We start from the raw sequence: 57,547 nt of genomic DNA, 5'->3' as shown, positions 1-57,547 counted from the left end.
GTGAACGCATCTTCATCAAAATCCTGCCAGGTACTTACACCGGTGCGGTTTACATCCCTGCAGGTTCTCCGCCAGTGACCTTATTTGGTGCAGGCAACAGTGCCTCTGACGTGACGCTGTCTCAGGGTCTGGAAGCAGCCAGTTCGCCGGCCACATACCGTGCTACCGTCAGCCCTAACGGCCAGTTCCTGCCGGGTGACCGCGCGCACTATATGTTCCAGAACTGCGCAACGCTGACCACTGAAACCATCGGTACTGGCTGTTCTGCTACCGTCTGGTCACAGAGCAACGGCCTGCAACTGCAAAATCTGACCATCGGTAACGCCTTGCTTGATACCGTTGACGCGGGCGATCACTCCGCCGTGGCGCTGCGTACTGATGGCGATAACGTGGTTATCGACAACGTGCGTCTGATTGGCCGTCAGAATACCTTTATGGTAAACACCGCCAACATCCATAACGAAACCGATAACAAACGCTATAGCCGCGCTTATGTGCACAACAGCCTGATCGTTGGTGATGTGGATTACGTGTTTGGCCGTGCTGTTGCGGTCTTCGACCATGTTGAATTCCACACTGTCAGCAGCCGTGGTGTGAAAGAAGCCTCCATCTTTGCGCCGAACACTCCGGCGAACGCACCTTACGGTTTCCTGGTCACCGACAGCAACCTGACCGGCGACCGTGGTTTCGAGCAAGCTGCGAAAGCCAAAATGGGCCGCGCATGGGATGAAGGCGTCGCACAAGGCGGTTATGTTCCTGGCACCACGCCGAACAGCCAGCTGGTGATCCGCGACAGCAACTTTGATAACAGCTATGACCAGATGAACCCGTGGGGCGCAGCGGCGTTCTCAGGCCGTCCGTTCGCTGGCAACGTGCCGAAAGATGAAAAACAGCAGCGCGATCTGAATGATCCTAACTTCAACCGCCTGTGGCAGTACAACAACGTGCTGATTCAGCCGGCGAAGTAATGACGGAAAAATAAACAATACTGTTAAACCGCCGTTAAACGGCGGTTTTTTATTTGTGTGAATACAAAGACTCATTTAAATAATAAGAGCAAGATCGCTAAATCAACTCATTATTTTTATTTTGAACATCAGGAATAGCATTAATCATGTTATTGTTTAATAAATAATTAAAGGGACCATTCTGACCAAGGACTGTTAAACATGAAATTATTATTGAGTATGCTATTACTGCTTTCTATTTGTTTTTAATATGAATCCTTCGCCTATACCAAACCGGGTTCTTATTCGGTGAATAATAACGGAATGCCATTGTTACCCCCTGCAGGCGGAACCTCGATTGTGCAGGAGTTTGAATGCCAGGACTGCGGCCATTTCATGCGTGTAAGGATTATCGGCGGACCTGTTGCACATGCTGCAAAGTATTACACTGATGATCAGATCATCGCTCACCTGACAAGCCCGGCAGGAAAAGATGCGTTTAATGGTTATTTACATGCTTTTTTACAGGCTGATAAAAATACAGATTATATTATTCATACTGTGCGTAAAGGTTCCATCTCAGGGCATACTGCAATTAAAGCTGTAGTAACCAGAAAAGTGCCAGGCAACCGGGCCTATACAGCCCATTTATGGCTGACGGTCTCAAAAGGCAGAACATTTGGATTCGCTGTTTTATATTTTCCTGGCACCTTCACTGGAATGTCGATAACACGATTCAATCAAATGCTAACGTCATTTAAAATGCTTTAAAGTTTACCCTTCGAAATAAAGGGTTTCTTTCCAAAAAAGAAACCCTGATATCTATAACGACACTGTAAAGCGCAATATAGACCCTGATACGTTTCACATGACGGCTTAATTACCTTATCTCATTCCCCAACCTGAACACCGATACCGTACGCTCCAGATTTACCGCCTGTTCGTCAAGCGATGCCGCTGCACTGGCTGACTGCTGCACCAACGCCGAGTTTTGCTGTGTCACGGTATCCATTTCCGCTACGGCCTGCGCAATCTGGCTGATCCCCCGGCTTTGTTCGTCCGACGCCGATGCGATTTCATGAATGATCTGGGTGACATGGCGCACCGAACCGACGATGTCTTCCATGGTGTCTCCGGCTTTGGCCACCAGCTGCGAGCCGTTGTTCACATTGCCCACTGATTTCTGGATCAACCCTTCAATCTCTTTCGCCGCCTGCCCGCTGCGCTGTGCCAGACTGCGCACTTCGCTGGCGACGACCGCAAATCCGCGTCCCTGCTCCCCCGCCCTGGCGGCTTCGACGGCCGCATTCAGCGCCAGAATATTGGTCTGAAACGCGATGCCGTTGATCACTGTAGTGATTTCAGAAATCTGCTTCGAACTCACCGCAATCTCTTTCATCACCCCCACCACGTCGCTGACCAACTTGCCTCCGCGTGCGGCTGTGTCTGCGGCGTCGGACGCCAGCTGACTGGCCTGCGTGGCGTTATCGGCATTTTGTTTAACCGTGGAGGTCAGCTGTTCCATGCTGGCGGCCGTCTGGCCTAGCGCTGCCGCTTGTTCTTCGGTGCGCGCAGAGAGATCGATATTTCCCGCTGCAATCTCGCTGGAGGCACGCGTCACCTGCATCACCCCTTCGCGAATATTACCAATGATGCCGTGCAGATTTTTATTCATGCCTTCAATCGCGCGGCTTAACTGGCCAACCTCATCAAAACTGTGGCTGGTGACGTGCATTGATAAATCACCAGCTGCAATACGTTCTGCCGTCTCTAACGTCCGGCGCAGTGGCAGAGTCAACTGACGGGTCATGCGCCATGAAATCAAAGCACCGGCAATAATGGTCGCGATGACGATGCTCACCATTTCCCTGATAGTCTGGCTGACTTCATGATGAGTGTTGGCAATTTCATGATCGAGCATGGTGTTGGAGGCCGAGGTCAGCGCCAGCCCGGCAGCCGCGAGTTGGGCAGCAATCTCTTTCTGGTCGCTTCCGGCCGGAGGATTCAGCGTTTGCTGCCAGCTTTCGCGATAACGGCGGATGTTTTCCGGCATCGCTTCTTCCAGTGGAACGTCACGGGCATCCCACGAATAGACGGCGACATCCGCCAGTCTCGTTTCCAGCTTATCCAGCGCCTGTGCGTTTTCTTCCACAAATTTAGGATCATTGGTCGCCATATAAGACAGACGAGAAAATTTCGCGCTGCTCAGCAGATCGTTAACGGTTTTAAGCAGCGTCACTTTCTCTGCCCGCTCATTGATGTTGGTCAGATGATAAATGCCGGATACGGCAACGAGGGAACCCAACAGCAGAACCAGCGCAAAACCGGCACCGAGTTTATTAGCGATAGTGGCGTGGCGAATCCGGCCAGCGATCCCTGAAAGTACATTCATTTTCTTCTCCCTGATTTCCAAAATGGACTGACTCTGACAGTGGCATAGCCACTAAAGAATGAGTGAATAACGGGAGAGTTATCGACCGGATAGGCACAATATTTAGAGGGAAATCAAAATAAATCTTAACAATGGCACGGGATGCTTACAAAATAAAAAGCCCCTTAATACAGGGGCTTGATTATTATTACGTGGTGGAATATTCATCAATATCAAACGAATCATTAAGATTGTTAATTAATGATTATTTTACCCACGAATTTCCAGAATGCTCACCCACATCGGGCCTTTACCTACGTTGTAGGTTTTAAGCGTCGTCAGCTGACCGTTTTCAGAATTAATTTTCGCGACTTCAATGGCATCAGATTTCTGGCCGGCGGTGATCACAAACTTGCCGGTGTGATCGATATTGAACCCGCGCGGCTGCGTTTGCGTAGCATGATGTCCCACCAGTTCAAGCACACTGCCATCCTCGGACACACTCAGCACGGAAATCAGGCTGGCGGTACGATCGGACGCATACAGGAATTTGCCGTCGGGCGTGATGTGCAGATCGGCTGCCCAGCAGGTGCCGGTGAAATCAGCAGGCATAATGCCCAGCGTCTGCACCTGACGGTATTCGCCGCTGGTGACATCTTTCTGATAAACGTCCACGCTGCTGTTCAACTCATTCACGCAGTAAGCGAAATGGTGATTCGGGTGGAAGGCCATGTGGCGCGGACCGGCACCTTCGACGGTGCGCAGTTCGGCAGATTCATGCGGCGTGGCTTCACCGTTAACACTGAAATCGAACTGACGGATGCGGTCTTCTTTCAGCGCAGGGATCATCAGTAACTGGTTGGTCGGATCGATATTGGCCGAGTGCGGTGCCTGAATATTTTCCAGAACCTGCGTGTGAGCCAGCGCGTGGCCTTGCTCGTCCAGTGGATGAATACTGACATTATTGAAGCTGTAGGAAGCCGAGAACACAAAGCGCCCCTGAAGATCGATACCCAGATGCGTAGGGCTGCCGGGCAGCGGTGCCATGGAAGCTTCTTCGAGTTTTCCTTCGCTATCGATACGGTAAGTGAGGACCCCAAACGCAGGACGCACCCCCACGTACAGGCGATGGCCGTCAGGATGGATAACCATCGGCTGAACTTGTCCCGGCACTTCCACGGTTTGCAGCAGGCTCAGTTCACCATTGTCCGCCAGACGAAATGCGTGGATTTGCTGGCTATCAGGGCTGGCAACGTAGACAACTTGCTTCATCACAACTCCTTATTAAATCTCATTAGATTTGAAAGCGTAGTTCAGGATAACCCAACAACCCCAAACCCTCCACGCCCTAAATAAACCGGGGAGCCGACAAGGCATTCACTGCACCACGTCTGGCGGGTTTGAAGGTTTAATTAGCAGGCTTAACACGGTAACATGGTGATAATTTCTTCGATCCTCTCACTTAATGATGGACTGACCATGACTTATCGCATTATCGCACTCGATCTCGACGGTACGCTGCTCGACCGTCAAAAACGTATCCTGCCTCAATCCCTGTCCGCGCTTGCCGACGCTCGTGCTCAGGGTATCAAAGTGGTTATCGTTACCGGGCGTCATCACGTGGCGATCCATCCGTTTTATCAGGCCTTGCAACTCGATACGCCGGCTATCTGCTGTAACGGAACGTATCTCTATGATTATCAGGCACGTAAGGTGCTAACGTCCGATCCCATGGATAAAGTGAAGGCCAAAAAAGTGGTCGATTTGCTCGAGTATCACGGCATTCACGGCCTGCTGTATGTCGATGACGCAATGCTTTATCAGCAACCAAGTGGCCACGTCAGCCGTTCAATCGCCTGGGGCGAAACGTTACCGGAAGGCCAACGCCCGAACATCGTGCAGGTTAATAGCCTGCGTGAAGCGGCGGACGATGCACACTCCGTGTGGAAATTTGCTACGTCGCATCAGGATCTCGATGCGCTGCATACTTTTGCCGCGCAGGTGGAAAACGAACTGGGTCTGGCCTGCGAATGGTCATGGCACGATCAGGTCGACGTCGCCAAAGGTGGCAACAGTAAAGGCCGTCGTTTACAGGAGTGGGTTGAATCTCAGGGTATGAGCATGCAGGACGTGATTGCCTTTGGGGATAATTTCAACGATCTGAGCATGCTGGAAAATGTCGGGCTAGGTGTGGCGATGGGCAATGCGGTGGATGCCATTAAAGAACGCGCCGCGCTGGTGATTGGTGACCATGAAACGCCGGGCATCGCGGACGTTATCCGCAGTAAAGTGCTGAACTGATCTGGTTATACAAGAAAACGCCCTCTTCTGTGATTGAGGAAGGCGTTTTTTTAGGATAATCCAGAGGTCTCGTCAGTTCGTCTTTTTCTTTTCTGACCTGATGCATCGCGGAATTAAACGATGATTTTCGTCGAAATAACGGCTTGGCCAGATAGCTGAAGGCGGCACACCCAATGCCTGGCCGATGATCCTCTCACCCTTTGCCCACGGGCGGGCCAGCGCGTTGGACAGCGTTGACGATCCTAAACCGGCTTCACGGGAGACCGCAGCCAGAGTGGTTTTCCTTTTGCGCAGTCCGGCAATGATGTCCGCCGGATGCCAGTCATTTTCCATTTTCATCGTTCTTCCTTTTGTTGTCGGTACTGCCGTTGAAATGTGGTCTACTCTTTCCAGTAACATCGTTCAGTAACTCTAAACAACAATATGTTAAGTGATGCTTAACATGACGTCAATACAGTTTATATGGTTATTGACTATGATCCCTCACAGACTGAAATCAGCTCGAACAAAAGCCAGGCTCACGCAGGAAAAACTCGGTGTGTTGGGAGGGATTGATGAGAGCACGGCGCGCTCAAGGGTGTCGCAATATGAAAGCGGCACGTACAGCCCGAACTTCGACACGATGTGTCACTTCGCCCGCGTGCTGAACGTACCGGAATGCTATTTCTATATTCTGGACGACGAGTTTGCCGAACAGGTTCTGGCATTATATGAAACCTTTAACACGCCAAAAGCTTAACGGTTCAACGACACGCTTTTGATCTGCGCATACAGCCACTGGCCTGCGCGGACCATCAACTCGTCCCGCGCCCACGGAGTGATACGTGCCCAGATGATATGACCGGCCATCGCCAGTTTCACTTCCACCTGATGGCCCACGTCCAGACATTCCAGGACCTGCGCAGGCAGGACGTTACGGATGCTGCTGTTATTGGCCGTCGGCTGCAACACCAGTGAAACGTCGGTGGCGTTAACTCGCACCCGCAGTGGCGTTCCCGGCGCTTCATCGACTTTGCTGATCCACAACCGCTGATCGCCAATCGCCAGCGCGGTCATTTCGTAGCGCGGATGATGCTCCAGAACGCTGACGTTCAGCACGCTGCTCTGTTCTTCTTTGGGCAGCCACGGGCGCATCACATTACTCGCCCAGACTTCCTCAAGATCGCCCATCGCCAGCACTTTTCCACCGTCAAGCACCAGCACTTTTTCCGCCAGCCGCAGAATTTCGTCCAGACTGTGTGTGACGTACAGAATCGGAATACTGACTTCCTGCGCCAGCCGCTCGAGATAAGGCATGAGCTCGCGCTTACGGGGAAGATCCAGCGCCGCCAGCGGCTCATCCATCAGCAAAATTTCCGGTGCCGTCAGCAGCGCGCGTCCAATCGCCACGCGCTGTTTTTCACCGCCGGAGAGCGTCAAGGGAAAACGATCGAGCAAAGATTCAATGCCGAGCAACCTTACTATGCTGTCGAACTGGCCGCGCATCGACGCCGCCATGCCATATTGCAGATTGCCCTTCACGCGATAATGCGGAAACAGGCGCGCGTCCTGAAATACATATCCCACACGGCGCTTTTCAGGCGGCAGGAAAATTTTGTTATCGGCATCAGATAAGACCCGCCCATTGAGCGTAATATGTCCGCTGTCAGGTGTCGTCAGTCCGCCAATGGCGTTGATCAGCGACGTTTTCCCCGCGCCGGACAAACCGAAAATCGCGGTAATGCCCTGCGCCGGTAACGTCTGTGTGACCTGCAAATTCAGCTCACCGAGTTGCTGACTGAAATCCAGCTCCAGCATATCAGCCTCCCAGCCGTGTTCGGCTGCGTTTCGCCAGCCAGTCCGAAATCAGTAATGCCGCCAGAGACAACAGGATCGCCAGCACGCACAGCCGTGCGGCAGCGCTTTCTGCGCCGGGTGTTTCAATCAGGGTATACATGGCCAGTGGAATGGTGCGGGTTTCGCCGGGGATGTTCGAGACGAAGGTGATGGTCGCGCCAAATTCGCCGAGCGAACGCGCGAATGCCAGCACAACGCCGACTATCACACCGGGAACCGAAAGCGGCAAAGTAATGGTGAAAAACACCCGCCACGGCGACGCTCCGAGCGTGCGGGCGGCGAGCTCAAGTTTCGGATCCACGGCTTCCAGCGACTGGCGGATAGCGCGCACCATCAGCGGAAACGCCACGACGGCAGAGGCCAGCACCGCGCCGTGCCAGCTGAAACTGAAGCTAAACCCAAACCAGTCATATAACCACTGGCCCACCACGCCCCGCCGCCCCATCACCACCAGCAGCAAATAGCCAATCACCACTGGCGGTAACACCAGCGGTAAATGGATAATACTGTCGAGCAGGGATTTGCCGGGAAAGCGGCAGCGGACCAGGATCCATGCCATCAGAATACCAAGTGGCAGACTGCAAACTACGGACAGGCTCGATACTTTCAGACTGAGAAATACCGCCTGCCACTCATATTCACTCAACATCATTATCGTGGCGTAAATCCATAATGTTTGAAGATCTCAGCGGCAGCGGGTGTTTTCAGATAATCATAAAACGCGCTGACCGTCGGATTTTCGTGGCCTTTAACAATAGCCATCGGGTATTCCACCGGCTTATGGCTTGCAGCCGGGAAGATACCGACAACCTTCACTTTTTTGCTGGCAATGGCATCGGAACCGTAGACGATACCCAGCGGGGCTTCTTCACGCTCGACCAGCGCCAGAGCGCCACGAACGTCGCTGGCACGCGCCAGTTTAGGCTCAAGCGTGGTCCACGCGCCCAGTTTTTGCAGCGCTTCTTTAGCATAAATGCCCGCCGGGACATGGTCCGGATCACCGACGGCTAAGCGGCTGTCGCCAATCAGTTTCAGCCACTGCGTTTTTTCAGAGATATCGACTTTATCGATTTTGCTGTTTTTTGCAGAAACCAGCACCAGCTCATTACCGAGCAGAGTATAACGGGTGTTATCGACTATTTGCTGTTTACCGATGGCGTAATCCATCCACTGCTGATCGGCAGAAATAAACAGATCCGCCGGTGCGCCTTGCTCAATCTGGCGCGCCAGCGTAGAGGACGAGGCGAAAGAAGAAACTACCTGCACGCCTTTCTCTTTCTGATACTGCGTCGCGATGTCCTGCAACGCGTTTGTCAGCGACGCCGCGGCAAAGACCGTAATTTTGTCTGCGGCCTGCGCCTGCACATTCAGCCCTGCCACCAGCACAGTCGCCGTAAATAATGTTGTCCAGGAAGTTTTCATCGTTTTCCTCGCCTTTTATCTGTTATTCATACATCAGGTGATGCGTTATGTAGGCAACAATATAGCGTGAGAAAATTGGTTGTCATCTGATTTATCGGCGGAAACGGGCAGAACTTGAAGTTTGTTGATCTGACTGCGGTGAATATTTTTTTCCGGGGAGTTGTGTTGCTCGCAGAAAAAAGAAAACCCGGCACAATGGCCGGGTTCTTCGGATTCAGATTGCTTCACGACAACTTAGTAATGAGGCTTACTGCGCGACTCTTTAGAGTGACCGATAACGGAAATAACGTTGAAGACGGTGCCCAGTCCCCAGATCAGACCCAGGATCACCGCGATGAAGATCGGCACCATGATGGCAGCAAATATCAAACTTTCGATTAATTCTAACATGATAGCCTCACTTGACTGGCTGGATCGCACAACGGCGGCGATGCTCATAAACTGTATGACAGACTGTGACGGATAATAGCAGCACAAGGCCAAAATTACTTTAGCATTTCGCCAACTTGCCTGCGGACGGGTTTAACGGCGACAATGCACGTTCGTCTATTAAGGAAGCTGACATGCAAGCTGAAATTTTGTTAACCCTGAAGCTTCAGGAGCGGCTGTTCGCCGACCCGCGCCGTATCGAATTACTGCGACAGGTGCGCCATACCGGCTCAATCAGCCAGGGCGCAAAGCTGGCAGGCATCAGCTATAAAAGCGCGTGGGATGCGATCAACGAGATGAACCAGCTGGCGGATGAAACGCTGGTAGAGCGCAGCACCGGCGGTAAAGGCGGCGGTGGCGCGATCCTCACCGCATACGGTGAGCGTCTGATCCAGCTGTACGAGTTGCTGGCCCAGATCCAGCAAAAAGCGTTTGATGTGCTCAAAGAAGATTCCCTGCCTCTCGACAGCCTGCTGGCCGCCATTTCCCGTTTCTCGTTACAGACTAGTGCGCGCAATCAGTTTTTCGGAAAGGTAGTAGAACGCAGCCATGAGAGCGTGCAGCAGCATATCATTGTGATGCTGGCCGACGGGAAAACACAAATACGCGCCGCCATTACTGAGCAAAGTGCCGATCGTCTGGCACTGACACCCGGCAAGGAAGTGCTGGTACTCATCAAAGCGCCGTGGATTACTCTGGGTTTTCGCGCCGAAAATCCACACAACGCGTTGCCGGGCGACATCACCCATATTCAGCGCGGCGACGTGAACAGCGAAGTGCTGCTGAAAGTCACCGGCGGCGAGACCTTGTGCGCCACGGTGCCGAACGCGGAAATGGATACGTTGAAGATTGAAACCGGTCAGAAGGCGTTTGCCCAGTTTGATGATGACAAAGTGATTATTGCCACGCTGTGTTAAAAAAATGCTGATAATCAAAATCTTGCAGTATCAGCGTTGACACTTTGCAGAATTGTCAATTGACTTGCGCGGCGGCAGCGCTTATCCCTTCTTAAACAACATGTATGCATAAAAAGGGATAAACAATGTCGTCATTGCACATTTCGCAAGGCATTTTCCGCCTGAGTGATACCCGAACCCTCGTACTATCCGATCTCACTGTTCAGCAGGCTGATACCTGGGCGTTCGTCGGCTCTAACGGCAGCGGAAAATCCGCACTGGCCCGCGCGCTGGCAGGCGACCTCACGTTGTTAAAAGGCACCCGCGAAAACAACTTTGCCCACATCGTCCGGCTTTCCTTCGAGCAACTGCAAAAACTGGTGGCCGATGAATGGCAGCGTAACAACACTGATTTGCTGAGTGAAGGTGAAGACGATACCGGCCGCACCACCGCTGAAATCATTCAGGAAGAGGTGCAGGATCCGGCACGCTGCGCCGCCCTCGCCCAGCAGTTTGGCATTGAGAAACTGCTGGGCCGACGTTTCAAATATCTTTCCACCGGCGAAACCCGCAAAACGCTGCTGTGCCAGGTGCTGATGCAAAAGCCTGACTTACTGGTGCTTGACGAGCCTTTCGACGGCCTGGACGTTAACGCCCGCGCTCAGCTGGCAGAGTTGCTCGCCACGCTGGCAGAACAGGGCCAGACCATGGTGCTGGTGCTGAACCGCTTTGATGATATTCCTGCATTTGTGCAGAACGTCGGCGTGCTGGCCGATTGCACGCTGGCCTCTGTCGGCCCGCGTAAAAAAGTGATGGCAGATGCGCTGGTTGCACAACTGGCCCACAGTGAAAGCCTGAGCGGCATGGCGGTGCCGGAAGCGGAAGACCCGACCGCCAGGGTCAACCCGCCGGCAGATAGCCCGCTGATTGTGCTGCACAACGGCGTGGTGCAGTACGACGATAAGCCGATCCTGCACAATCTGAGCTGGCAGGTCGAACACGGCCAGCACTGGCAGATAACCGGGCAGAACGGTGCAGGGAAATCCACCCTGCTGAGCCTGATTACCGGCGACCACGCGCAGGGTTACAGCAACGACCTGACCCTGTTTGGCCGCCGTCGCGGCAGCGGTGAAACCATCTGGGATATCAAGCGCCACATCGGTTACGTCAGCAGCAGCCTGCATCTGGATTATCGCGTCAGCACCAGCGTGCGTAACGTGATTACCTCCGGCTTTTTCGATTCCATCGGCATTTATCAGGCAGTTTCTGACCGGCAACGCCTGCTCACCAGCCAGTGGCTGGCCCTGCTCGGCCTCGGCGGCGCGGCCGGTGATACACCATTCCACAGCCTGTCATGGGGGCAACAGCGTCTGGCGCTGATCGCCCGCGCGCTGGTCAAGCACCCGGCATTACTGATCCTTGACGAACCCTTGCAGGGGCTGGACCCGATTAATCGCCAGCTGGTGCGCCGCTTTGTCGATATCCTGATTGGCGAAGGGGAAACCCAGCTATTATTCGTGTCGCACCACGCAGAGGATGCGCCAGAGTGCATCACCCATCGCCTGAGCTTTATTCCTGACGGCGATATCTACCGGTATCAGATCGAACAACGTTAAAACAATGCGGCCTTCCCGGTATGGAAGGCCTGTTTTCCTCATTTTTCCCGCATTTTCCTCCCCCTGCCTGGCCTTTTTGACCGTGAAACGGTTTTCAGATAATTCGAGACCATAAGTGTAAGCGATTACACCAACCGCCGTTTCTGGTCTTTGCCGACTTTCAGCTGGCTTTCCCTACTGCTGGTATCAGCTGTATAGCACGGTGGAAAGCTGCTAAACTGTTTGTGTAAGCGATTCCATTTTATTGGGGATGGATCACCTTTTTCAGCCTTGCAGCGTGATATCGTTGCAGCATTGATAATCATCGGGGAGCGATTATGTACGTCTTAGTCACAGGTGGTAGCGGTTACATCGGGAGTCATACATGCGTGCAGTTGATTGATGCAGGTTACACGCCAATCATTCTGGATAACCTTCACAACAGTAAAGTCAGTGTGCTGGAGCGTATTAATACGCTGACGGGTAAAACGCCGCTGTTCTACGAAGGTGATATTCGTGACCGCGCGATCCTCGATAAAATTTTCAGCGAACACAAAATTCACTCAGTGATCCACTTTGCAGGCTGGAAAGCCGTGGGTGAATCCGTTGCTAAACCCCTGGCGTATTACGACAACAATGTCACCGGCACGCTGGTACTGGTGGAAGCGATGCGCGAAGCGGGTGTCAAAAACCTGATATTTAGCTCATCAGCCACCGTGTATGGCGATCAGCCAAAAACGCCTTACGTTGAAGACTTCCCGACCGGCAATCCTTCCAGCCCATATGGCCGCAGCAAACTGATGGTCGAGCAGATTTTGGAAGATGTACAGCGTGCGGAACCTGACTGGAGCATTACGCTCTTGCGCTATTTCAACCCGGTCGGTGCCCATCCATCGGGCCTGATGGGAGAAGATCCGCAGGGCGTACCGAACAATCTGATGCCGTTCATCGCGCAGGTTGCCGTGGGCCGCCGTGAATCCGTGGCAGTTTTCGGTAATGATTACCCGACCAAAGACGGCACCGGCGTGCGCGATTATATCCACGTTGTCGATCTGGCTGACGGCCATCTGGCAGCAATGAAAACGCTGCACAACAAGCCAGGTGTTCATATTTATAACCTCGGCGCAGGCTTCGGTCAGAGTGTGCTGGAAGTGATCAACGCCTTCAGCAAAGCCTGCGGCAAGCCGGTGAAATATACCTTTGCGCCACGCCGTGACGGCGATCTGCCCGCTTACTGGGCGGATCCGACCAAAGCGGAGAAAGAGCTGAACTGGAAAGTGACCCGCACACTGGAAGATATGGCGAATGATACCTGGCTCTGGCAGTCGAAAAACCCGCAGGGTTACCCAAACTAAGGCGGATAAGGAATCTTTATGAGCACGTTTGACCCGATTGAGCATCCGCATCGCCGCTATAACCCGCTGACCGATCAGTGGATTTTAGTCAGCCCGCACCGCGCTAAGCGTCCGTGGCAGGGCCAGCAGGAAGCCGTTTCCGATGAAGTGCTGCCAGCGCACGATCCGGACTGTTTCCTGTGTCCGGGCAATACCCGCGTCACCGGCGATGTGAATCCGCAATATACCGGCACGCACGTCTTCACCAATGACTTTGCTGCGCTGATGCCGGACACGCCGTTTGCGGAAAAAAGTACCGATCCGCTGATGCGTCTGGAAAGCGCGCGCGGCACCAGCCGCGTGATTTGCTTCTCGCCCGACCACAGCAAAACGCTGCCGCAGCTGTCGGTAGAAGCGCTGACCGAGATCGTCAAAACCTGGCAGGAACAGACTGCGGATTTAGGTAAAACCTATCCGTGGGTGCAGGTTTTCGAGAACAAAGGCGCGGCAATGGGCTGCTCCAACCCGCATCCGCATGGCCAGATCTGGGCCAACAGCTTCCTGCCGAACGAAGCGGAACGTGAAGACCGTTTGCAACGCACATATCTTGAACAACAGGGTTCACCGATGCTGGTTGACTACGTGCAGCGCGAGCAGGCCGATGGCAGCCGCACCGTGGTGGAAACTGAACACTGGCTGGCCGTGGTGCCTTACTGGGCGGCGTGGCCGTTCGAAACGCTGCTGCTGCCAAAAGCGCATGTCAAACGCATCACCGACCTGACGGATGCACAGCGCAGTGATTTGGCGCTGGCGCTGAAACAGCTTACCAGCCGCTATGACAACCTGTTCCAGTGTTCCTTCCCGTATTCCATGGGCTGGCACGGCGCGCCATTTACCGAAGGCGACCACGAACACTGGCAGCTGCATGCCCATTTCTATCCGCCGTTGCTGCGTTCAGCCACGGTGCGTAAATTCATGGTCGGCTACGAATTGCTGGCCGAGACCCAACGCGACCTGACGGCAGAACAAGCCGCTGAGCGTCTGCGCGCGGTGAGTGATGTCCATTATCGTGAGGCCGGAGAAAAATAATGAATCTGAAAACTAAAGTCCTTGAAATCTTTGCTGATAAATTCGGCTACCCTGCGACCATCACCATCAAAGCGCCGGGCCGGGTGAACCTGATCGGCGAACATACCGACTACAACGACGGCTTCGTACTGCCGTGCGCCATCGACTATGAAACGGTGATCGCCTGCGCCCAGCGTAACGATCGTCAGATCCGCGTGATTGCTGCCGATTTCGACAACGAAGAAGACAGCTTCTCACTTGACGAACCCATCCTGCACAACGACGCACATCCGTGGGCTAACTACGTGCGCGGCGTGGTGAAACATCTGATGCTGCGTAATAAAGACTTCTCCGGTGCAGACATGGTGATCAGCGGCAATGTGCCGCAAGGCGCGGGTCTGAGCTCATCGGCATCGCTGGAAGTGGCTGTCGGTCAGGCGCTTAAATCCCTGTATGATTTGCCGCTGGACGGCGTTGCGCTGGCACTGAACGGCCAGGAAGCGGAGAACCAGTTTGTCGGCTGTAACTGCGGCATCATGGATCAGCTGATTTCTGCGCTCGGCAAAGAAAACCATTCCCTGCTGATCGACTGCCGGTCACTGGAAACCCGCGCGGTCTCCATGCCCAAAAACGCCGCAGTAGTGATCATCAACTCCAACGTCAAACGTGGTCTGGTCGACAGCGAATACAACGCCCGTCGCGAACAGTGCGAAGTGGCTGCCCGCTTCTTCGGCGTGAAAGCACTGCGCGACGTTGACCCTGCCCTGTTCTTCTCCATTCAGGATGAGCTGGATCCGGTGGTGTCACGCCGTGCGCGCCATGTCATCACTGAAAACGACCGGACATTGGCTGCCGCTGACGCGCTAGCCAGCGGCGACCTGAAACGCATGGGCGAGCTGATGGCAGAATCTCACGCCTCAATGCGTGATGATTTTGAAATCACTGTGCCGCAAATCGACAAGCTTGTGGAAATCGTCAAAGAAGTGATTGGCGACAAAGGCGGCGTGCGCATGACCGGCGGTGGTTTCGGCGGCTGCATCGTGGCGCTGGTCCCGGAAGACATGGTGGAGAAAGTCCGCCGCGCGGTGGAAGAACAATATCAGGCGCACAGCGGTCTGAAAGAAACCTTCTACGTTTGCACCGCATCACAGGGAGCCGGCGTATGTTAAAACCTGAAAATACGCAGCTGGCGCCCGATGGCCAGCCGTTTGAACAGGTAACGTTACAGAATGCGGCGGGTGCTACCGCCACTTTCATGGACTGGGGCGCGACCTGGTTGTCCTTCACGTTGCCGCTGGCCGATGGCTCCACGCGCGAACTGCTGCTCGGCTGCGCGTCACCGCACGACTATATGAATCAGAGCGCCTATCTGGGCGCAACCGTCGGGCGCTATGCCAACCGCATCGCCCGTGCACAGTTTGAGATCGAGGGTAAACCGCATCTGGTGGTGGCTAATCAGGGCGTTCACCAGCTGCACGGCGGGCCGGAAGGTTTCCATGCGCGCCGCTGGAAGATCCTGTCTCAAAGCGCGCAGAAAGTCAGTTTCCAGCTGTTCTCCGCCGACGGCGATCAGGGTTTTCCGGGCAATATGACCGCCACGGTGCATTACCAGCTGACTGACGATAATCGTCTGGACATCCGCTACGACGCGACGGTCGATAAGCTGTGCCCGGTCAATCTGACCAATCACGCGTATTTCAACCTCGACGGCGAAGGCACGGATGCGCGTCAGCACAAGCTGCAACTGTTTGCCGACCGCTTCCTGCCGGTCGACAGCGACGGTATTCCGTGCGCCGATCCCACCACGGTGGAAAACACCGGCATGAACTTCAACGCGCCGAAAACGCTGGCGAAAGATTTCCTCAGCGATCGCGATCAGCAGCGTGTGAAAGGCTATGACCATGCCTATCTGCTCAACCGCACCTGCAATTCCGGCGAATTCCCGGCAGCGCATTTGTGGTCCGCCGACGGTAAGGTGCAGATGACTGTTTTCACCTCTGCGCCAGCGTTGCAGCTTTACAGCGGCAATTTCCTCGGCGGAACGCCAAACCGCACCGGCGGCGAATATGCCAGCTACAGCGGTGTGGCGCTGGAAAGTGAATTTCTGCCGGACAGCCCGAATCACGCCACCTGGCCGCAACTAAGCTGCTGGATAAAACCGGGTCAGACTTATAAATCTGCCACGACCTACCAGTTCTTCGCGCTGTAATCCCGATGGACAGGATCGCCCGATCCTGTCCTGTTTTGTGACTTACCCCGCATCTGCGCCAGCACATTTTCAGCTAAAGACTTCAGCCGCATCTACGCTTAGTGAGTGTCCTGCGAAAAGGACGTTTAATAAGGAGTTCGTTATGCGTTTACCCGTTGTATTAACCCTGCTGGCTACCTTGTGCGCGGCGGGTTCTGCGCTGGCCGCCGATCCGGTCAAAGCGCCTTCTGCGGCACAAACCGCGCAACGTCAGAAAATGACCGATTGTAATTCGCAGGCCACCACGCAATCCCTCAAAGGCGAGGATCGCAAAAAGTTCATGAGTAATTGCCTGAAAGCGGAAAGTAATGCCACCGAAAAACTGAGCCCGCAGCAGGAGAAAATGAAAACCTGTAATGCCGATGCGGCAAAGAAAGAGCTGAAAGGCGATGCACGTAAAACCTTCATGAGCACCTGCCTGAAAAAATCCAGCTAATTACGCTGCACTTTTATACAAAACGCGTGGTTCGGGCAACCGTCTGCGCGTTTTGTTTTACATCCCCGCAGCAAATTCGTTATGTTTAACCTCAAACGGTGTGACACAACGGCGATCAGGACACTTACCGATTGCCGATGAGGATGCCAAGACCCTATAATGATAATTGTTATCATTGAAAATTCAGTTAACTGAGGAGTTTAGCTATGGCTGTAACCAAACTGGTGCTGGTACGACACGGTGAAAGTGAGTGGAACAAAGAAAACCGTTTTACCGGCTGGCATGATGTTGAACTGTCCGAAAAAGGCCGTACCGAAGCAAAAGCGGCCGGTCAGCTGCTGAAAGACGAAGGCTTCCACTTTGACTTCGCCTACACCTCCGTGCTGAAACGTGCCATCCACACCCTGTGGAGCGTTCTGGACGAACTGGATCAGCCATGGCTGCCGGTAGAAAAATCCTGGAAACTGAACGAACGTCATTACGGCGCGTTGCAGGGTCTGGATAAAGCCGAAACCGCGAAAAAATACGGTGACGAGCAAGTGAAACAATGGCGTCGTGGCTTTGCCGTGACTCCGCCAGAGCTGGACCGTTCCGACGAGCGTTTCCCGGGCCACGATCCACGCTACGCAAAACTGTCTCAGGAAGAGCTGCCAACAACGGAAAGCCTGGCGCTGACCATCGAACGCGTTATCCCTTACTGGACTGAAGTTATCAAACCTCGCATCGAAAGCGGCGAGCGCGTGATCATTGCTGCACACGGTAACTCCCTGCGTGCGCTGGTTAAATATCTGGATAACCTGGGCGAAGACGAAATTCTGGAACTGAACATCCCTACCGGTGTTCCACTGGTTTACGAATTCGACGAAAACTTCAAACCTGTTAAACATTACTATCTGGGCAATGCCGACGAAATCGCAGCGAAAGCCGCGGCCGTGGCAAACCAGGGTAAAGCGAAGTAATTCCGCGCTGTCTGTGCGAAACAGAAGGTATGCAGAAGGGACCGGAAGGTCCCTTTTTTATCGCCTGCGCCTGTTGATGAGCACTGGAACAAACGTATTAATCATTGCACAAGAAAAGCCATAAACCTGCACAACCACGAGATTTTGATAAACCAACGAGTGAACCGCCAGAGATAAGAGCGATGACTTCATGTAAGTTATTTCTGAACGCCATTAAAAAGGAGATAAAAATGCCCGTCAGACTCGCCACCCCCGATGAAGCAGAAATACTCTGGAAAATCAGAAATCAGGCTATCCGCCACGGATGTAAAAATACCTATGGCGCCGATATTGTGATGGCGTGGACGCCGGATCAGATGCCGCCCGGTTACCGTAAAGCAATTGCCGAGAATCCTTTTTTTGTCGCTGAGATGAACGGGCTGGGTACGCCTGCGGCAACGGGTTATCTCGATCTGAAAAATGGCAGCGTGGAAGCGATTTTCACCTTACCGGAATTCGAAGGAAAAGGGTTCGCCACGCAAATCCTCAATACACTAAAAGCCGAAGCAAAATCGCGGGGATTTAGCGAGATCACGCTTTCTGCCACGCCCAATGCCTTTGAGTTTTATAAGAGGAACGGATTCAGTCTGCTGAAAGAGAGCCTGTACCGGTCTGAAATGGCGAATGCAGATTTGCGGTGCCTGGATATGTGTTTTGCACTTTGACGAACTCAGACAGTAAAAAGCCCCACCGACGCGGGGCTTAGAAAGATGTCATGCTGTCAGAGATTATCCCCGGCGTGCTTTTACCGCGTTCGCCAGGCTGCGCAGCAGCACTTCAGTATCTTCCCAGCCGATGCAGGCATCTGTCACGCTCTGGCCGTAAACCAGCGGTTCACCGCTGTCGAGGCTCTGGTTACCTTCAACCAGATGACTTTCCACCATCACGCCCATCACCGCCTGTTCACCACCGGCAACCTGACCACAAACGTCTTCACAAACTTCCATCTGCTTTTTGAATTGTTTGCTGCTGTTGGCATGGCTGAAGTCGATCATGATACGTGCCGGCAGACCGCCTTTTTTCAAACCCTCTTTCACTTCCTGCACATCTTGTGCGCTGTAGTTTGGCTTTTTGCCGCCGCGCAGGATGATGTGGCAATCGTTGTTACCGCTGGTATTGACGATGGCGGAATGGCCCCATTTGGTGACCGAGAGGAAGCAGTGCGGTGCCCCGGCTGCGTTGATCGCATCGATCGCCACTTTGATGGTGCCGTCGGTACCATTCTTAAATCCAACCGGGCAGGATAAACCGGAAGAAAGCTCACGGTGAACCTGAGATTCCGTCGTGCGTGCGCCAATCGCGCCCCAGCTCATTAAATCCGCCAGATATTGTGGGGTGATCATGTCCAGAAATTCGCCCGCCGCTGGCAGGCCGATATCATTAATATCCAGTAACAATTTGCGCGCTATGCGTAAACCATCGTTAATCTGGTAACTGTTGTTCATGTGCGGGTCGTTAATTAACCCTTTCCAGCCGACTGTGGTACGCGGTTTTTCGAAGTAAACACGCATTACCACTTCCAGTTCACCCTGCAATTCTTCACGCATTTTCATCAGGCGTACGGCGTATTCTTTTGCAGCTTTCGGATCATTGATAGAGCAAGGGCCGATCACGACCAGAAGACGATCATCGTTTCCTTTCAGAATCTTATGAATGGCATTGCGTGCCTGAGAGACTGTTTTCGCCGCTTTGTCGGTCGCAGGAAATTTTTCCAGCAGTGCGACAGGTGGCAAAAGTTCCTTAATTTCTTTGATACGTAAATCGTCGTTTTGATAATTCATAGCTGTTCCATTCGGGTATTCATAAGAGACAAAGCGAAACGCTGACCGCGTTCAATCTAGCCGTATTGGTTGCTGGTGTAAATCTACTTTTACACTTACGAATAATCTCATTTTGATTCAGGACATGAATTCATTAGCTAGGCTTAAACAGTCCATACCAAAACCACGACGGATCTATCTGAAACAATGGAGATGACATTATGAATAAGTTCGCAATCGCATTCTTTACCGCAGCTCTGGCCATGACTTCAGGTGCCGCGCTGGCAGCAGGCACAGATGCCGGTTCTAATAACGGCGCAGCTAATCAGTCAGACAGTCCGGGTTCTATCCAGAAAATCGCGCCTAACGGCGTAGATAACAGCAAAATTAATGAAACCGACAAACCCGTCAATGAAGTCCATAAAAAGACTCACAAAACGACAGATAAAGCTCATCACAATATGAGTAAAAAAACAGTCGATCATAAAAAAGCAATGTGTAAGGACGGTCGCTGCCCGGATCAGGTTCCAGGTACCAACCAGTCAAAAGCTACGGGCAACTAAAACTCGCTCGTTGATTTCAGATTCGGGAGGAACTTAGGTTCCTCTTTTTTTCGCCTTGTCCCCTTCTTGCAACAGTTCATGATTACGTTATTGTAATCGCCTCAGTTCATTATTTTTGTGAATACACTTATGTCTGCATCATCATTTTTACCCCAGGACAAAAACAGTCGCCGACTGCTTCTCGCGTTCCTGATTACCGTCACCTTTATGGTCGCCGAAATCATCGGTGGTCTGATTTCAGGCTCGCTGGCCCTGCTGGCCGATGCCGGGCATATGCTGACCGATGCCGCTGCGCTGCTTGTCGCTTTAATGGCGGTGCGTTTCGCGAAACGTAAGCCTAACTCACGCCATACCTTCGGCTATCTGCGTCTGACCACCATGGCGGCCTTCGTGAATGCGGCGGCATTGCTGGTGATCGTCGTGCTGATTGTCTGGGAAGCGATCGCCCGCTTCTTTAACCCGCAACCGGTCATGGGCACAACGATGCTGGTGATCGCAATCGCCGGGCTGTTCGCTAATATTCTGGCGTTCTGGCTGTTGCATCAGGGAGAAGAGAAAGCCAATATCAACGTGCGGGCCGCAGCGCTTCACGTTCTCGGGGATTTGCTTGGTTCGATTGGTGCGGTGGCCGCAGCACTGATCATTATGTATACAGGGTGGACGCCGATCGACCCCATTTTGTCGGTGCTGGTATCGTGTTTAGTTCTGAATAATGCATGGCGGTTGCTGCGCGAAAGCTTCCACGAACTGCTCGAGGGCACGCCGGAGGAGATCGATATCGATGAGCTGCGCAAGGATTTATCACGTAGTATTCCTGAAGTGCGAAACGTGCATCATGTTCACGTCTGGCAGATTGGTGAGCAGCGACTGATGACGCTGCATGTTCAGGTGGTACCGCCGCACGACCACGACGCGCTGCTCGGACGCATTCAGCATCATTTGCTAGAGAAATGCCGTATCGGTCACGCCACTATTCAGATGGAATACGGTCATTGTGAAACGCCGGACTGTGAGATCAATGAAGTCCCTGCCGCCAGCGGCGGTCACGATCATCACGGTCATAGCCATGCGCATCATCACTGATTGATTTAGGTTTTTCAGAAAGCAAAACGCCTCCCTTAAGGAGGCGTTTTCGTTGGCAAAGACTCATTGCAGCGGCAGTGAACCGTTTTGCTTCGCGCTCTTGATCCAAAGCCAGGAGCCGTTCAGGGCAATCAGTGTCAGCAATACATATTCCAGCGCCATCGCATATACACCCTGATAGGCGAAAATCGCCACACTGATGACGTCAATGACCACCCACACCAGCCAGTTCTCGACGTATTTGCGCGTCATCAGCAGCATCGCCACAATCGACAGCACCATCATTGATGAATCCCAGAACGGGAATGCATCAGGTTGCAACTCCGGCATCTGTACATTCAGTCCCAGCGTTTGCATCAAATTCACGGCCAGCAGCGTGAGCGCCGCAAATACACGGTCAATATTGAAAGTCATCAGCAGGATACCTGCAATACAAATTATGCTCCAAAGCAGTGCTTTTCCGCGCGGCAGCCAGCGGATTTGTAGCTCGGCTTGTTGATCCGCTGTCTGGCGACTCCACGCGTACCAGCCGTAAATATTGGCACCAAAGAAGAACACTTGCAGCAGCAGGCTGGCATAAAGCTGGATCTGAAAGAAAATGATCGCAAACAGCGTAACGTTAATCAGGCCGAACGGATAATTGATCAGCTTCTCTTTGCTGGCGTACCAGATACACAACAGACCAAAAAGGGTCCCAATGGCTTCAATCCACGACAGGTCATAGCCGCCTTTCCCCAGCGGGATATGCACCAGGATATTGCTGGTACTGAAAAAATCCATCATCTCGTCCTTTCCTTAAGTCAATTACAAGGCTCTGTTCTACAACGCTTTAGACTGAGTACGCAGTTTGAGCTCCGCCGCGAACGTCAGCATACGGTTCAGCGGGATCAGAGATTTCACGCGCAGCGCTTCATCCACTTCAATTGCATGTTCCGCGCCGCCATGTTCAAGACCTTCCGCAATGGCTTTCAGGCCGTTCATCGCCATCCACGGACAATGTGCGCAGGTACGACAACTGGCACCTTCACCCGCCGTCGGCGCTTCGAATAATTCTTTATCCGGACACACCTGCTGCATTTTGTAGAAAATGCCCCGGTCAGTTGCCACGATCAGCTGTTTATTGGGCAATGTTTTCGCCGCCTGAATGAGCTGACTGGTCGACCCTACCGCGTCAGCCATGTCGACGATCGCCTGTGGGGACTCCGGATGCACCAGCACAGCGGCGTTTGGGTATAAACCCTTCATTCGGGTCAGGGCCTGAGTTTTAAACTCGTCATGGACGATACAGGCGCCCTGCCAGCACAGCACATCAGCACCGGTCTGCTTACGCACATAATTGCCCAGATGCCGGTCAGGTGCCCAGATGATTTTCTCGCCAAGGCTATCGAGATGCTCAATGAGTTCGACGGCAATGCTTGAGGTCACCACCCAGTCGGCACGCGCTTTAACCGCAGCCGAGGTATTCGCGTAGACCACGACGGTACGATCGGGGTGACTGTCACAGAAATCCGAGAATGCTTGCTCAGGGCAACCAAGATCCAGCGAGCACTCTGCATGAAGGGTCGGCATCAGCACGGTTTTCTCCGGGCTGAGGATTTTCGAAGTCTCACCCATAAAGCGCACGCCGGCCACCAGCAAAGTGGACGCCGGATGCTGGCTGCCGAAACGCGCCATCTCCAGGGAGTCTGCCACGATACCGCCCGTTTCTTCTGCCAGCGCCTGAATTTCAGGATCGGTGTAGTAATGCGCGACGATCACGGCATTACGCTCTTTCAGCAGTTTCTTAATCTTCTCTTTATAGAAAATCTTTTCGTCTGCATTCAGAACTGCGGGCTTCGGTGGGAACGGATATACCGTCGCATTCAAATCCAATGTTTCGCTCATACTCATTATCTCATTCAGTCAAGCGTCGTGCCTGAAGGCTGGAAGCTACCCTCGGATTCAATCTGAAACAGAGTGGTTTTGTATGCTAAACAAAATAACGCAAAATAGGATAAAAGTCGTCGTTATTTTAGCCATCAAACTAAAAATGTTTACTGGACTTAAAGTTATGGGTTTTAACTTCGCTGGGAAGATAATTGCGTGTGGGATAAAAGAAGTGTAGAGGTTCAGATGCGAAAAAAGCGCCAAAAGGCGCTTTTTCCTGAATTCTTAGATTTAGATGTCTTCACTAAAAGTGGTGGGCCGTGCTCGATTGACTCGGCTTCGCCTCACCCTGCGGGCAACGCTTGCGCGTTGTCGTCTCGCTTCGCTCGGCTCGAACCAGTGGTTCTCATCCTGCACTGCTTCACTACATAGTCCACTTGAAAGTGGTGGGCCGTGCTGGATTCGAACCAGCGACCAATTGATTAAAAGTCAACTGCTCTACCAACTGAGCTAACGGCCCATCTAATTACTGCTTGTTACTTTACTCTTGGCGTTCAGAAACTTACTCAGGACTTCCACTTGAAAAGTGGTGGGCCGTGCTGGATTGACTCGGCTTCGCCTCACCCTGCGGGCAACGCTTGCACGTTGTCGTCTCGCTTCGCTCGGCTCGAACCAGTGGTTCTCATCCTGCACTGCTTCACTACATAGTCCACTTGAAAGTGGTGGGCCGTGCTGGATTCGAACCAGCGACCAATTGATTAAAAGTCAACTGCTCTACCAACTGAGCTAACGGCCCTTCCTGATTACTTCTGACTACCTGTTGCGTGGACTCCTTGGTGAGAGTCGCATGCAATGTGTTTAGATTAGTGGGCCGTACTGGATTGACTCGGCTTCGCCTCAATCTGCGGGCAACGCTTGCGCGTTGTCGTCTCGCTTCGCTCGGCTCAAACCTGTGGTTCTCATCCTGCACTGCTTCACTACATAGTCCACTTGAAAAGTGGTGGGCCGTGCTGGATTCGAACCAGCGACCAATTGATTAAAAGTCAACTGCTCTACCAACTGAGCTAACGGCCCATCTAAACCTGCTGCAAATTGCCTGATTCTCTAACAGCTTGAGCCGTTTGGAGTTGTCTGGGCAACGGCGGCATATATTACTTATTTAACTTTTCAGTGCAACTTTAATTTTCATAAAGATGCCTGACTGCTGGTTCTTCACACACTCAAGCCCAGAAAATGCACGATATGTACATTTTCCGGACCTGAATAAGGTTTACTTTGCAGATAAACGTTTTTGAGCTTGTTTTGCCGCATCGGTATTTGGGTACTGTTTTACGACCTGCGTAAAGACGGCTTTGGCTTTATCAGCCTGACCTTTCTCCTGCATGATCACCCCAACCTTGTACATCGCGTCAGAACTTTTTGGAGATTTAGGGTAATTTTTGACCACGACTGCAAAATAATACGCAGCGTCATCTTTTTTGCCCTTGTTGTAATACAGTTGACCTAACCAGTAATTCGCGTTAGGCAAATAGGTTGAGTCTGGGTATTTTTTAACGAAACTCTGAAAAGCCGCAATGGCCTCATCATACTGTTTCTTTTCCAGCGCCAGTGATACAGCGGCGTTGTAATCGCTGTTCACATCACCCGTACTCGCTGGAGCCTGAGCGGCACCAGCATCAGGCATTGCTGCGGCGTCAGCAGAACCAGACGCACTACCCGTTGCAGCAGCAGCGCCAGTACTGGCGGCTCCGGCAGCACCCTGACTAAGGCTATCCATCTGATTAAAGATTTGCTTCTGACGATCGGCAAGCTGACTCAGTTGATACTGATTCTCCTGAATTTGACCACGGAGAGTATCCATATCGCGTTGAGAATCAGAGAGCTGTTGCTGGAGTTGAGTTAATAGTTGGCTATGAGCGTTAGAAATACGCTCCAGAGAGGTGACCCGATCTTCAATCGAGCCTGAGCCGACATTACTGATTGGCGCTTGGGCAGTAGCGGCCCATGGGACCGCTACGCCAACCAGTAACGACAGACTCAACAGGTGAGTTCTGAAGTTACTGCTCATGCGACTCTCTTAGTATACCAGTACGGCACGACGGTTTTTAGCGTAAGCCGCTTCGTCATGGCCCAGTACAGCTGGTTTTTCTTTACCGTAAGAAACGATAGAGATCTGGTCAGCAGAAACGCCTTTGCCTTGCAGGTACATTTTAACAGCAGTAGCACGACGTTCGCCCAGGGCGATGTTGTACTCTGGAGTACCACGTTCGTCAGCATGGCCTTCTACGGTCACTTTGTATGACGGGTTGCTACGCAGGAAAGCTGCGTGTGCATCCAGCATCTGAGCGAATTCAGAAGACACATCGTACTTGTCTAAGCCGAAGTAAACGATGTTGTTTTTCTGCAATTCTTGCATCTGCAGACGAGCTTGCTCTTCTGAAGACATGTTTGCGTTTTCAGTGCCAGCGCCAGTGTTCAGACCCATACCTGATTGGTCGTTGTCTGCGTTCTTGTGAGAACTACAAGCAGCGACTGCCAGTACAGGCAATGCCAGCATCAGCCCTTTCAGAACTTTGTTCAGTTGCATCTATTCGATCCTTTTATAATTTTTTGCCATACATAGTTGTATATGCATCACAGATACGGCGACCAGGCAGGAAATTTGACCTGTCCATCAGTTGCCGGAAGACGCGCTTTGAAACGTCCATCAGTCGATACCAACTGCAACACGGAACCCAGACCCTGTGAAGAGCTGTAAATAACCATGGTGCCATTTGGTGCGAGGCTAGGCGTTTCATCCAGGAACGTGTCCGTCAATGTTTGAACGGCTCCCGTTGCCAGATCTTGTTTAGCGATGTGCTGTGTACCGCTGGCGCTGCTCACCATAACCAGGAACTTGCCATCTGCACTTACGTCAGAATCCTGATTTTGAGAGCCTTCCCACGTCAGACGCTGAGGCGCACCGCCATTAATATTCACTTTATAAACTTGTGGACGACCGCCCTGATCCGACGTAAATGCCAGATTCTGGCTGTCCGGGAACCAGGTAGGTTCAGTATTGTTGCTACGTCCATTGGTCACCTGACTGATTTGGCCTGAGCCAAGGTTCATCACATACAGGTTCAGGCTACCGTCTTTAGACAGTGCGAAAGCCAGTTTGCTGCCATCAGGTGAGAACGCAGGTGCACCATTGTGACGTGGGAAAGAAGCAATCTGTCGAATGCTGCTGTTCGCCAGCGTCTGCACAACCAGTGCGGAACGGCCACTTTCAAAGGTCACGTACGCCAGTTTGCTGCCGTCTGGAGACCAGGCCGGAGACATCAGCGGTTCTGGTGAACGGTGAACCACAAACTGATTATAACCATCGTAGTCAGCTACACGCAGTTCATACGGGAACTTGCCGCCGTTGGTCTGAACGATGTAAGCGATACGGGTACGGAATGCGCCTTTCACACCGGTGAGTTTTTCAAACACTTCATCACTGGCGGTATGGGCGGAATAACGCAGCCATTGCTTGGTCACTTTATACTGGTTTTGTGCCAGTACGGTGCCCGGCGCGCCAGAGGTATCGACCAGTTGGTAAGATACCACGTAGCTGCCATCGGCTGCAGGCTGAACCTGACCGATAACAACAGCATCAATACCCAGAGCGGTCCAGGCGGCAGGAGTGACTTCTGCTGCGGTGGCCGGCTGCTGAGGCATACGTGATGCGTCAATAGGATTGAACTTGCCGCTGTTACGTAAGTCAGCAGCAACGATGCCACCAACATCTTCAGGTGGAGTACCCGGACCTGCCCATTTGAATGGCACAACGCCAATCGGGCGGGCGGTATCTACACCCTGGGTGATTTCAATACGAACTTCTGCATGTGCTACAGATGCCCACATCATTATAAGGCCGAACGCTACTCGAAATGCCTGCTTCATTGTATCTCCCTTATCTGGACGTATCTGCCCGCGATAATTTAGCAGAATTTTAACAAACCAACGCACACAAAACTAGAATTACACCCTGCAATCTATCGTAAAATTCTGAAAAGTTATTATTTTCATCTTTCTACGGTTTAAAATCTAACGGAGCATTTTTAAATACTTCATAGACTGCTTCTGAAGGTGGTTTAGGGAATTTAGCCTGTCGTGCCGCGGCAAGCGCTGCCTGACAAAGTGCCGGATCCCCACCTTCCGCTGTCACACTATTGAGTGAGCCATCTGGTGCCATTTTAACGCGCAACGTACAGGTTTTACCTGCATAGGATGCAGCATCATAGAATCTGCTTTCGATTGCGGCCTTAATCTGGCTGCCATAGTTAGCAATATCAGCCCCGGACGCGCCCGCTTTCTTCTGTGTACCCTTTCCTGCCGGAGCAGATGCCCCGCCGCCCGTTGAACCTTTAGGCGCGTTCTTCGAATCAGCAAGACCATCGAATAAATTGTCAGCATCCGCAGCGGCTTTTGCGGCTGCAGCTGCAGCCGCTTTCTTATCGGCAGCCGCCTTTTTCGCGGCAGCTGCCGCTTCAGCTTTCTTCTCAGCTGCCGCAGCCGCTTTAGCATCTGCAGCGGCCTTGGCATCGGCATCAGCCTGCGCTTTAGCATCTGCAGCGGCCTGAGCTTTCGCTTCAGCAGCAGCAGCTTTTTTCGCTTCAGCAGCGGCTTCTTTCTTAGCATCTGCTTCTGCCTGTTTCTTGGCAGCCGCAGCGGCAGCCGTCGCTTCTGCTTCAGCCTGTTTCTTCGCTTCGGCAGCAGCGGCTTTTTTCTGTGCATCAGCCTGAGCTTTCGCGGCTTCTTTAGCAGCATCGGCTTTGGCCTGAACAGCAGCTTCTTTCGCAGCTTCAGCCTTTGCTTGTGCAGCGGCGGCTTCTGCCTGTTTCTGCTGTTCTTTGGCCTGCTCAGCGGCTTGTTCAGATTGCTTCTGTTGCTGGGCCTGCTGCTTCGCGTCTTCCTGCGCTTGCAGACGCTCTTTCTCAAGCTCTTTCAGGCGCTGTTGTTCTGCGGCCTGCTTTTGCTGTAATTCTTCAGCCTGTTGCTCTGATTTTTTCTGACGTGCTGCTGCAGCACGTTGGGAATCAGCTTGTTGCTGCTGTTGACGGTTGTACTGATCGACCACTGCACTTGGATCGACCATCACCGCGGAGATATCGCTACCGCCACCGCCGCCACTCATGCTGGTATCTTCGTCCAGCGATCCCAAAATCAGCAGGCCTATAATGATGATATGCAGAACGACCGAAACAATAACGGCGCGTTTGAGCTTATCGTTTTGTTCAGTTGCAGTTGCCTTTACCAAAATAGATTTCCCAAGACAGGATTACCAAAACCCGGATCCCTTCAGTGCCTGTCGTTATCTTTTAACAAGGCAGGGAACGCCGGGTTTCAAATAAGTGTTACAAATTACCTATCCTCAGATAGGTTGTGTCATCAATCCGACAGATTTCACACCGGCCTGATGCAACATATTCAGCGCCTTGATGATTTCATCATAAGGCACATCTTTTGCACCGCCGATCAGAAAGACTGTCTTCGGATTGGCCTGAATACGGCTGGTCGCTTCTGCGATAACCTGCTGTTCAGGCAACTGTTCCATACGCTGATGATCCACCACAATGGTGTACTGACCGACGCCTGAGACTTCAACAATCACCGGTGGGTTATCATCACTGGATACGGTTTTGGAATCCGTTGCATCAGGCAAGTCAACTTCCACGCTCTGAGTAATGATCGGTGCTGTTGCCATAAAAATCAGTAACAGAACCAGCAGTACGTCCAGCAACGGAACAATGTTGATCTCCGACTTACCTTCGCGACGGTTACGACGACCTCGTGAACGAGCCATACTCTCCCCCTTTAGTTACTGCCGGTTTCGCGAGAGAAAGCCTGACGGTGCAGGATGGCCGTAAATTCTTCCATGAAGTTATCGTAGTTTTGCTCAAGCTTGTTCACACGCTGGTTGAGGCGGTTATACGCCATTACCGCCGGGATAGCAGCAAACAAACCGATCGCGGTCGCAATCAGTGCTTCTGCGATACCCGGTGCAACCATTTGCAGGGTAGCTTGTTTCACAGAACCTAAACCGATGAAGGCGTGCATGATCCCCCAGACCGTACCAAACAGACCGATGTACGGACTGATTGAACCGACCGTACCCAGGAATGGAATGTGCATTTCAAGAGATTCGAGTTCACGGTTAAAAGAAATACGCATCGCGCGCGAAGACCCTTCGATCACGGATTCTGGCGCATGGCTGTTGGCACGATGAAGACGTGCGAATTCTTTGAAACCAGAATGGAAGATTTGCTCTGCCCCGCTCAGGGTTTCGCGACGGCCCTGACTTTCCTGATACAAACGGGAAAGCTCAATACCGGACCAGAATTTATCTTCAAATGCTTCTGCCTCACGGGTGGCGGCATTCAGCACTTTCGTACGTTGAATGATGATTGCCCAAGACGCGACAGAGAAGCACACCAGGATAAGCATTATCAGCTTAACGAGGATGCTGGCCTTTAAAAATAAATCAAGCATGTTCATGTCAGTCACTGCTTAAACTCCGCGACAATAGACTTAGGAAGCGCTCGTGGCTTCATTTGGTGTGGATCAATGCACGCAATTAACACTTCCGCAGAACTCAGAAGGTTTCCTTGCGAATCAAGAATTCGTTGTGCAAAAGTAAGAGAAGCTCCGCGAATGGACGTAATCTCACTCTGGACATCCAGCATGTCATCAAGACGAGCTGGTGCAAAGTATTCGACCGTCATGCGGCGGACAGCAAAAGCGACGTGTTCGCCCAGCAACTGTTGCTGGTGAAAATTGCGTTGGCGCAACATCTCTGTGCGAGCCCTTTCATAAAAGGCGACGTATCGAGCGTGGTAGACCACACCTCCCGCGTCTGTGTCTTCATAGTAGACACGAACCGGCCATCGGAACAACGAATTACTCACTGTACATCCCGTAATGCAATTTGACGGCACTACTATACTCAAGAGGGCTGGGGTTGGGAATGGGTTGCATTGCTGTATTGAAAATAATTATGGGCCAGAACGGCCCATAAGACTTTGTATGTAAATCTGTGTATTTATTCAGCTAAAAAAGTATAGAAGTCCGGCAGCTAAAGCGATCATGGCGAGCAACGGGCAAAAGAAAGCTTTCCAAATCGACTTGTGCGGGCGAAATCCCAGACCGTGAATCACGCCAGCACACACCGCCCAAATCAGAATGATCCCATGCCACACTTCCAGCTGACTGGTCGACGAGGCAAACATGCCCGGTTTCCAGAAAACACAACCGGCAAGAACCAGCGACATCACCAGTGAAAGGGCCCGTAAGGGGCCCTTATCGGTGAGGGCGTATATCTTATCCGCGATCACACTCATTACTTCTCTTCTTTGGCTGCTTTATTGGCTTCGCTGTGCTCAAACGCCAGCGCGGTAATGATACCAAACGAGCAAGCCAGTAAGGTGCCGAGGATCCAGGCAAAATACCACATGGTGTTCTCCTTAATACAACGAATGCTTGTTGTTCTCGATGTAGTTTTTATCGAGGCGACCGAACATCTTGTAATACGCCCATGAGGTGTAAATCAGGATGAGTGGCACAAAGATACAAGCTACAACGGTCATCACTCTCAGCGTCAGCAGTGTAGATGTCGCATCCCACATAGTCAGGCTGGCATTCGGCTCAGTGACGGATGGCATCACGAACGGGAACATGGTGATACCGGCAGTCAGGATCACACAGGCGATAGTCAGTGAGTTACTGATAAACGCCAGCGCGCCTTTGTTGATGCGTGAGAACAGAATAGTCAGCAGCGGCAAAATAACGCCCAGCACAGGAATAGCCCACAGGCCTGGTGTCTTATTGAAGTTTGCCAGCCATGCGCCCGCTTCATGAGATACCGTTTTACGCAGAGGATTTGACGGGCCCGCATGATCCATTACTGAAGTCACGGTGAAGCCATCAATCCCTTTTACTAACCAGATACCGGCCAGCAGGAAGCACACCATCATCACCAGCGCGGAAATCTGGGATGCCGCACGGGTACGCAGGTGGAGTTCACCCACGGTACGCATTTGCAGATAGGTTGCGCCTTGCGTGATAAGCATGGTCAGGCTGACCAGGCCAGCGAGGATGCCGTACGGGTTCAGCAGCTGTAACAGGTTACCGGTGTAGAAGAGACGCAGATCGCTATCAATGTGGAACGGAACGCCTAACAGCAAGTTACCGAATGCCACGCCGAACACTAATGCAGGCACGAAGCTCCCGATAAAGATGCCCCAATCCCACATGCCACGCCAGCGTGCGCTTTCCACTTTTGAACGATAGTCAAAACCGAGCGGACGGAAGAACAAGGCACACAATACCAGCACCATCGCAGCATAAAAGCCGGAGAATGCAGCAGCGTAAACCATCGGCCATGCGGCGAACAGCGCACCACCGGCAGTGATGAGCCAGACCTGGTTACCGTCCCAGTGCGGAGCGATGGCGTTGATCATTACCCGGCGGTCGGTATCGGTTTTGCCGATAATACGCACCAGAATGCCTACGCCCATATCGAATCCATCGGTGACTGCGAAGCCGATAAACAGCACGCCAATCAGCACCCACCAGATGAACCGTAGCGATTCATAATCAAACATATTTGGACTCCCTTTTACCGAGTTTGCTCAAGTGGCGCTGGAGTTTGTTCAAAGTGATAGCGACCTGTTTTCAGGCTGCTTGGGCCCAGGCGTGCATATTTGAACATCAGGAACATCTCAGCGATCAGGAACAGGGTGTACAGGCCGCAAATCAGAATCATTGACGACAGCACATCACCGACCGTCAGTGAAGAGTGCGCAACTGCAGTCGGTAGCACTTCACCAATAGCCCAAGGCTGACGACCGTATTCCGCCACAAACCAGCCCGCTTCCACAGCAATCCAGGGTAATGGCAGGCCGAGGAATACTGCACGGTGTAACCACCGTTTCTGACCAATCTTGCCACGGATCACCGCGAAGAAGGACAGACCGATCAGCACCAGCATCAGGATGCCGCAGGCAACCATGATACGGAATGCGAAGTACAGCGGCAGAACACGCGGAATAGAATCTTTGGTGGCTTTCTGGATTTGTGCATCGCTCGCATCCGCCGGGTTATCGGTATAGCGTTTGAGCAGCATACCGTATCCCAGATCCTGCTTGGCGCTTTCGAAATCGCTGCGCACTTTCGGGTCAGTGTTACCTGAACGCAGTTCTTCCAGAAGCGTGTAAGCTTTCATCCCGTTGCGGATACGCACTTCGTGTTGTGCCATCAGGTCTTTCAGACCGGTGACCGGCGTATCCACAGAACGCGTTGCAATAAGGCCCAGCAGGTATGGAATCTGAATAGAATATTCGTTTTCCATTTTGTCCTGATTCGGCATGCCGAACAGCGTAAAGCTGGCCGGTGCAGGTTGGGTATCCCACTCGGCTTCAATGGCAGCCAGTTTAGTTTTCTGCACGTCACCCATTTCGTAACCGGACTCATCACCCAGAACGATAACGGAGAGCACAGCCGCCAGACCGAAACTTGCCGCGATAGCAAATGAACGCTTCGCGAAACCGATATCACGGCCTTTAAGCAGGTAATAAGAGCTGATGGCCAGAATGAACATCGCGCCAGTCACATAACCGGACGCCACGGTGTGAACGAATTTAACCTGCGCAACCGGGTTCAGGACCAGCTCGGAGAAGCTGACCATTTCCATACGCATGGTTTCGTAGTTGAAGGTTGATGCAATCGGGTTCTGCATCCAGCCGTTCGCCACCAAAATCCACAAAGCAGATAAGTTCGAACCGAGGGCAACAAACCAGGTCACCGTCATGTGCTGAACTTTAGTCAGACGATCCCAACCGAAGAAGAACAGGCCGACTAATGTAGATTCAAGGAAGAACGCCATTAAACCTTCAATCGCCAGAGGCGCACCGAAGATATCACCGACGTAATGTGAGAAATATGACCAGTTAGTCCCGAACTGGAATTCCATGGTTAAACCAGTGGCGACGCCCAGTGCAAAGTTAATTGCAAAGAGTTTGCCCCAGAATTTGGTCATATCTTTATAAATTTGTTTGCCAGAAAGCACATAAACCGTTTCCATAATTGCCAGTAAAAACGCCATACCCAGCGTTAATGGGACAAATAGGAAATGGTACATGGCTGTTAAAGCAAACTGTAAACGCGACAGTTCAACGATATCAAACATCTTGACCCCTTGCTCCTCGGAGGAAGACCCCAACTTGCGATCTCTGACGAAACGGTCACCCGCAACGCCTCATGACTACCAGAATTCAAATCAAATATGTGCAGAATAGAAATGTCTGCGATATGACGGAGTAAAGCCAGCTCGCAGGCACTCTGAGCCCCGACAAAAAACCCACCTTCAAGCCTCGAATCGGGCTTTGCGGACAGGAGAAATTTTGGGGAAAATAAACATACAAAAAACTGATGTTACAGAACCAGTATGTTACGCCACTAATTCCACACAATAAATAGGTTTTTTAGTGACCCAAAGCCTATTTACGCATACAGGTCAATTAGCGCTCAGATCTGCTTCATCAGCTGAAATTGATCTGACGCAATTTAAGCCTATCTCATTGTTTATTTCTATATTAGCTACATCAAATTCCAAAAAAATATTTCCGGATGTTACATTGGAGTTTCAATACACTTTAATGATGACTTTATTGTTAATTAATTGTGTTTATATGGTTGGCGATAATATCTAAATTCGGTTTTAGCGAGTCTAAATATTAACTTTTCATTCCCAATTACCCTATCGTGCGTTGTTAATAAATCTGACTTAAATCAGTTATTGTTAAACATTATAGCAGCAATAAAAAAGGTCACCCGAAGGTGACCAACATGTCGAATCTTTGAAGCTTTCTGCACACCCGCCAGAATTCTCCCTGGCAGGCGATTTTGTACTTACTGTGGCAGCAGAGATTTCACCGCTTCGCCGATATCCGCCAGGCTACGGACAGTTTTCACACCGGCCGCTTCCAGCGCAGCGAATTTATCGTCTGCAGTACCTTTACCACCGGCAATGATGGCGCCAGCGTGGCCCATACGTTTGCCTTTCGGCGCAGTCACACCAGCGATGTAACCCACAACCGGTTTGGTCACGTGTGCTTTGATATAAGCAGCCGCTTCTTCTTCCGCATTACCACCGATTTCACCGATCATCACGATCACTTCAGTCTGTGGATCTTCCTGGAACAGCTTCAGGATATCGATGAAGTTAGAGCCAGGGATCGGGTCACCGCCGATACCGACACAGGTAGACTGGCCGTAACCGTAATCGGTAGTCTGTTTAACGGCTTCATAGGTCAGTGTACCGGAGCGGGACACGATGCCTACTTTACCCGGCAGATGAATGTGGCCCGGCATGATGCCGATTTTGCATTCGCCTGGGGTGATTACGCCAGGGCAGTTCGGCCCTATCATCACTGCATCGCTTTGATCCAGTTTCATCTTCACAACCAGCATATCCAGAGTCGGGATGCCTTCAGTGATACAAATGATAAGCTTGATGCCCGCATCCAGCGCTTCCAGAATGGAATCTTTGCAGAACGGTGCCGGAACATAAATCACAGACGCGGTTGCGCCGGTGGTTTCTACCGCTTCACGCACGGTGTTAAATACCGGCAGGCCCAGATGTTCAGTGCCGCCTTTACCCGGCGTTACGCCGCCGACCATTTTTGTGCCATATGCGATGGCTTGTTCGGAGTGGAAAGTCCCCTGGCTACCGGTGAAACCCTGGCAGATAACTTTGGTGTTCTTGTTGATTAAAATCGACATTATTTCCCCTCCACTGCCGCGACAACTTGTTGAGCCGCATTCGTCAGGCTGGTCGCTGCAATGATGTTCAAACCGCTGTCTGCCAGTTTTTTGGCACCCAGCTCGGCATTGTTACCTTCAAGACGCACCACAACCGGCACGCTGACGCCCACTTCTTCCACCGCACCGATGATACCGTCGGCGATCAGGTCGCAACGAACGATACCGCCGAAGATGTTGACGAAGACGGCTTTCACTTTTTCATCCGACAGGATGATTTTGAAGGCTTCGGTCACACGTTCTTTAGTCGCGCCGCCGCCCACATCGAGGAAGTTAGCGGGTTCGCCACCGTGCAGTTTCACGATGTCCATGGTGCCCATTGCCAGACCGGCACCGTTCACCATGCAACCGATGTTGCCGTCGAGCGCCACATAGTTCAGTTCCCATTGCGCAGCCTGAGCTTCGCGGGCATCTTCCTGACTGTGGTCGCGCATTTCGCGCAGTTCTGGCTGACGGAACAGAGCATTGCCGTCTGCGCCCAGTTTGCCATCGAGGCAAATCAGGTCACCGGCAGTGGTCACCACCAGCGGGTTAATTTCGATCAGCGCCAGATCGCGCTCAAGGAAGATGTTCGCCAGACCCATGAAGATCTTAGTGAACTGCTGAACCTGCTTACCGGTCAGGCCCAGTTTGAAAGCCAGTTCGCGACCCTGATAAGGCTGCGGGCCCGCCAGCGGATCCAGGGCCACTTTGTGGATCAGGTGTGGCGTTTCTTCTGCCACTTTCTCAATTTCCACGCCGCCTTCAGTAGACGCCATGAACACCACGCGACGGGAGCTGCGATCGACTACCGCGCCGAGGTACAGTTCTTTATCGATGTCAGTTGCCGCTTCAACCAGGATCTGGTTAACCGGCTGGCCATGGGCGTCTGTCTGGTAAGTAACGAGACGTTTACCCAGCCAGTGTTCTGCGAAAGCACGAATTTCTTCTTTGCTTTTCACGACTTTCACGCCGCCCGCTTTACCGCGACCACCGGCATGAACCTGACATTTCACCACCCACGGACCGGCACCGATTTTCGATGCAGCCTCTTCCGCTTCACGCGGGGTGGAACAGGCGAAGCCTGATGGTGCTGGCAGGCCGTAGCGCAGGAAAAGCTGTTTCGCCTGATACTCATGTAAATTCATGATGTTCTATCCATTCTTATTCAGTAGGAGGGCTTTATCAGTGGCACAGCGAACTGTGCCACTGAGGGTCGAGATCTCTTTTACTTACGACAACCGGGGACTAAACGTCCAGCAGCAGACGAGCCGGATCTTCCAGCATCTCTTTAATGGTCACCAGGAAGCCGACCGATTCGCGGCCATCAACCAGGCGGTGATCGTAGGACAGTGCCAGATACATCATTGGCAAGATCACGACCTGACCATTCACCGCCATCGGACGATCTTTAATGGCATGCATGCCAAGGATCGCGCTCTGCGGTGGGTTGATAATTGGGGTCGACATCAGTGAGCCGAAGACGCCGCCGTTGGTCACAGTAAAGTTACCGCCGGTCAGTTCTTCCACTTTCAATTTGCCGTCGCGGCCTTTGATCGCCAGCTCTTTGATTTTTTTCTCGATATCCGCCATGCCCAGCGTATCCACATCGCGCAGAACCGGCGTCACCAGGCCACGTGGGGTAGAAACGGCAATGCTGACGTCGAAGTAGTTGTGGTAAACCACATCTTCGCCATCGATAGAGGCGTTCACTTCCGGATAGCGTTTCAGCGCTTCAACTACGGCTTTCAGATAGAAAGACATGAAGCCCAGACGCACGCCGTGACGTTTTTCGAAACCATCACCGTACTGCTTACGCAGGTCCATGATTGGCTTCATGTTGATTTCGTTAAAGGTGGTCAGCATCGCAGTGCTGTTCTTAGCTTCCAGCAGACGCTCGGCAACACGTTTTCGCAGACGGGTCATCGGTACGCGTTTTTCGCTGCGTGAACCCAGAGCCGGTGCCGTTGTTTCGCTGGCAGCAGGCGCTGAAGCAGGCTTGGCATCCTTGGCTTTCGCCAGGTGTTGCTCAACGTCTTCACGGGTCAGACGACCACCCACACCGCTGCCTTTGATAGCGTTGGCATCGAGAGAATGCTCTGCGATCAGGCGGCGGATCGCCGGGCTGAGGGCGTCGCTGCTCTCTTCTTCCAGCGCAGCTGTGTGGCGTGCCGCAGGAGTCGCTTCTTTATCGGAGCTTTTCTCAGTGCTTGGCTTACCAGAGCTGTTACCCGGACGGATGCGCGCCAGAATCTGACGGGAAATGACCGTTGCGCCTTCGTCTTCAATGATGCTGTCCAGAATACCAGCTTCGCTCGCCGGCACTTCCAGAACCACTTTATCAGTCTCGATCTCTACCAGTACATCGTCACGCTCAACACTGTCGCCAGGCTTTTTGTGCCAGGTGGCAACCGTCGCATCCGCAACGGATTCAGGAAGGTCAGGGACCAGAATATCTACGCTACTCATTATCAATCCTTCTTATGTTCCATATGGTTAACTGACACCAACGCGGTTATTTCACGTTCAGCGCATCGTTAACCAGATCTTGCTGTTGCTTCTGGTGAACGGACATGTAGCCGACTGCCGGAGAGGCAGAGGCCGGGCGTCCTGCGTAACGTAAAGAAGCCCCGAAAGGAATCACTTCACGGAAATTATGTTGGCTGCAGTACCATGCGCCCTGATTCAGCGGCTCTTCCTGACACCAGACGAAATCATGAACGTGTGCGTATTGTTCCAGCACTTCCTGAATGGCCTTGTGCGGGAACGGATACAGCTGTTCGATACGGACGATCGCGACGTCGGTTTTTTCGTTCTTACGACGCTGTTCCAGCAGATCATAGTAGACCTTACCTGAACACATCACGACGCGCTTAACCTGATTCGGGTCAAGTTCGTCCACTTCACCAATCGCCGGCTGGAAGCTGCCATTGGCCAGTTCGTCCAGCGTGGAAACCGCCAGCGGATGACGCAACAGTGACTTCGGTGACATCACGATCAGCGGACGACGCATACCGCGCAGCGCCTGACGACGGATCATGTGATAAACCTGCGCCGGGGTAGACGGGATACACACCTGCATGTTTTGCTCAGCGCAAAGTTGCAGGTAGCGTTCCAGACGTGCGGAGGAGTGCTCCGGCCCCTGCCCTTCGTAACCGTGCGGCAGCAGCATCACCAGACCACACATGCGGCCCCATTTTTGCTCGCCGGAGCTGATGAACTGGTCGATCACCACCTGAGCACCGTTGGCGAAATCGCCGAACTGCGCTTCCCAGATAGTCAGCGTACGCGGTTCAGCCGTGGCATAACCGTATTCGAACGCCAGTACCGCTTCTTCGGAAAGCACGGAGTCCCAGACGTTGAATTCGCCCTGACTGTTGTGAATGTTCGACAGCGGCACATACACGGAACCATTTTTCTGGTTATGGATCACAGCGTGGCGGTGGAAGAAGGTGCCGCGGCCGGTATCTTCACCGGACAGACGGATAGGAATACCTTCGTCAACCAGCGTGGCGTAAGCCAGATTCTCGGCACCGCCCCAGTCAAACTTCTTATTCCCTTCAGCCATCTCGTTACGGTCGCCATAAATCTTGGCCACACGTGACTGCATTTCGATAGCGTCAGGTACATGGCTGACGCGACGTGCCAGTTCCTGCAGACGTTTGATATCAACCTTATTTGGATAAGGTTCGTCCCACTCGTGGTTCAGATAGGGTGACCAGGTGAACGTGTGCATGTCATTCTGACGCCACTCTTCCACCACACACTCACCGGCATCCAGCGCATCGCGGTACAGGTTGACCATTTCGGTCGCATCTTCCAGGCTGGCAACGTTTTGCTCAGTCAGGATGTCTGCATAGATTTTGCGTGGCGTCGGGTGTTTCTTGATCTTGTTGTACATCAGTGGCTGCGTTGCGCTTGGCTCATCGGCTTCGTTATGGCCGTGACGGCGGTAGCACACCAGATCAATCATCACATCGCGTTTAAAGGTGTTGCGGAAATCCAGCGCCAGACGGGTGACGAAAGCGACCGCTTCAGGGTCATCCGCATTCACGTGGAAAATCGGCGCCTGCACCATTTTTGCGATATCAGTACAGTAATCGGTAGAACGCGCATCTTTCGGGTTCGAGGTGGTGAAGCCCACCTGGTTATTGATGACGATACGCACGGTACCGCCCACTTCATAACCGCGTGCCAGCGACATATTCAGCGTTTCCTGAACCACGCCCTGCCCGGTGATCGCCGCGTCACCGTGAATGGTGATTGGCAGAACCATGTTGCTGCGCGCTTCGTCCAGACGGTCACGTCGTGCACGAACGGAACCGATAACCACCGGGCTGACGATTTCCAGATGCGACGGGTTAAACGCCAGCGCCAGGTGAACCATACCGCCTTCGGTTTCCACATCAGACGAATAGCCCATGTGGTATTTCACGTCGCCGGTGCCCAGGTGTTCTTTATGTTTGCCGGAAAATTCGTCAAACAGATCCTGAGGTTTTTTACCCAGCACGTTGATGAGCACGTTCAAACGACCACGGTGCGCCATACCCAGCACCACTTCACGCGTCCCATTTTTGCCCGCGTGACGGATCATGTCTTTTAGCATCGGAACCAGCGCATCGCCGCCTTCCAGCGAGAAGCGTTTGGCACCTGGGAATTTCGCGCCCAGATAACGTTCCAACCCTTCTGCTGCGGTCAGCTCTTTCAGGAACGTTTTCTTTTCTTCATTGGTGAAGTTTGCACGACCCACCACGGATTCGACGCGCTGCTGGATCCAGCGTTTCTCTTCAGTGTTGGTGATGTGCATATATTCCACACCGATGGAGCCGCAGTAGGTTTGCTTCAGGGCTTTATACAGCTCGCCGAGCTGCATGGTTTCTTTGCCGATGGCAAAAGAACCGACGTTGAAGGTTTCCTGGAAATCAGCTTCGGTCAGATGGTGGAACGCTGGGTCCAGATCCGGTACATCGTCCAGTTTCCACAGGCCGAGAGGATCAAGGTTTGCGTTCTGATGGCCACGGAAGCGGAAGGCGTTGATTAACTGCAACACCTTAACTTGCTTGGCATCCGTTTCAGGATCGCTGATGGAGGAGTTATAACGTGACGCGTCTTTCGCCAGGCGGCGGAAGTAGTCCCGTGTTTGAGAATGGAGTTGCTCTGGTTTCACACCCACTGTTGGTAGCTGTTTAAAAATCGAACGCCAGCTATCGTCAACGGAACCAGGATCGGTTAAGTAGTCTTCATAGAGTTGTTCTATGTAAGACTGGTTCGCACCCGCCAGATAGGAGGAATCCAGCCAGGCCTTCATTGCGCCGTTCTGCATCGTGATCCCTTAAGCTTTGAAGCTTTAGTTTTCGCCGTGGTTAATAATAATGACCGTGATACACCGCGGTAAAACGGTTTTCCTTACTAAAACAGTTCGTTGGTTGAGCGTTTGGCTCTTCAAGGAACCTTCAAAAATCCGCCATGCGCGTGACTGACTTTTGAAGTTGCCCTGCTTATCTTTCTCCCCTTCTTCACAAAAACAGCTGCAATTGATGTCCCTGATTTTTACCCGACTATCTTACTCTAGTCAGGCGCAACTTTGTTGCACTTGTTGCTACTTTGTTATTAAAAAATTACTTATTTGCTATCAGCCCCTCAGTTAGCACATTTGTAACTATTGTAAGTAGCGCTTATGGGTAAATAACAGCGGGAACCTGAGTTCCCGCTGTGACGTGGTTTATCTTCTCAGGCACCGCGTTGTAGCAGCATCGATTTGATATGGCCAATAGCTTTGGTCGGGTTAAGCCCTTTTGGACAAACACTCACACAATTCATGATGCTGTGGCAGCGGAATACGCTGAAAGCATCATTGAGATCGTCAAGACGCGGTTGTGTTTCGGTATCGCGGCTGTCGATCAGGAAACGGTAAGCGGCCAGAAGACCTGCCGGACCGACAAACTTGTCAGGATTCCACCAGAAGGAAGGGCAAGACGTCGAGCAACAGGCGCAGAGAATACATTCGTACAATCCGTCCAGTTTTTCGCGATCTTCCGGCATCTGTAAATGTTCACGCGCCGGAGGATTTTTCCCATCATTCAACAAGTAAGGCTTAATCTTCTCATACTGCTTATAGAATTGCCCCATGTCCACTACAAGGTCACGCACAACCGGTAACCCAGGTAACGGACGAATAACAATCTTCTTGCTGCCGTGACGTAAGGTCGACACCGGCGTGATACACGCCAGACCATTTTTACCGTTCATGTTCAGACCGTCGGAACCGCAGACCCCTTCACGACATGAGCGGCGAAAGGCCAGCGTCGGATCCTGCTCTTTCAGTAAAATCAGCGCATCGAGCAACATCATGTCGCGCCCTTCCTGCGCTTCCAGCACATAGTCTTTCATGTACGGAACGTCATCGACATCCGGGTTATAGCGATAAATCGAAAATTCAAGTTTCATATTCTTTCTCCGCTACGCCCTAGTAAGTACGCGCTTTAGGCGGGAACGCCGCACGAAGCTTAGGCTGCATGTTCACCTCACGGCGAGTCATGCTTTCGGTTTCCGGCTGATACAGCGTGTGGCAAAGCCAGTTCGCATCGTCACGATCCGGGAAGTCAAAGCGGCTGTGTGCGCCACGGCTTTCGGTGCGATAGTTTGCGGAAACGGCCGTCGAGAACGCTGTTTCCATCAGGTTATCCAGCTCCAGACATTCCACGCGCTGGGTATTGAACTCAGTGGAGGTATCGTCCAGACGGGCAGATTTCAGACGCTCGCGGATCACTTTCAGCTGTTCCAGCCCTTCAGCCATCGCATCGCCTTCGCGGAATACCGAGAAGTTGTTCTGCATACAGGCTTGCAGATCTTTGCGGATAGCCACCGGATCTTCACCTGAACGGGTGTTGTTCCAGCGGTTCAGACGTTCCAGAGAGACATCGATATCGTCCTGAGACGCATCGCGGCTGTCGCCCTGTTCGGCAATCGATTCCTGCAAGTGCATGCCGGCGGCGCGACCAAACACCACCAGATCCAGCAGTGAGTTACCGCCGAGGCGGTTTGCGCCGTGTACGGAAACACAGGCAATTTCGCCAACCGCAAACAAACCAGGGATCACCACGTCTTCGCCCTTCTCGTTCACACGCAGCGCCTGACCGGTCACTTTGGTCGGAATACCGCCCATCATGTAATGGCAGGTTGGCAGAACAGGAATCGGCTCTTTGATCGGATCAACGTGAGCAAAGGTGCGGGAGAGTTCAAGAATACCCGGCAAACGGGACTCCAGGACTTCACGACCCAGATGATCGAGTTTCAGTTTAACGTGCGGGCCCCACGGACCTTCGCAGCCACGGCCTTCACGGATTTCGATCATGATAGAACGCGCCACCACGTCACGACCCGCAAGATCTTTGGCATTCGGCGCATAACGTTCCATGAAACGTTCGCCGTCTTTATTGAGCAGATAACCGCCTTCACCACGGCAGCCTTCTGTGACCAGAACGCCCGCACCCGCAATACCGGTCGGGTGGAATTGCCACATTTCCATGTCCTGCACCGGCACGCCCGCGCGCAGCGCCATGCCAACACCGTCGCCGGTATTGATGTGTGCGTTAGTGGTGGACTGGTAAATACGGCCTGCACCGCCGGTCGCCAGCACGGTCGCTTTGGCTTTGAAGTACACCACTTCACCGGTTTCAATGCAGATAGCCGTACAGCCGACGATCGCGCCGTCCTGATTCTTCACTAAATCCAGTGAATACCATTCGGAAAAAATCGTAGTGCCGTTTTTCAGGTTTTGCTGATACAGCGTATGCAGCAAGGCATGGCCGGTACGGTCAGCGGCAGCGGCTGTACGCGCTGCCTGCTCGCCGCCGAAGTTCTTCGACTGGCCACCAAACGGACGCTGATAAATACGGCCGTCTTCAAGACGGGAGAAAGGCAGGCCCATGTGCTCGAGTTCCAGAATCGCTTCCGGCCCGGTTTTGCACATATATTCAATGGCGTCCTGATCACCGATGTAGTCGGAACCTTTTACGGTGTCGTACATATGCCATTCCCAGTCATCCTCATGGGTGTTGCCCAGCGCGACGGTAATACCGCCTTGCGCTGACACCGTATGGGAGCGGGTCGGGAAGACTTTGGAAATCAGGGCGCAGGTCTGGCCCGTTTGTGAAATCTGTAATGCCGCACGCATACCGGCGCCACCTGCACCGATCACCACAGCATCAAACTCTCTGACTGGCAGATTCATTTACTACGCTCCCCAAACAACAATTGTTCCGTAAAGTAGGTAAACCACTAACGTGACGACGATGGCCAGTTGCAGCACCAGTCGAACAGCTACCGGTTTGACATAGTCCGTTAACACCTGCCACATGCCGATCCACGCGTGAATCAAAATCGACAGCAGCGCCAGCAGTGTGAATACTTTGGTGATGGAGGAAGCGAAGAAGCCATGCCAGACATCAAAAGTCAGTTCCTGAGCCAGAACCACGAAGCCCAGAATATAAAGGATGTACAAGGTGAGGATGATTGCGGAAGCACGAAGTAACAGCCAGTCGTGCACACCATTACGCCCTAATGCAGAAACATTGCTTACCATACGAGGACTCCAGCCAGAATTGACAGCACGACGGTCAAACCGATTGCCACCTGGGCAGAACGGGTACCGGCAGCCAAACTCTCTTCGATATAGCCAAAATCCATCAGCAAGTGGCGGATGCCACCGCAAACGTGATAGGCCAGCGCAGTGAGTATTCCCCAAAAGATGAATTTGACGAAGAAGCTATTCATGATGGCAGCAGCTTGCGCAAACCCTTCAGGAGAAGAGAGCGACAGGCCTAACAGCCAGAGGAGGATACCGACGGCGACGAAGGTTATTACGCCAGAGACTCGGTGTAAGATGGACGCTATCGCAGTAACGGGAAACCGGATCGTTTGCAGATCCAGATTGACAGGTCTTTGTTTTTTCACGGTTTTGCCCACACAGCTCTTATTATTTTACTTCCTCCGGTCTGGAGCAGTGTCAGACAGCATTAAGACTGTTTAGCCTTCATCCCTCGCGCTCAAACAACGACATCCAATGTGCTTAAACGGCGCGTGATGCATTTTCAAAGTTTTGCGTTTGGGAAACGTAAAATGCTCAGAAAACAACGCTGGGTGCTCCTACTTCAGGGTTTGCCCGGAGACCTCGTTGAAGTATAGGTTGATCACATTCCTATTACAATTGCCCTACAAATGCTTTATTCACATTTCTGCGAAACAGTGAGTTAGCTCTCAAATTCAACAAATCGCACAAAATAAATTATCGAGTTTGACATTTGATCAACATTTCCATTACATATGAACCATCCCTATAGGACTGTGACACTGAGCACACACCGGCTTTACCCGAACGCACCAAAAAGGGGAAAGTATTAAGAGAATCAGTGGATCACACAATCGTAAGGCGGGGTCTTCCCTGTCGGGCCAAGTTATGCAAAAGTGGTGATTGTGTAAATCCTCAACCTCTTCACTGGTACTGAGCGACAGAACAGTAATGATTTACCGAATCTTTAACAACGATGAAACGCCGCTTGTTTGTCACAGAGCAGTCTGAGACTGCAATTCGACTCAGCTCTACGTTCCCTTCCGATACGATCGCAGAGTTAAGGCTGATAATAATAATGACCTTACAAGGCGTCGCTTCCAGGCATTTCTGTTGTTATCGATTTTTAAAAATAAGGCGCTAAGGAGACTGTAAATGGCTGATAAGAAAGCGACACTTACCCTACAAGGTCACGACCCGATTGAACTGGATGTGCTGTCCGGCACGCTGGGCCAGGATGAAATTGATATCCGCACCCTCGGTTCAAAAGGCCTTTTTACCTATGATCCCGGTTTCACGTCTACTGCATCCTGCGAATCCAAAATCACCTACATTGATGGTGAAGAAGGTATTCTGCTGCACCGCGGTTTCCCAATCGACCAGTTGGCGAAAGAGTCTAACTTCCTGGAAGTAAGCTACCTGCTGCTGAACGGCGAAACCCCGACACCGAAGCAATTCGAAGAATTCAAAACCAATGTGACCCGTCACACCATGGTGCACGAGCAGATCACCCGTCTGTTCCATGGTTTCCGTCGTGACTCTCACCCGATGGCCGTTCTGTGCGGCGTGACCGGCGCGCTGGCCGCGTTCTATCACGATTCCATTGATGTCGAAAACGAGCGTCACCGCGAAATCGCCGCTTACCGTCTGCTGTCAAAAATGCCGACCGTGGCCGCGATGTGCTACAAGTATTCTATCGGCCAGCCGTTCGTGTATCCGCGCAACGACCTGTCTTACGCCGGTAACTTCCTGCATATGATGTTCTCCACCCCGTGTGAAGAATACAAAGTGAACCCGATTCTGGAACGTGCAATGGACCGAATTCTGATCCTGCACGCCGACCACGAACAAAACGCCTCAACGTCAACAGTGCGCACCGCGGGCTCAAGCGGCGCTAACCCGTTCGCCTGTATCGCTGCTGGTATCGCCTCTCTTTGGGGGCCTGCTCACGGCGGTGCCAACGAAGCAGCGCTGAAAATGCTGGAAGAAATCAGCAGCGTGGATCACATCCCAGAGTTTGTGAAACGCGCGAAAGACAAAAATGATTCCTTCCGCCTGATGGGCTTTGGTCACCGTGTTTATAAAAACTACGACCCGCGCGCCACCGTGATGCGTGAAACTTGTCATGAAGTACTGAAAGAGCTGGATCTGAAAGATAACCTGCTGGAAGTGGCAATGGAGCTTGAGCACATTGCGCTGAACGACCCGTACTTCATCGAGAAGAAACTGTATCCGAACGTCGATTTCTACTCCGGTATCATCCTGAAAGCGATGGGTATTCCATCGTCCATGTTTACCGTAATCTTCGCGATGGCACGTACTGTCGGCTGGATTGCACACTGGAGCGAAATGCATCAGGACGGCATTAAAATCGCCCGCCCTCGTCAGCTGTACACCGGCTACGACAAACGCGATTTCCATTCTCAGCTGAAAAAATAAAATATCCCTACTGAGAGCTGAAAAACGAAGCGCCAATATAATATTGGCGCTTATTTTAGATCAGTGAATTCTTAGCCGACCTTATTGCAGCCCCATGATAATCATCTGTGAGGAATAATGCGTAGAGTTGGTATTGAAAGTATATTCAATTCCCTGTTTATTGCTATCACCACTCAGACAAAAACCGATTTCCTTTTGACCTGATTGCTGCGCCTTTTTTACCATACTGGTCACATCTATATCGCGGTATTGTTTCGCCTGATCGAGATATAATCCTGCATAGGTTTTAAAATCGCATACCGGACGGGTATTCCAGGTCACTGTATTTTCATCCCAGTCAGTGGTAGTCGGGTAGATATAAATCATTGCCGCACCCGTGCCAGTACTTCTTCCCCCGTTGATATGTACTTTATATTTAAATAGTGCCGCTTCCTCCGGAGAATAATTCGCTGGCATATCCGGGATCTGATATTTCAGCAACGTCAATTTTTCCTGGGTATTATTTTCACTGGCATTCGATGCATCTCCTTTGACGACTAATCCCTCACTGGCAGAAAAGTTCTTATCACTGTCTGCCAGATTGCTCACATAAGTATCTGCCACAGCATCCCGGTAGGCATAGGGCATATAACTGATGCAATCATAGTTATTATTCATGCAACGTTCTGTCATGAATTTTGCGGCATCTTCCGTCCAGCCATTAATGAAATCGCCGTGCGCCGTATAAATACTGCCCCATTGATCGATACGTTGATCACCGTTCATGATTGGATCTAGTGACAACTGGACTTTGCTCAGATCAAGCGACGCCAGCCCCGGGAACAGATAGGCAATATTCATATTCACGGTGGGAATATGCTTCGGATAATCCGCCGGACAGGCCCCGTTGGAATCCGCATATACAGCATTCGTCTTATGCGTCGTGGCGGACGGTTTCGCCGCAATATTTTTCCCATCCCAGCAGTTAGGGAACTGAATGGCAATATTCAACTGTATCGGCACAGTGGAAGATGGCGGCAGGCAGGTTTTATCTGCCGAATGGCTATACCCCTTATTATCGTTACACAGGAAATTGATAACATTACTCGGCCCGGTTCCTTTATGGTCACCCGCTAATAACTGCAAACCCTTCGGGAAGGAAGTCAGCGGATATTCAATGCTATTCACTGTCTGATAATATGTTTTCTGATACGCAGGACGAACTTCTGTACCGTCCGGTAACCGTAATGAAGGAGCCCAATAAGCCGATGAATCCGCCAAATCCGAACAGGTTGTTGTCGGTTTTTGCTGAAGCGTGGAATAAGAAGATGATGCATCGGTACTAGTATTACCAAAAAAGTCATGCCACATTGCCTGATTGGGCATACCAAACATCATAATAGCATCATCCCCTAATGTATGATGATAGCTGCATTGAACGCTGGTTTGATAATTATCGGCGTGCGCGGCAAATGAAACCATGCCCAAACTGCATAGTGAAATAAATAAGCCATACGTCGTTCTTTTCATTGATATGTCCTCGCCCTGTTAGATAAGTAGTGTCTACCGAATACATCCGTTTGCACTCTGCTCAATATCTAATAAGGCGGGACTGATACGTGCATAATAAATAAGCACAAAAATCATTTTTACTCTCAAAAATATAACAAACTTATTGCTGACAAACCGGACACCAGAAGAATGGCCGCGATGATACGCTGCTTTTCACAATCGGATCGCCGCAACGCTCGCAGGGCTTGCCTGTCCGGCCAAAAACGTTAAAGCGGAATAGCGCGCCGTGGTGCACATTTTCATCCATCGTACCGCGCGTGGCATAGGATAAACGGGCGACGGACAAACAGGCATCCGCCAGCGCATCCAGCTCCGTCTCTTTCAGCTCTTTTGGTTTATGATCCGGCAGCAGTTTTGCCAGCCAAAGAATTTCCGCCCGCAAATAGTTTCCCAGCCCGGCAAGAAACGCCTGATCAAGTAACATGCCGCCCAGCTGACGGTTGCGGAATTTAGGCGAGAGTAACCGCTCACGTACCTGCGAGGCCGTCAGAGTCTCATCGAGCACGTCCGGGCCGATGCGTTGCAGGAACGGATGATTTTCTATTTCCGCCGTATCATAAATCCCTATCTCGGACGCACTGTACAACAGGATCGCTGCATCGGTAGTTTGCAGCTGCACACGCAGGGAACGTTTGGTTTCCTTCGGCACTTCACCAGCCTTCACCACGCGCCATACCCCGTAAAGTTGATTGTGGCTGTAGAGGGTCAGACCATTGGAGAAGTGAGTCAGCAGTGCTTTACCGCGGGTTTCAATCGCCGTGATTTTCGTGCCACGCAGCGCTGACTGATAAGGTTTCAATGAGGGAAAAGCAAACCAGACATCCGTGAGCGGTTTATTGACTACCGCGCGCACCAGTAAATCGGCCGCGCGGCGAATTTCAGGACCTTCAGGCATCAGTGAGTCGCACCCTCGGCAATTCGCAGGTCCTGCTCCGTATGCAGGGCAATGGCGATAGTCAGTTCAAGGGCATTGAGCACAGTACGCACGGACATACTTGGCTCGCCCGGATGTTTGGCGGCTTGTTCAGGCAGATAAGGTATATGGATAAAACCGCCTTTCACCACGTTGCATGAAGGGTGTGCCAGCCGGTGCATCAGCCCGTACATCACGTGATTGCATACGTAGGTACCCGCCGTTTGCGACACCGACGCCGGAATACCCGATTCACGCAAACCGTTCACGATGGTTTTGATAGGCAGTGAAGAAAAATACGCCGCCGGGCCATCGGCGACAATCGGTGCATCCACCGGCTCGTTGCCCTCGTTATCTGGGATCCGCGCATCATCAATATTGATTGCCACCCGCTCGACGCTAAAATCACTGCGTCCGCCCGCCTGCCCCACGCAAAGCACCATTTCCGGATGGACGTCATCAATCGCCGCATTCAGCACTTCAATCGCTTTACCAAACACGCAAGGTAACTGCCGTACCACAATCTGCGCGCCCGACAACTCCAGATCACCCAATTGCTTCACCACTTCCCACGAAGGATTGACGCGCTCGCCGCCAAAAGGTTCGAAACCGGTCACTAAGACTTTACGCATAATAGATCCTTGTTGTAGGGCAATACTGATATCTCATCTGTTAGCTATGAGGTAATTATGATCGGATTTCAATCCCCCGCTCACCAAATGCCTCGCGCAGCCTTTTGGCAAATCTCAGGGCGTACTCACCGTCGCCGTGCAGGCAGACGGTATCAGCCTTGACCGGCACCCAGACACCTTCACGGCTGAGGACTTTCTGTTGCTGAACCATCGCCAGAGTCTGTTCCAGCGCCTTTTCGTCGCTGTCGATCATCGCATCGGGCTGACTACGCGGCACCAGTGAACCATTACTCTGGTAGCGGCGGTCGGCGAACACTTCCTGACAGGTTGCCAGCCCAAATCGCTCACCGGCGCGGATAAGCTCACTGCCTGCCAGCCCGACCAGACGCAGCGCCGGATCGACGTCATACACCGCGCGGGCAATGGCATCAGCCAGCAGCACATCGGTGGCCGCCTGGTTGTACAGCATGCCGTGCGGCTTGACGTGCACCATCTTTCCACCTTCTGCGCGGGTGATGGCCGCCAGTGCGCCGAGCTGATAAACCACCTGCGCATAGACGATTTCAGGCGGCAACTGCATGGCGGTACGGCCAAAGTTTTCGCGATCGGGAAAGCTCGGATGTGCGCCAATCGCGACACCGTATTTCAGCGCCCAGCGCACCGATTGCTGCATAGTCTGCGCGTCTCCGGCGTGAAAGCCGCAGGCGATATTGGCGGAACTGACCAGTTGTAACAGCGCCTCGTCGTTGGCGCAGCCTTCACCGAGATCGGCGTTGAGATCAACGGTCATACAGCCCCCGCTTAATCTGTTCGATAAACAATGACTGCTCGCGCAGGGCTTTCTGCGCTTCTTCCAGCGAACATTTCACGAAATGCACCGGCTCCCCCAGGCGGATCTGCGCCAGATTGTAGAGATCGGCTTCGATCACGCAGGCAATCCGCGGATAACCGCCGGTGGTCTGTGCATCGGCCATCAACACAATCGGCTGACCACTATGTGGCACCTGAACCACACCCGGCAACAAACCATGAGAAAGCATCTCGCGGTCGGTTTCCCGCTTCAGCGCGTGGCCGTGCAGGCGATAACCCATGCGGTTACTTTGCGGGCTCAGTTGCCATGATGCACGCCAGAAAGCATCACGGGCTTCGGCGCTGAACTCCTGATACTCCGGCCCCGGTATTGCGCGGATACGGTTACCAAACAGAAGTTGTTTTATGCCGCCCGCGCTTTTTGGCATATGGAAACTGTCACCGGTCGGTAACACATCACCATCCTGAAGCGGACGCCCATTGTAACCACCGAATTTTGCTTTCAGATCGGTGCTGCGCGAGCCCATCACTTCCGGCACATCGATCCCGCCAGAAATCGCCAGATAGCTGCGCATCCCCCGCGTCGGCGTTTTCATGGTCAGCACCTGACCTGGCTTCACCGCGTAACGCCAGCCGGTCCAGACATCTTTACCGTCGAGTTGCGCGTGGCAGCCTGCACCCGTCAGCGCCATCCAGCCTTCACGATGAAATTCGGCACTGAACTGCCCGAGAGTAATCTCCAGCGCGGCTGCGTTGTCATCATTACCGGCCAGCAGATTGGCGATGCGCAGCGCCGGGGCATCCAGCGCGCCGGACTGGCTGACACCCTGCTGGCGGTAACCGTTGCGGCCTAGATCCTGCACCGTGGTAAACATCCCTGCGCGTAAAACCTTCAGCATACGCCCTCCTTCTGTGGCACAAAGCGCACGTGGTCACCGGGTAATAATAAAGTCGGTGATGAGCGTGTGGAATCAAACATCGCCAGCGGCGTCTGCCCGATCAACTGCCAGCCGCCGGGCGTCGCCAGTGGATAGATACCGGTCTGGCTGCCGCCGATGCCGACGGATCCCGCGGGCACTGAAAGCCGCGGCTCGCCGTGACGTGGCGTGGCCAGCTGTTCCGGCATTCCACCGAGATACGGGAAGCCAGGCTGGAAACCGAGGAAATAGACAGTGTAATCAATCCCCGAATGGCACTCGACCACCTCACGCGGCGTCATGCCGGTATGGCGGGCGACGTTCTCCAGATCCGGCCCCTGCGCACCGCCATAGATAACCGGAATGTCAATCAGCCGGGATGTGGGTTCGATAGCCTCGCTCTCTTCCCACCAGGTTTGCAGGCGCTCAATCGCATCCAGCGCGGAGCTTTGCGCATCGGTGAGTAAAACCGTCAAATTATTCATGCCGGGAATGACTTCGCGAACGCCGGGATAGGCCACGCGATCCTGTAAACGCTGGGTCAGCCCCCAGATCCGCTGCTGGCTGGCCAGCGTCACAGGCGGTTCCAGTTCCAGCACTACCGCGCGTTCGCCCAGCAGGTAACATCGTGCTCGTTGCACTCAGACACTCCTCAAAGAAGGGTTGTGGATCATTGAGTTATTCATGAACTCAATGTCCCGATATTGGTATGTAGATTAAGGGTAGTTATGCGGGAAAGCGACAGAGGATGTCAACTGGTGGGCGGTAACCAATGGGCGGTGAAGGTTTCGCCCGTCGTCCGCACCTGCTACTCTCAGAGGTGTTGCAGTTTTTTAGCGTTTGGATAACGCAGTATTTACAAAATGAAAGGGACAGCCCGTGAGAAAACCTTTAGCACTCTTTTTTCCGCTCTATACCACCACATTACTGATGCTGCTCGGTTCCGGCCTGCTCACCACTTACATTTCCCTGCGCTTGTCGGCGATACACGTCAGCGGTGCGATGATCGGGGCGATTATCGCTGCCAACTACATCGGGCTGGTGATCGGCGGTAAAGTCGGCCATATCCTGATCGCACGGGTTGGCCACATCCGCGCCTACGTATCCTGTTCCGGCATTATTACTGCCGCCGTTCTCGGCCACGGGCTGACCGACATTATCCCCGTCTGGGTTGTGCTGCGACTGATCATCGGCCTGTGCATGATGGTTCAATACATGGTGCTGGAAAGCTGGCTGAACGATCAGGCCGAGGCGAATCAGCGCGGCGTGGTATTCGGTTTTTACATGGTGGCGTCGTATCTCGGCATGTCACTCGGTCAGGTCGTGTTGATGCTCGACAGCGGCCTTGGTGTCAGCACGCTCATCATGATTGCACTGTGTTTTGCGCTCTGTCTGGTGCCTATCGCGCTGACTACGCGCACCAATGTCGGCCATATGTCCCCGGCACCGATGGAGCTTAAATTCTTCATCGGTGCGATCCCAAAGGTGCTGGCGATAACGCTGGTCATCGGTATGGTGGTGGGTTCGTTTTACGGGATGGCCCCGATTTACACCAGCCAGCAAGCGCTGACCACTCAGCAAACAGGTCTGTTTATGGCGCTGGCGATTTTCGCCGGGCTGCTGGCGCAGTTCCCGCTGAGCTGGCTGTCAGATCGGTATAACCGAAATATGCTGATGCGCATTAACGCGATCCTGCTGGCGGTCGCCGCCCTGCCGCTGGCATTACTCACTCACATTTCGTTCCCCGTGCTGCTCGGCATCGGTTTTGTCGTCAGCCTGATGCAGTTCACCCTGTATCCGCTGGTGGTCGCACTCGCCAATGATATGATCGAACCGGAGCGCCGCGTCTCGCTTTCCGCGTGTCTGCTCATGGCGTTTGGCGTCGGTGCCTGTATCGGCCCGCTGGCCGTGGGTGCGCTGATGGAACCGCTCGGTGGCAACATTCTGTATGCATTTTTCGCCCTGTGCGGGGCAGCCATCGTCGCCCTCAGCCGGACTTCGGCGAAAGAAGAAGAAACGGTGATGGCAGTCGATGCGCCTCTGCCGCATATCGCCATGCCGGACAGCCTGAGCAGTTCACCACTTTCCCCGGCGCTGAACCCGGCCTTCGACGAGCAAATGATTCAGGAAACCATGCCTGCGCCGGAAAATGTTACTGAACCCGTGGTGGAAGAGAGCGAAGTGACAGAAGAAGAGGAAGAAAGCCCGTATCCGCTACAGGGTGCAGACCCCGAAGTGGATACCGGCTTACAGCGTGCATTTACGTTGCTGGAAGACAGCGTGCCGGAAGAAAACGTAGATAAGACAGCCCCTAAGCCGGATTATCGATGTCGATGAACATCACATCCAACCCATGCTCTGACTCAAGCCATTCGCCTAAGGCTTTTACGCCATAACGCTCTGTGGCGTGATGGCCGGCGGCATAGAAATGCAGCCCCATTTCGCGGGCGATGTGGATAGTTTGCTCAGAGACTTCGCCGCTGATAAAAGCATCCACGCCAAATTCTGCTGCCTGCTGAATGAAGCCCTGACCGCCGCCGGAACACCACGCGACGCGACGGATTTCATCCGGCCCGCCCTGTGCGCTGTGCAACACTTTGCGATCTAAAATCACTTCAATCCGCTGACGTAATTCTTCGCCGGATAACGGCTTATCGAGCTCGCCGTAAGGCACCAGCGGCATCACCTCGCCCTGCACTTCAATGCCAAATAATTCGGCCAGCTGTGCGTTATTACCGAGTACCGGATGCGCATCGAGCGGTAAATGATAGCCATACAGATTGATATCATTCACCAGCAGGGCTTTCAGCCGGTTGCGCTTCATACCGCGAACAACCGCCGGTTCGTTCTTCCAGAAGTAACCGTGATGCACCAAAATTGCGTCCGCTTCGACGGCAATCGCGGCATCCAGCAGATCCTGAGAGGCCGTCACACCGGTGACCACGCGCTGCACATTACGACGCCCCTCGACCTGCAGGCCGTTTGGCGCATAATCATGGAAATTACTGATATCCAGTTTCTGGTTGATCAGGGCTTCAAGCTGGAGATTATTCATGGCAGTTCTCTTGTGAGTGATACGAATCTGGTGATGATAACCGACAACGTCTGTCCTGCTCAAAATCAATGTCGTGAACTGTCCTGTTGGTATTCTGGTCCTCACACAATTCAACGGACTGAGAACATGAACCAGAATAATTGTGATGTCATCGTGGCTGGAGGCGGGATCGCCGGTTGCACCAGCGCTCTTTTGCTGGCACGCGCCGGACTGAGCGTCATTTTGCTGGAACGGGGCGCACAGGCGGGCAGTAAAAACAGCTCCGGCGGGCGAATTTATACCCATAGTCTGGCGCAAATCCTGCCCGATTTCGCCCGTACAGCTCCGCTCGAACGCACGGTCACGCAGGAAAGATTATCGCTGATGACCGGTTGTGCGATGACCACTCTCGACTACCGTCATCCCGCCGATACCGCCTGTTCATCAACCGTCTTGCGCGCACGGTTTGATCCCTGGCTGATGGAACAGGCGCAGCTGGCGGGTGCACAATGCATTACCGGGGTTCAGGTGGATGCGCTAATCAGGGAAAATGATCGCGTCACCGGCGTCAGGATCGGTGACGAAGAATTGTATGCCAGCGTCGTGGTGTTGGCCGAAGGCGCCAATACGTTGCTGTCCGGTTCCCGACCTGCGCCTGAGACTATGGCAACCGGCGTGAAAGAAATCCTCTCCCTGCCCCGCGAAAAGCTCGAAGATCGTTTCGGTCTGGAAGGTGAACAGGGCTGTGCGTGGATGTTTGCCGGTCAGCCCACCTCCGGCAAAGTGGGCGGCGGTTTTTTGTATACTAACAAAGACAGCCTTTCGCTGGGCGTGGTGTGCAATCTCTCCAGGCTGGCTGACAGCGCGCACAGCCTGCCGCAGATGCTGGAGGATTTCAAACAGCATCCGGCGATACGTCCATTGCTTAAAGGCGGCGAAATCATGGAATACAGCGCGCATATGATCCCGGAAGGCGGCCTGAATGCACTGCCTGAACTCTCCGGCGCAGGCTGGCTGGTTGCCGGTGATGCCGCCCGACTGTGCATCCATGCCGGACATACCGTCCGCGGTATGGATCTGGCGATCACTTCCGCTCAGGCGGTGTGCGCGACACTTATCCATGCGCACAACCAGAACAACTTCAGCGCTGAGATGCTCTCGCACTATCGCTGGCATCTTGAACAAAGCGCGCTGTGGCCGCTGATGACGCAGTATCGTCATCTGCCTGACGCCCTGCTCAGTTCACCGCACTGGTTTTCCGAGTATCCGCAATATTCAGCGGATTTCCTGCATGACCTGTTTCACGTGCAAAATCAGCCAGCGGTTCCGTTACGCCATCTCCTCTGGAGTCACGCCCGTAAAGCGGGTCTGTGGCAACTTATCAAAGATTTACGTAAAGGAGCGCGCAGCCTGTGACTCTTCATCTCAACGACAAACTCAGCAAAAACCTTTATCAGCCGGAAAGCGAACCGCACATTATTTTGGCAGACAGCGCAGAGCAATCTGCAGTGGAAGTTTTACTCAATGCCTGCCCGGCGGGTCTTTACCGGCTGAATGTACAGGGCGACATCACTTTCGAAGCCCACGGCTGTCTGGAATGCGGGACCTGCCGGATCTTATGTGATGAAACCACCTTTGCCCGCTGGCGTTATCCGCAGGCCGGTTGCGGCGTGACTTTCCGTTTCGGATAAACTCTGGGAGATAGCGCGACGTTGTAAACGATTAAAGCTGCTATGTTTTTAGGGTGAAAATCCCTTATCTGACGGAGCTGTGTATTGTGTCTATTTTGCAATTACTGAATCAACACCCGGTCATCGCTGCTGTAAAAGACACGGAAAGTCTCAATGCTGCACTGCAATCGGACTGCAAAATTATCTCGGTGCTGTACGGCAACATTTGCAATATTGGCGCGATCGTTCAGCGTATCAAAAAGGCCGATAAATACGCCTTTATCCATGTGGACCTGCTGGACGGCACTTCGAATAAAGAGATCGTGATTAACTTTCTCAAAATCGTCACGACCGCCGATGGCATCATCAGCACCAAAGCGTCGATGATCAAAGCCGCCAAAGCACAGGGATTCTTCGGTATCCACCGCATGTTTTTGCTCGACTCCATTTCGTTTCACAATATCGACAAACAGGTCGCGCAATCTAATCCCGACTGTGTGGAGATCCTGCCGGGTTGTATGCCGAAAGTATTAGGCTGGGTCTCGGAGAAAATCGATTTGCCGATTATTGCGGGCGGGCTGGTGTGCGATTTAGAAGATGCCACCAGTGCGCTGAATGCCGGTGCCGTGGCGGTTTCCACCACTAACACCGGCGTTTGGCAGCTTAAATTTTAAGGCGATGGTTTACTAAGATGCAGGGAGAGTTCTTCCAGCACTGCCTGTAAATCCCCGACAATACCGACATCCGCCTGGGCAAAAATCGCCGCCTGCGGGTCGGTATTTATCGCCACGATAAACTCACTGTGAAACAACCCTGCCATCAGCGCTGCGGCACCCGACGCACCCGCCACAATGCAGACTTTCGGCGCAGCGATAATGCCCGACATACCTAACATTCGCGACATCTCACACCATGCATTCATCGCCACCGGCCTGCTCACGCCCGTTTCCGCGCCCATCTTCGCCGCAATCGCGCAGGCATGCCGGAGATTTTCGGCACTGCCGACGCCCTGACCGACGGCCAGAATATAAAGCGCATCCTGCAAACCGTGATCAACCTGTACAGGTGTCTGTCGAAAATCAGTCAGCCAGTCCGGAGGGGCGCAGGGCAGCGGACATTCCTGCTGGTCACCGACATACCGCCCGGTCGCGGCGGGTTTCGCACCACAGGCAGCCACGGAAACACACAGCGGAGAACCAGACAGCGCAAGCGTTGCCTGCATCCGGTTGCCATACGCAGGCTTTCTTATCTGCCAGCGCACGTCACGTTCCGCCTGCGTGACGCCCGCACCACTGACGCCGCACAAACGCGACGCCAGCCGCGAAGCCAGTTCATCACCCTGCACGCCGCTGGCACACAGCAAAACATCCGCCGGAGACTGCTGACAACACCACTCCAGACCTTCCAGCTGTTGCTCTGATAATCCCGGTGGCGGCAAAGACATCCAGCGTATACCGCTGACCGGACACCCCATCTGCGGCAGAAACGACGGCTTTTCGCCTGCATAAAACAGCCACAATTCGGCACTGTGAGTTGTCCAGCCCGAGGCCTGCAAGAATTCATTCAGCTCCTGCGCTTTGGTTAAAAACGCGGACTGACGGGTATCCATAATCAGGGCGAGTTTCACCGGTGCCACCTCTGTGCCAGATGCTGCTGATAAAGTTCACGTACGCTCTCCTGCACGCTGCCGCCCTCAATCATCACGCCTGCACGACCGGTCTCTTTTAGCGTCAGTTCGCTGAGCCTGACGCCGGGGTTATCAGGCAAACCGATGGCCGGGATCATCTCAAGCGGTTTTGCCGCCGCCGCCAGCTTTTGTTTAAGCGTCGGAATTCGCAGCAACTGTGCCTGAGCACCCGCGCCGGTGATAAGCACTACCGGCGGTTTCAGCGTCAGCGTTTGCAGTTCATCCTCCGTCCGGCGTTGGACGGTCAAAAAACCTGTATCAGACGTGGCCTGAATTTCACTGACCTCAGTCAGACAAGGCCAGCCGAGCATTTCCGCCAGCAAAAAACCGGTTTGCCGGTTCTGTCCTT

The 57,547-nt window shown here is 52.8% G+C and carries 58 protein-coding genes, 3 tRNA genes and 3 other RNA genes (2 of these 64 only partly in view); 20 read left to right on the top strand and 44 right to left on the bottom strand.

Going from position 1 to position 57,547, the window contains the following annotated elements:
- Together GE278_06865 and GE278_06860 are read left to right on the top strand one after the other, a co-directional pair.
- On the top strand, window positions 1–968 hold the 3' portion of the coding sequence (locus GE278_06865; protein QLK60500.1) for a putative acyl-CoA thioester hydrolase. The gene continues 343 nt to the left of window position 1, outside the view; the window shows 968 of its 1,311 coding nt (coding positions 344–1,311); the start codon falls outside the window, past its left edge; its stop codon occupies window positions 966–968.
- A gap of 288 nt (window positions 969–1,256) precedes the next feature.
- The gene (locus GE278_06860; protein ID QLK60499.1) at window positions 1,257–1,718 is read left to right on the top strand and encodes a hypothetical protein; all 462 of its coding nucleotides are present in this window, start codon (window positions 1,257–1,259) and stop codon (window positions 1,716–1,718) included.
- Between the two features lie 109 nt (window positions 1,719–1,827).
- On the opposite strand, the gene GE278_06855 is transcribed toward GE278_06860, so the two are convergent.
- Both GE278_06855 and GE278_06850 read right to left on the bottom strand, forming a co-directional pair.
- Window positions 1,828–3,339, bottom strand: coding sequence for a HAMP domain-containing protein (locus tag GE278_06855; protein ID QLK60498.1), 1,512 nt, complete (start codon window positions 3,337–3,339; stop codon window positions 1,828–1,830).
- A 249-nt stretch (window positions 3,340–3,588) separates the two neighbouring features.
- Complete coding sequence (locus GE278_06850) at window positions 3,589–4,590, bottom strand: 6-phosphogluconolactonase (protein QLK60497.1); 1,002 nt, start codon at window positions 4,588–4,590, stop codon at window positions 3,589–3,591.
- Window positions 4,591–4,797: 207 nt separating this feature from the next.
- On the opposite strand from GE278_06850, the gene GE278_06845 reads away from it, so the two are divergent.
- Window positions 4,798–5,619 carry a pyridoxal phosphatase gene (locus GE278_06845; GenBank protein QLK60496.1) on the top strand — a complete coding sequence of 274 codons (822 nt, stop codon included), beginning with the start codon at window positions 4,798–4,800 and terminating at the stop codon, window positions 5,617–5,619.
- Window positions 5,620–5,691: 72 nt separating this feature from the next.
- Here GE278_06845 and GE278_06840 read toward each other — a convergent pair whose 3' ends face one another.
- Window positions 5,692–5,952: a transcriptional regulator gene (locus tag GE278_06840; protein QLK63223.1), complete on the bottom strand. Its 261-nt coding sequence runs from the start codon at window positions 5,950–5,952 to the stop codon at window positions 5,692–5,694.
- Window positions 5,953–6,094: 142 nt separating this feature from the next.
- Between GE278_06840 and GE278_06835 the strand changes: the two genes are divergently transcribed.
- Complete coding sequence (locus GE278_06835) at window positions 6,095–6,358, top strand: helix-turn-helix domain-containing protein (protein QLK60495.1); 264 nt, start codon at window positions 6,095–6,097, stop codon at window positions 6,356–6,358.
- On the opposite strand, the gene modC is transcribed toward GE278_06835, so the two are convergent.
- From modC to GE278_06815, 4 genes are all read right to left on the bottom strand, one after another.
- Window positions 6,355–7,416, bottom strand: a complete 1,062-nt coding sequence (gene modC, locus GE278_06830) for a molybdenum ABC transporter ATP-binding protein ModC (protein QLK60494.1) — start codon at window positions 7,414–7,416, stop codon at window positions 6,355–6,357. The two genes, GE278_06835 and modC, sit on opposite strands and share 4 nt — an antisense overlap.
- Window position 7,417: 1 nt before the next feature.
- On the bottom strand, window positions 7,418–8,107 hold the full coding sequence (gene modB, locus GE278_06825; GenBank protein QLK60493.1) for a molybdate ABC transporter permease subunit: 690 nt from the start codon (window positions 8,105–8,107) through the stop codon (window positions 7,418–7,420).
- Window positions 8,107–8,877, bottom strand: a complete 771-nt coding sequence (modA, locus tag GE278_06820; protein ID QLK60492.1) for a molybdate ABC transporter substrate-binding protein — start codon at window positions 8,875–8,877, stop codon at window positions 8,107–8,109. The genes modB and modA overlap by 1 nt, the downstream gene beginning before the upstream one ends.
- A 234-nt stretch (window positions 8,878–9,111) precedes the next feature.
- Window positions 9,112–9,267, bottom strand: a complete 156-nt coding sequence (locus GE278_06815) for a multidrug efflux pump-associated protein, AcrZ family (GenBank protein ID QLK60491.1) — start codon at window positions 9,265–9,267, stop codon at window positions 9,112–9,114.
- A gap of 173 nt (window positions 9,268–9,440) precedes the next feature.
- Here GE278_06815 and modE point away from each other — a divergent pair, with 173 nt between their 5' ends.
- The 9 genes from modE (at window position 9,441) to GE278_06770 (ending at window position 18,546) form a co-directional block, all read left to right on the top strand.
- On the top strand, window positions 9,441–10,223 hold the full coding sequence (gene modE / locus GE278_06810; protein ID QLK60490.1) for a molybdenum-dependent transcriptional regulator: 783 nt from the start codon (window positions 9,441–9,443) through the stop codon (window positions 10,221–10,223).
- Between the two features lie 125 nt (window positions 10,224–10,348).
- Window positions 10,349–11,818, top strand: a complete 1,470-nt coding sequence (modF, locus tag GE278_06805; protein ID QLK60489.1) for a molybdate ABC transporter ATP-binding protein ModF — start codon at window positions 10,349–10,351, stop codon at window positions 11,816–11,818.
- Between the two features lie 317 nt (window positions 11,819–12,135).
- On the top strand, window positions 12,136–13,152 hold the full coding sequence (galE, locus tag GE278_06800; protein QLK60488.1) for a UDP-glucose 4-epimerase GalE: 1,017 nt from the start codon (window positions 12,136–12,138) through the stop codon (window positions 13,150–13,152).
- A gap of 18 nt (window positions 13,153–13,170) precedes the next feature.
- Entirely contained in the window at window positions 13,171–14,220 is a 1,050-nt protein-coding gene (gene galT / locus GE278_06795; GenBank protein ID QLK60487.1) for a galactose-1-phosphate uridylyltransferase, read from the top strand.
- On the top strand, window positions 14,220–15,368 hold the full coding sequence (gene galK / locus GE278_06790) for a galactokinase (protein QLK60486.1): 1,149 nt from the start codon (window positions 14,220–14,222) through the stop codon (window positions 15,366–15,368). The genes galT and galK overlap by 1 nt, the downstream gene beginning before the upstream one ends.
- On the top strand, window positions 15,362–16,408 hold the full coding sequence (gene galM, locus GE278_06785; GenBank protein QLK60485.1) for a galactose-1-epimerase: 1,047 nt from the start codon (window positions 15,362–15,364) through the stop codon (window positions 16,406–16,408). Before galK ends, galM begins: the two co-directional genes overlap by 7 nt.
- A 142-nt stretch (window positions 16,409–16,550) precedes the next feature.
- A complete protein-coding gene (locus tag GE278_06780) occupies window positions 16,551–16,883 on the top strand; it encodes a phosphate starvation-inducible protein (protein ID QLK60484.1) in 333 nt (110 codons plus the stop codon).
- Between the two features lie 206 nt (window positions 16,884–17,089).
- Window positions 17,090–17,842: a 2,3-diphosphoglycerate-dependent phosphoglycerate mutase gene (gpmA, locus tag GE278_06775; protein QLK60483.1), complete on the top strand. Its 753-nt coding sequence runs from the start codon at window positions 17,090–17,092 to the stop codon at window positions 17,840–17,842.
- A 230-nt stretch (window positions 17,843–18,072) separates the two neighbouring features.
- The gene (locus tag GE278_06770; GenBank protein ID QLK60482.1) at window positions 18,073–18,546 is read left to right on the top strand and encodes a GNAT family N-acetyltransferase; all 474 of its coding nucleotides are present in this window, start codon (window positions 18,073–18,075) and stop codon (window positions 18,544–18,546) included.
- 63 nt (window positions 18,547–18,609) lie between these two features.
- On the opposite strand, the gene aroG is transcribed toward GE278_06770, so the two are convergent.
- Window positions 18,610–19,662: a 3-deoxy-7-phosphoheptulonate synthase AroG gene (gene aroG / locus GE278_06765; GenBank protein QLK60481.1), complete on the bottom strand. Its 1,053-nt coding sequence runs from the start codon at window positions 19,660–19,662 to the stop codon at window positions 18,610–18,612.
- Window positions 19,663–19,862: 200 nt separating this feature from the next.
- Between aroG and GE278_06760 the strand changes: the two genes are divergently transcribed.
- Both GE278_06760 and zitB read left to right on the top strand, forming a co-directional pair.
- The gene (locus GE278_06760; protein ID QLK60480.1) at window positions 19,863–20,204 is read left to right on the top strand and encodes a hypothetical protein; all 342 of its coding nucleotides are present in this window, start codon (window positions 19,863–19,865) and stop codon (window positions 20,202–20,204) included.
- A gap of 129 nt (window positions 20,205–20,333) precedes the next feature.
- On the top strand, window positions 20,334–21,287 hold the full coding sequence (gene zitB / locus GE278_06755; GenBank protein QLK60479.1) for a CDF family zinc transporter ZitB: 954 nt from the start codon (window positions 20,334–20,336) through the stop codon (window positions 21,285–21,287).
- 63 nt (window positions 21,288–21,350) lie between these two features.
- Here zitB and pnuC read toward each other — a convergent pair whose 3' ends face one another.
- The 27 genes from pnuC to sdhC form a co-directional block, all read right to left on the bottom strand.
- Complete coding sequence (pnuC, locus tag GE278_06750; protein ID QLK63222.1) at window positions 21,351–22,067, bottom strand: nicotinamide riboside transporter PnuC; 717 nt, start codon at window positions 22,065–22,067, stop codon at window positions 21,351–21,353.
- Between the two features lie 39 nt (window positions 22,068–22,106).
- Window positions 22,107–23,171: a quinolinate synthase NadA gene (gene nadA, locus GE278_06745; GenBank protein ID QLK60478.1), complete on the bottom strand. Its 1,065-nt coding sequence runs from the start codon at window positions 23,169–23,171 to the stop codon at window positions 22,107–22,109.
- Window positions 23,172–23,464: 293 nt separating this feature from the next.
- Window positions 23,465–23,584: non-coding RNA, RtT sRNA (locus GE278_06740), on the bottom strand.
- 13 nt (window positions 23,585–23,597) lie between these two features.
- Window positions 23,598–23,673, bottom strand: a tRNA-Lys gene (locus GE278_06735).
- 67 nt (window positions 23,674–23,740) lie between these two features.
- Window positions 23,741–23,860: non-coding RNA, RtT sRNA (locus GE278_06730), on the bottom strand.
- Window positions 23,861–23,873: 13 nt separating this feature from the next.
- A tRNA-Lys gene (locus tag GE278_06725) sits at window positions 23,874–23,949 on the bottom strand.
- A gap of 68 nt (window positions 23,950–24,017) precedes the next feature.
- Window positions 24,018–24,137, bottom strand: a non-coding RNA gene (locus tag GE278_06720) — RtT sRNA.
- Between the two features lie 14 nt (window positions 24,138–24,151).
- Window positions 24,152–24,227 (bottom strand) — tRNA-Lys (locus tag GE278_06715).
- A gap of 196 nt (window positions 24,228–24,423) precedes the next feature.
- The gene (cpoB, locus tag GE278_06710) at window positions 24,424–25,221 is read right to left on the bottom strand and encodes a cell division protein CpoB (protein ID QLK60477.1); all 798 of its coding nucleotides are present in this window, start codon (window positions 25,219–25,221) and stop codon (window positions 24,424–24,426) included.
- Window positions 25,222–25,230: 9 nt separating this feature from the next.
- The gene (gene pal, locus GE278_06705) at window positions 25,231–25,740 is read right to left on the bottom strand and encodes a peptidoglycan-associated lipoprotein Pal (protein QLK60476.1); all 510 of its coding nucleotides are present in this window, start codon (window positions 25,738–25,740) and stop codon (window positions 25,231–25,233) included.
- 47 nt (window positions 25,741–25,787) lie between these two features.
- Window positions 25,788–27,080, bottom strand: a complete 1,293-nt coding sequence (gene tolB, locus GE278_06700) for a Tol-Pal system protein TolB (protein ID QLK60475.1) — start codon at window positions 27,078–27,080, stop codon at window positions 25,788–25,790.
- Between the two features lie 130 nt (window positions 27,081–27,210).
- Window positions 27,211–28,437, bottom strand: coding sequence for a cell envelope integrity protein TolA (gene tolA, locus GE278_06695; GenBank protein QLK60474.1), 1,227 nt, complete (start codon window positions 28,435–28,437; stop codon window positions 27,211–27,213).
- Between the two features lie 114 nt (window positions 28,438–28,551).
- Window positions 28,552–28,983: a colicin uptake protein TolR gene (tolR, locus tag GE278_06690; GenBank protein QLK60473.1), complete on the bottom strand. Its 432-nt coding sequence runs from the start codon at window positions 28,981–28,983 to the stop codon at window positions 28,552–28,554.
- A gap of 11 nt (window positions 28,984–28,994) precedes the next feature.
- Window positions 28,995–29,684, bottom strand: coding sequence for a Tol-Pal system protein TolQ (gene tolQ / locus GE278_06685; GenBank protein ID QLK60472.1), 690 nt, complete (start codon window positions 29,682–29,684; stop codon window positions 28,995–28,997).
- Window positions 29,681–30,085, bottom strand: a complete 405-nt coding sequence (ybgC, locus tag GE278_06680) for a tol-pal system-associated acyl-CoA thioesterase (protein ID QLK60471.1) — start codon at window positions 30,083–30,085, stop codon at window positions 29,681–29,683. Before ybgC ends, tolQ begins: the two co-directional genes overlap by 4 nt.
- 138 nt (window positions 30,086–30,223) lie before the next feature.
- A complete protein-coding gene (ybgE, locus tag GE278_06675; protein QLK60470.1) occupies window positions 30,224–30,517 on the bottom strand; it encodes a cyd operon protein YbgE in 294 nt (97 codons plus the stop codon).
- Window positions 30,517–30,630: a cytochrome bd-I oxidase subunit CydX gene (gene cydX / locus GE278_06670; protein QLK60469.1), complete on the bottom strand. Its 114-nt coding sequence runs from the start codon at window positions 30,628–30,630 to the stop codon at window positions 30,517–30,519. Before cydX ends, ybgE begins: the two co-directional genes overlap by 1 nt.
- 10 nt (window positions 30,631–30,640) lie before the next feature.
- Entirely contained in the window at window positions 30,641–31,780 is a 1,140-nt protein-coding gene (cydB, locus tag GE278_06665; protein QLK60468.1) for a cytochrome d ubiquinol oxidase subunit II, read from the bottom strand.
- Window positions 31,781–31,794: 14 nt separating this feature from the next.
- Window positions 31,795–33,363 (bottom strand): cytochrome ubiquinol oxidase subunit I, encoded by a 1,569-nt coding sequence (gene cydA, locus GE278_06660; protein QLK60467.1) that lies wholly within the window; start codon window positions 33,361–33,363, stop codon window positions 31,795–31,797.
- Between the two features lie 722 nt (window positions 33,364–34,085).
- Window positions 34,086–34,958, bottom strand: coding sequence for a succinate--CoA ligase subunit alpha (gene sucD, locus GE278_06655; GenBank protein ID QLK60466.1), 873 nt, complete (start codon window positions 34,956–34,958; stop codon window positions 34,086–34,088).
- Window positions 34,958–36,124, bottom strand: coding sequence for an ADP-forming succinate--CoA ligase subunit beta (sucC, locus tag GE278_06650; GenBank protein ID QLK60465.1), 1,167 nt, complete (start codon window positions 36,122–36,124; stop codon window positions 34,958–34,960). The genes sucD and sucC overlap by 1 nt, the downstream gene beginning before the upstream one ends.
- 100 nt (window positions 36,125–36,224) lie before the next feature.
- On the bottom strand, window positions 36,225–37,445 hold the full coding sequence (odhB, locus tag GE278_06645) for a 2-oxoglutarate dehydrogenase complex dihydrolipoyllysine-residue succinyltransferase (protein QLK60464.1): 1,221 nt from the start codon (window positions 37,443–37,445) through the stop codon (window positions 36,225–36,227).
- Between the two features lie 46 nt (window positions 37,446–37,491).
- Entirely contained in the window at window positions 37,492–40,299 is a 2,808-nt protein-coding gene (gene sucA, locus GE278_06640; GenBank protein ID QLK60463.1) for a 2-oxoglutarate dehydrogenase E1 component, read from the bottom strand.
- A gap of 407 nt (window positions 40,300–40,706) precedes the next feature.
- Window positions 40,707–41,423 carry a succinate dehydrogenase iron-sulfur subunit gene (sdhB, locus tag GE278_06635; protein ID QLK60462.1) on the bottom strand — a complete coding sequence of 239 codons (717 nt, stop codon included), beginning with the start codon at window positions 41,421–41,423 and terminating at the stop codon, window positions 40,707–40,709.
- Between the two features lie 19 nt (window positions 41,424–41,442).
- Window positions 41,443–43,209 (bottom strand): succinate dehydrogenase flavoprotein subunit, encoded by a 1,767-nt coding sequence (sdhA, locus tag GE278_06630; protein QLK60461.1) that lies wholly within the window; start codon window positions 43,207–43,209, stop codon window positions 41,443–41,445.
- A gap of 3 nt (window positions 43,210–43,212) precedes the next feature.
- Window positions 43,213–43,560 (bottom strand): succinate dehydrogenase membrane anchor subunit, encoded by a 348-nt coding sequence (gene sdhD / locus GE278_06625; GenBank protein ID QLK60460.1) that lies wholly within the window; start codon window positions 43,558–43,560, stop codon window positions 43,213–43,215.
- Window positions 43,554–43,943: a succinate dehydrogenase cytochrome b556 subunit gene (gene sdhC, locus GE278_06620; protein QLK60459.1), complete on the bottom strand. Its 390-nt coding sequence runs from the start codon at window positions 43,941–43,943 to the stop codon at window positions 43,554–43,556. The genes sdhD and sdhC overlap by 7 nt, the downstream gene beginning before the upstream one ends.
- 757 nt (window positions 43,944–44,700) lie before the next feature.
- On the opposite strand from sdhC, the gene GE278_06615 reads away from it, so the two are divergent.
- Window positions 44,701–45,984 carry a citrate synthase gene (locus tag GE278_06615; GenBank protein QLK60458.1) on the top strand — a complete coding sequence of 428 codons (1,284 nt, stop codon included), beginning with the start codon at window positions 44,701–44,703 and terminating at the stop codon, window positions 45,982–45,984.
- An 81-nt stretch (window positions 45,985–46,065) separates the two neighbouring features.
- Here GE278_06615 and GE278_06610 read toward each other — a convergent pair whose 3' ends face one another.
- From GE278_06610 to pxpB, 6 genes are all read right to left on the bottom strand, one after another.
- On the bottom strand, window positions 46,066–47,493 hold the full coding sequence (locus tag GE278_06610) for a DUF1996 domain-containing protein (GenBank protein ID QLK60457.1): 1,428 nt from the start codon (window positions 47,491–47,493) through the stop codon (window positions 46,066–46,068).
- Window positions 47,494–47,635: 142 nt separating this feature from the next.
- The gene (locus GE278_06605) at window positions 47,636–48,430 is read right to left on the bottom strand and encodes an endonuclease VIII (GenBank protein ID QLK60456.1); all 795 of its coding nucleotides are present in this window, start codon (window positions 48,428–48,430) and stop codon (window positions 47,636–47,638) included.
- Complete coding sequence (pcp, locus tag GE278_06600) at window positions 48,430–49,080, bottom strand: pyroglutamyl-peptidase I (protein QLK60455.1); 651 nt, start codon at window positions 49,078–49,080, stop codon at window positions 48,430–48,432. The genes GE278_06605 and pcp overlap by 1 nt, the downstream gene beginning before the upstream one ends.
- A 55-nt stretch (window positions 49,081–49,135) precedes the next feature.
- Window positions 49,136–49,870, bottom strand: coding sequence for a 5-oxoprolinase subunit PxpA (pxpA, locus tag GE278_06595; protein QLK60454.1), 735 nt, complete (start codon window positions 49,868–49,870; stop codon window positions 49,136–49,138).
- Window positions 49,860–50,789: a 5-oxoprolinase/urea amidolyase family protein gene (locus tag GE278_06590; GenBank protein ID QLK60453.1), complete on the bottom strand. Its 930-nt coding sequence runs from the start codon at window positions 50,787–50,789 to the stop codon at window positions 49,860–49,862. Before GE278_06590 ends, pxpA begins: the two co-directional genes overlap by 11 nt.
- A complete protein-coding gene (gene pxpB, locus GE278_06585) occupies window positions 50,783–51,448 on the bottom strand; it encodes a 5-oxoprolinase subunit PxpB (GenBank protein QLK60452.1) in 666 nt (221 codons plus the stop codon). The genes GE278_06590 and pxpB overlap by 7 nt, the downstream gene beginning before the upstream one ends.
- A 238-nt stretch (window positions 51,449–51,686) precedes the next feature.
- Between pxpB and GE278_06580 the strand changes: the two genes are divergently transcribed.
- The gene (locus GE278_06580; GenBank protein ID QLK60451.1) at window positions 51,687–53,144 is read left to right on the top strand and encodes an MFS transporter; all 1,458 of its coding nucleotides are present in this window, start codon (window positions 51,687–51,689) and stop codon (window positions 53,142–53,144) included.
- Here the strand turns inward: GE278_06580 and GE278_06575 are convergent.
- Window positions 53,119–53,862 carry a type 2 GTP cyclohydrolase I gene (locus tag GE278_06575; GenBank protein ID QLK60450.1) on the bottom strand — a complete coding sequence of 248 codons (744 nt, stop codon included), beginning with the start codon at window positions 53,860–53,862 and terminating at the stop codon, window positions 53,119–53,121. The genes GE278_06580 and GE278_06575 overlap by 26 nt on opposite strands.
- A 126-nt stretch (window positions 53,863–53,988) precedes the next feature.
- Here GE278_06575 and GE278_06570 point away from each other — a divergent pair, with 126 nt between their 5' ends.
- From GE278_06570 to GE278_06560, 3 genes are all read left to right on the top strand, one after another.
- Window positions 53,989–55,257, top strand: coding sequence for an FAD-dependent oxidoreductase (locus GE278_06570; GenBank protein ID QLK60449.1), 1,269 nt, complete (start codon window positions 53,989–53,991; stop codon window positions 55,255–55,257).
- Window positions 55,254–55,532, top strand: a complete 279-nt coding sequence (locus GE278_06565; protein ID QLK60448.1) for a ferredoxin family protein — start codon at window positions 55,254–55,256, stop codon at window positions 55,530–55,532. Before GE278_06570 ends, GE278_06565 begins: the two co-directional genes overlap by 4 nt.
- An 86-nt stretch (window positions 55,533–55,618) precedes the next feature.
- Complete coding sequence (locus GE278_06560) at window positions 55,619–56,185, top strand: glycerol-3-phosphate responsive antiterminator (GenBank protein ID QLK60447.1); 567 nt, start codon at window positions 55,619–55,621, stop codon at window positions 56,183–56,185.
- On the opposite strand, the gene GE278_06555 is transcribed toward GE278_06560, so the two are convergent.
- Entirely contained in the window at window positions 56,182–57,138 is a 957-nt protein-coding gene (locus GE278_06555; GenBank protein ID QLK60446.1) for an electron transfer flavoprotein, read from the bottom strand. The genes GE278_06560 and GE278_06555 overlap by 4 nt on opposite strands.
- On the bottom strand, window positions 57,135–57,547 hold the 3' portion of the coding sequence (locus GE278_06550) for a hypothetical protein (GenBank protein ID QLK60445.1). Its footprint extends 367 nt past the window's final position; 413 of the gene's 780 nt are visible here — the last part of the coding sequence; its start codon lies off the right edge, out of view; the stop codon is at window positions 57,135–57,137. Before GE278_06550 ends, GE278_06555 begins: the two co-directional genes overlap by 4 nt.

The sequence above is a fragment of the Enterobacteriaceae bacterium Kacie_13 genome (assembly GCA_013457415.1).
GTDB lineage: Bacteria > Pseudomonadota > Gammaproteobacteria > Enterobacterales > Enterobacteriaceae > Rahnella.
This window is presented reverse-complemented; position numbering and strand designations above follow the sequence as displayed.

What these genes read in the sequence shown, in the direction of transcription:
- GE278_06590 (QLK60453.1), bottom strand. Translation starts at nt 50,789, where the DNA reads ATGCTGAAGGTTTTACGCGCAGGGATGTTTACCACGGTGCAGGATCTA.
- sucC (QLK60465.1), bottom strand. Translation starts at nt 36,124, where the DNA reads ATGAATTTACATGAGTATCAGGCGAAACAGCTTTTCCTGCGCTACGGC.
- cydX (QLK60469.1), bottom strand. Translation starts at nt 30,630, where the DNA reads ATGTGGTATTTTGCCTGGATCCTCGGCACCTTACTGGCTTGCTCGTTT.
- sdhB (QLK60462.1), bottom strand. Translation starts at nt 41,423, where the DNA reads ATGAAACTTGAATTTTCGATTTATCGCTATAACCCGGATGTCGATGAC.
- galK (QLK60486.1), top strand. Translation starts at nt 14,220, where the DNA reads ATGAATCTGAAAACTAAAGTCCTTGAAATCTTTGCTGATAAATTCGGC.
- pal (QLK60476.1), bottom strand. Translation starts at nt 25,740, where the DNA reads ATGCAACTGAACAAAGTTCTGAAAGGGCTGATGCTGGCATTGCCTGTA.
- modC (QLK60494.1), bottom strand. Translation starts at nt 7,416, where the DNA reads ATGCTGGAGCTGGATTTCAGTCAGCAACTCGGTGAGCTGAATTTGCAG.
- modA (QLK60492.1), bottom strand. Translation starts at nt 8,877, where the DNA reads ATGAAAACTTCCTGGACAACATTATTTACGGCGACTGTGCTGGTGGCA.
- sdhD (QLK60460.1), bottom strand. Translation starts at nt 43,560, where the DNA reads ATGGTAAGCAATGTTTCTGCATTAGGGCGTAATGGTGTGCACGACTGG.
- sucD (QLK60466.1), bottom strand. Translation starts at nt 34,958, where the DNA reads ATGTCGATTTTAATCAACAAGAACACCAAAGTTATCTGCCAGGGTTTC.
- sucA (QLK60463.1), bottom strand. Translation starts at nt 40,299, where the DNA reads ATGCAGAACGGCGCAATGAAGGCCTGGCTGGATTCCTCCTATCTGGCG.
- modF (QLK60489.1), top strand. Translation starts at nt 10,349, where the DNA reads ATGTCGTCATTGCACATTTCGCAAGGCATTTTCCGCCTGAGTGATACC.
- modB (QLK60493.1), bottom strand. Translation starts at nt 8,107, where the DNA reads ATGATGTTGAGTGAATATGAGTGGCAGGCGGTATTTCTCAGTCTGAAA.
- GE278_06845 (QLK60496.1), top strand. Translation starts at nt 4,798, where the DNA reads ATGACTTATCGCATTATCGCACTCGATCTCGACGGTACGCTGCTCGAC.
- cpoB (QLK60477.1), bottom strand. Translation starts at nt 25,221, where the DNA reads ATGAGCAGTAACTTCAGAACTCACCTGTTGAGTCTGTCGTTACTGGTT.
- GE278_06615 (QLK60458.1), top strand. Translation starts at nt 44,701, where the DNA reads ATGGCTGATAAGAAAGCGACACTTACCCTACAAGGTCACGACCCGATT.
- GE278_06835 (QLK60495.1), top strand. Translation starts at nt 6,095, where the DNA reads ATGATCCCTCACAGACTGAAATCAGCTCGAACAAAAGCCAGGCTCACG.
- tolB (QLK60475.1), bottom strand. Translation starts at nt 27,080, where the DNA reads ATGAAGCAGGCATTTCGAGTAGCGTTCGGCCTTATAATGATGTGGGCA.
- gpmA (QLK60483.1), top strand. Translation starts at nt 17,090, where the DNA reads ATGGCTGTAACCAAACTGGTGCTGGTACGACACGGTGAAAGTGAGTGG.
- galT (QLK60487.1), top strand. Translation starts at nt 13,171, where the DNA reads ATGAGCACGTTTGACCCGATTGAGCATCCGCATCGCCGCTATAACCCG.
- GE278_06855 (QLK60498.1), bottom strand. Translation starts at nt 3,339, where the DNA reads ATGAATGTACTTTCAGGGATCGCTGGCCGGATTCGCCACGCCACTATC.
- GE278_06770 (QLK60482.1), top strand. Translation starts at nt 18,073, where the DNA reads ATGCCCGTCAGACTCGCCACCCCCGATGAAGCAGAAATACTCTGGAAA.
- galE (QLK60488.1), top strand. Translation starts at nt 12,136, where the DNA reads ATGTACGTCTTAGTCACAGGTGGTAGCGGTTACATCGGGAGTCATACA.
- GE278_06575 (QLK60450.1), bottom strand. Translation starts at nt 53,862, where the DNA reads ATGAATAATCTCCAGCTTGAAGCCCTGATCAACCAGAAACTGGATATC.
- GE278_06840 (QLK63223.1), bottom strand. Translation starts at nt 5,952, where the DNA reads ATGGAAAATGACTGGCATCCGGCGGACATCATTGCCGGACTGCGCAAA.
- cydA (QLK60467.1), bottom strand. Translation starts at nt 33,363, where the DNA reads ATGTTTGATATCGTTGAACTGTCGCGTTTACAGTTTGCTTTAACAGCC.
- galM (QLK60485.1), top strand. Translation starts at nt 15,362, where the DNA reads ATGTTAAAACCTGAAAATACGCAGCTGGCGCCCGATGGCCAGCCGTTT.
- GE278_06760 (QLK60480.1), top strand. Translation starts at nt 19,863, where the DNA reads ATGAATAAGTTCGCAATCGCATTCTTTACCGCAGCTCTGGCCATGACT.
- tolR (QLK60473.1), bottom strand. Translation starts at nt 28,983, where the DNA reads ATGGCTCGTTCACGAGGTCGTCGTAACCGTCGCGAAGGTAAGTCGGAG.
- pnuC (QLK63222.1), bottom strand. Translation starts at nt 22,067, where the DNA reads ATGGATTTTTTCAGTACCAGCAATATCCTGGTGCATATCCCGCTGGGG.
- GE278_06780 (QLK60484.1), top strand. Translation starts at nt 16,551, where the DNA reads ATGCGTTTACCCGTTGTATTAACCCTGCTGGCTACCTTGTGCGCGGCG.
- GE278_06815 (QLK60491.1), bottom strand. Translation starts at nt 9,267, where the DNA reads ATGTTAGAATTAATCGAAAGTTTGATATTTGCTGCCATCATGGTGCCG.
- GE278_06610 (QLK60457.1), bottom strand. Translation starts at nt 47,493, where the DNA reads ATGAAAAGAACGACGTATGGCTTATTTATTTCACTATGCAGTTTGGGC.
- GE278_06605 (QLK60456.1), bottom strand. Translation starts at nt 48,430, where the DNA reads ATGCCTGAAGGTCCTGAAATTCGCCGCGCGGCCGATTTACTGGTGCGC.
- GE278_06850 (QLK60497.1), bottom strand. Translation starts at nt 4,590, where the DNA reads ATGAAGCAAGTTGTCTACGTTGCCAGCCCTGATAGCCAGCAAATCCAC.
- pcp (QLK60455.1), bottom strand. Translation starts at nt 49,080, where the DNA reads ATGCGTAAAGTCTTAGTGACCGGTTTCGAACCTTTTGGCGGCGAGCGC.
- cydB (QLK60468.1), bottom strand. Translation starts at nt 31,780, where the DNA reads ATGTTTGATTATGAATCGCTACGGTTCATCTGGTGGGTGCTGATTGGC.
- odhB (QLK60464.1), bottom strand. Translation starts at nt 37,445, where the DNA reads ATGAGTAGCGTAGATATTCTGGTCCCTGACCTTCCTGAATCCGTTGCG.
- nadA (QLK60478.1), bottom strand. Translation starts at nt 23,171, where the DNA reads ATGAGCGAAACATTGGATTTGAATGCGACGGTATATCCGTTCCCACCG.
- zitB (QLK60479.1), top strand. Translation starts at nt 20,334, where the DNA reads ATGTCTGCATCATCATTTTTACCCCAGGACAAAAACAGTCGCCGACTG.
- aroG (QLK60481.1), bottom strand. Translation starts at nt 19,662, where the DNA reads ATGAATTATCAAAACGACGATTTACGTATCAAAGAAATTAAGGAACTT.
- pxpA (QLK60454.1), bottom strand. Translation starts at nt 49,870, where the DNA reads ATGACCGTTGATCTCAACGCCGATCTCGGTGAAGGCTGCGCCAACGAC.
- GE278_06570 (QLK60449.1), top strand. Translation starts at nt 53,989, where the DNA reads ATGAACCAGAATAATTGTGATGTCATCGTGGCTGGAGGCGGGATCGCC.
- ybgE (QLK60470.1), bottom strand. Translation starts at nt 30,517, where the DNA reads ATGAGTGTGATCGCGGATAAGATATACGCCCTCACCGATAAGGGCCCC.
- modE (QLK60490.1), top strand. Translation starts at nt 9,441, where the DNA reads ATGCAAGCTGAAATTTTGTTAACCCTGAAGCTTCAGGAGCGGCTGTTC.
- sdhA (QLK60461.1), bottom strand. Translation starts at nt 43,209, where the DNA reads ATGAATCTGCCAGTCAGAGAGTTTGATGCTGTGGTGATCGGTGCAGGT.